This is a genomic window from Rothia sp. LK2492 (assembly GCF_040946345.1).
GTDB classification, from domain to species: domain Bacteria; phylum Actinomycetota; class Actinomycetes; order Actinomycetales; family Micrococcaceae; genus Rothia; species Rothia endophytica.
On record NZ_JAYWLX010000006.1, the window covers coordinates 1 to 56,101 of the forward strand.

A 56,101-nucleotide genomic window follows, 5' to 3' on the forward strand; every position below is an offset into this window, starting at 1 on the left:
CCCCCCCCCCCCCCCCCCCCCCCCCCCCCCCCCCCCCCCCGCCGCTGTTGTACCACCTACTCGGCAGGAGACCTGTGAACGCTACAACGTTCGATGACCAAGCAAACCTTGGCATCCCCCAAAGAACCCCGGGCAGAACCCGTCTGGGGGTGATGGGTGGAACCTTTGACCCCATCCACCACGGGCACCTGGTTGCTGCCAGTGAGGTGGCTGCCTACCTTGATTTGGATGAGGTTGTTTTTGTCCCCACTGGGCAGCCCTGGCAGAAGGCCGATAAAGAGGTAACAGACCCCGAGCATCGCTACCTCATGACGGTTATTGCTACCGCTTCCAACCCCCGCTTCACTGTGAGCCGCGTGGATATTGACCGTGAAGGGCCCACCTACACCATCGACACGCTCACCGACTTGCACGAGCTACGCCCCAACGCAGATCTCTTCTTCATCACCGGTGCTGACGCTCTAGGGCAGATGATGACCTGGAAGGATGCCGAGAAAATGTGGGACCTTGCCTACTTCATCGGTGTGACCCGCCCCGGGCATGAACTGACTATCCCCGAGCCTGCTGAAGGACGCGTCGCCCTCCTAGAAATCCCCGCTATGGCAATTTCATCAACGGGTATTAGAGACCGTGCCCGCGATAAAATGCCGGTCTGGTACCTGGTGCCTGACGGTGTGGTGCAATATATCAACAAGTACGAGCTATACAGCGCTGACGATGCGGCCGCCGGGGCAGGTAGCTACAACGAAGGTCTGCCACCAGCAGCTTAAAACCTGCCACAACTTCGGTGCACAGCGTTCCTGGCTAGAGCGTTTCTGGCTGTCTTGCTACCATGAAGATAAGTGTTAGTTACGCTCTCGACCACTGAGGACCCCCTTGAGTAAATCACCTGCTGAATCAGCAGAAGGACCAGCTGCTAAAAACAGCACCACCTACCTCACCGAGCCTTTGATCACGGAGGACGGGCTTACCATACCCCCTCCAGCCAGGCCCATGGGCCCGCGTCGTTTGGCTCGTTACTATGAGGAGGTGGCTGATTACCTGCGCGCCGTAGAACGCGGGGATCACCCCTTACCCGCTGCACCTATGTTCATGAGTGGGCAGGCACTAACCCCTCCGTCTCACAGCGCCGGTTCCCTCGATCAGCTAGCAAGCCTGGGTTCTATTGACCAAGAGGTCACCTCAGATGAACCCGAGCTGGATTTTGACCAGACTCAAGCAACCGTGCTGGAAGACCCCCTAACCCAGATTGGGCAGCAGATATACGCAGGTGATGAGCCGGTTGAAACAATGGGTGCCTATACTTCTGCTGACTACGCCTCACCCACTGGCGACTTCTTGGGGGATGCGGCATTTGTTCCCGATGAGCTGCCGGGGGAGGGCACGGCAGAGATTCAATCTGAGCTTCCTCATGAAACCCCAGCTGATACTCAGGTGGAGTTACCAGAGCTTAGTCTCCCAGCGTCCGTTCGCGCTGTGGACGCTCAGGGCCTCGATTTAACGGAGCTGGACGAGACACTGCCCGCCGGGCTTTCAGGTGATGTGACTGAACCGGCTACCGTCAACAGTTCCGAACAGGTTGACCGTGCGGTAGACTCTGAGAGTTCTGATGAAACCGAAGAAACCCTCATGGGCGATCATTCATCAGAGGTAATGACTGAAGAAAGCGGTGAAGAATTCACCGCGCAACCTACCGACCGTGAGGTGGAGGTTGCTAATCAAGAAGAAACCATCGATACGACTGACGATCCAAGTCAGTCCACCGATACTGAGGTTGCCTCAGAGCAAGCTGATCAACCAGCCGCTCAGAGCGGGGCGATGGCGTCAATTATTGGCATTGTGGTGCTTGTGGCGCTATTGCTGATTGTATGGTTCTTCTTTTTTCAATAAGTTTTAGATAGACCCCAAAAATTTTGGGGTGCTACGTGCTCGGAAAGGGCGAAATGACTGCTGCTGCAGAGTCTATTGAAGCGCTAAAGGTCGCCGCACGCGCTGCGGACGATATGCAGGGAACCAACCTGCTAGCTGTTGATGCTTCTGACATCATGGGTTTGATTGACGGGTTCCTCGTTGTCTCAGCCCACAACGAACGACTGGTCAACGCGATTGTTGATGAGGTTGAAGATAAGCTCCGCGAAGAGTTGGGCATCAAGCCCCTGCGCCGCGAAGGTCGCGCTGAGGGCCGCTGGGTTCTGCTGGACTTCGGTGACATCGTGGTGCACGTTCAGCACGAAGAGGACCGTGCTTTCTACGCACTGGACCGCCTGTGGGGCGAAGCTCCCCGCATTGAGCTGGGCTTGGACTCAGAGGTTGGTGCAGTGGATGTTGCTGGCGCTGAAGCTGACTACCAGACCATCACTCCCGCAGAGGATTTGATGAACCAGCGCGAGGACGACTAGTACCTCTGCCAGGGTTTACCCCAAGGCTTTTACCACCGGACGCCGCGCACCTCAATCGGTGCGCGGCGCCCGGCTTTCTGCAGATCAAAATGGGGGGGCAGAAAAAAGTAGAAGAATTTTGAAAAATAGGGTCCCCCGATTTGCGCGCCGTTCAAACATCTGGGTACACTAGATGAGTCGCCACGGCGGCAAACAAAAGAATATGGGGATATGGCGCAGCTGGTAGCGCACTTGCATGGCATGCAAGGGGTCAGGGGTTCGAGTCCCCTTATCTCCACAGAGCAAATGCCCTCACACTAAGTGTGAGGGCGTTTTTTGTTTAAGCTGAGTTTCTTATGGCTTAGGCGCCTAAGCTTTAGCTGCGTAGATTCTGAAGCGGCGCTGGGTGACGGTGATGGGCGCTGAGTCCCAATGTAGTAGCGTATCTGCATGCGCACCAACTGATACTGCAGAGCTGCCTGACCCTGCTGCCCTCAGCGTTCATTGATCACGCTGTGCTACGCTGTCCAGACGCGGAAATACATCTATCTACTCGGGAATGCCTCGTAAGCGTACTGGGTGCCCGAGAAGCGGAGGCAACGATGAAGATTCTGATACCAGGTGCCACCGGCATGGTCGGAAAACAAGCGGTAGAACAGGCGCTGGCGCGTGGGCATAAGGTCGTCGCCATCGCACGAAATCCCGAGAAACTCACCATCGAGCAGCCGTTGCTCACAAAAATTCAGGGCGATATTCTCGATGCAGCGTCCATCGAGCAGATGTTTGCCGGAGTGGACGCGGTAGTTAGCACGGTGGGGATTGGTGTGTCGAAACAGCCCACGACACTGTATTCCGAGGGCACCAGGAATCTTCTTGCTGGGATGGATAAGCAGGGTGTTCGCCGGATTGTGGTGATCTCGTCAGAGGTGGCCGAGCACTGGGCGCATCAGAATCTGTTCAAGCTGTGGGTGGTTCTGCCGCTGCTGCAGAAGTTCATCGGAGCGACCTATGATGATATGCGGCGCATGGACATCGTTCTCTGGGAAAGTCGTGCACAGTGGACGGCGATCCGATCCCCTCGCATCCGACCTGCGGCAGCGAAAGGTAGTTACCGTTTAGACCCCGAAAGGCCGATTCCTCGGGGCTGGTCGATTACTGCCGCCGACATGGCCACAGCTTTGTTGGATATAGCCGAGCGAGATGACCTCGGTCGCAAGCATGTCTACGTCGCGAACTAGCGATACAGTGCCATCATCGTCGTGAAAGCACACCCCATGACAGCTGCGTAACGCCCGGTTCGGCCGCGCCACAAGCAGCGCAGCTCAAATACCTCGCTTTTGCTCATGTTACTACTGTCGGCTGGTTGGCTTTAGCGGCGAACCGGAATGCGCTGCTGAGCCGCTGAGTTTTCGCGATATGGGCAGGGGCAGTTTCTCGCAGCATTCGTAGTCTTAAGAAGGTGGAGATAGTCCCTCACGAGAGGGAAGCGCGTGTAGCATGAGTGCGAATCAATCCGATCAGCAGACTGGTACCCCAGATTAAAAACAGTGGATCCCAGATCCAGGCGTGGCCAATCATGGCGGGTCGGTCGAAACCACCGGCAGGGTTAATCAGTCCGAAGAGTACCATGTTGCAAATGATCGTGTTTAGGCCACCCCATCCAATCAGTACGACGGATCCCAGCCAGACGCCGAAGCGTGTCAGTCGTGCCCAATGCCATCCGTGGGTTGAGAGCCAGGCGGGGCCGAAGGCTCCAACGGCCTTGACCAGGGCGACTGGCCACAGAATCCATAGCATTGACTCGAACTTGGCGATGAAGTCGGCCCCCATCGTCCATAGCAGAGCTTGCCCTCCAAGAGCCCAGTACAGCGTGATTCCAACATGCAGTCCACCTGCGAAGGCAGCTGCCCAGAACCAGCGACTGCGTTCTCGGTAAGAAGCACCACCTCTGTTTGCGCTGTGAATCATGATTACAGTGTAAACACATGCAGGTGTCGATGGACAAGGGCGAGGTAGGGGAGAGGCTCGTGAAACCGGCACACAGCTGGCCAACAAACCAACGGTGTGTGACTTGCCGGTATTTCTTGCTGGATGGACATTACCCGCGGCCACTGACACTATGTCGCGCCAATGTTCGGTACTAGTTTCGAGAGAGTTCTGAGGACTTGAGCAGACAACATAGCCACCCGTGGAAAGAACAACGGAATGTCTAGGCCCGGCAGCTAAAGATGAATGAAACATGCGGGCGTTAGAAGCCTTGTGGATTTGGCGGTCAAACATAGTACGCTTACACCGCCCATCCCCTTAACATGGCATCAAGTGCAATGATGATTCGTTCGAAGGTCAGGTCTATGGGCCTCTCCAGCTTGAACCCTTCACTCAGCTCCAGTGTGATGAAGCCATGGAGCGTAGAACGGATGAGTCGAATAGCATCAATAAGATCATTGCCTTCTAGCTGATAAGAACGCAGTGTTGACGCGAAGACCGAAATCAGCTCATGTGCAGCTTCTTGGCCTTCGGTGTCGTTGGGGTCTGGCGCGATTTGCAAGGCGGCATACTGGGCGGGATGCATGGCCGCCCAATCTCGCAGAGCCTGCGCAAGCGCCGAGAGGGCCTGATGCCCAGATAATCCAGCACAAGCGGAAGATAGTACAACTGCCACATTACGAGCCGAGTTGTGACTGATGGCCCGTCGTAGATCATCAAGGTCAGAGACATGTCGGTAAACCCCGGGAGGAGCTATCCCAAGGGCACGCCCCAGCCTGGTAAAGGTCAGCTGTTCGAAACCAATTTCGTCAGCTAATTCTGCGGCTCGTTTCACTACCGCAGTACGGTTTAAGCGCTGGTTCATCTCTTATATCTGCTTGTTTTCGTCTCGACGGAGGAAGGGCAATAGGTGGGTAAACACAGCTTTTGTCTGTTCTCCCATGGGGTAGTGGCCGGCGCCGAGCATCATCCGGTATTCACCATATAAGGTTTCGGCTGCCCATTTGGCTTCTGATTCGGGGTCTTTGAAGTCGCGGTCAACCTCACCCATGATAACTAGTGTAGGTGCTGAAACCTTGGGCAATGAGGCTTCTGCATGGGAATGCGATGTCTGAGAGGTTTTCTGAAAGGCTTTCCACCGCCCAGGGCGTCGTAGCAGCTCAAGGGTTGAACGAGTATGTTCATCATGATCAGGCGGCACCGTTTGCCCGAAGAGTGAGCGATAATAGCTGCGCCAGACCCAGGGACCCCATGGTTTTGATAGTGCCGCCCTCATCAGCAGCTGTACTAGTTGAGAGCTGTGGTCACGAAGAAACGGGCCAATCAGCACCAGCCTATTTACTATTTCTGGGCGCTGCGCTGCGACAAGAACCGCTGCGGCTGCACCCATTGAATTTCCAATGATCGTTGCGGGTGCTCCTTCTAATGCGTCTATGAGTTCGATGATGTCGCTGGCTGCAGCCGAATCGTCATAGGTTGAAAATTCAGTTGAGCTGTCACCATGCCCTCGTAAATCCATCACCGCTACTCGGTACCCCGCATTGACTAGCAGGGGAGTGAGGTGCCGGAACGACGCTTTAGACTCACCCATACCTGGCACGCACACCACTAAAGGGCCGGAGCCTGTGACATCCACGGCAATTGAGCCGCTATTTCGATCAATCATCATGTTATGGAGCATAACATTAAGTTACTGACGATAACACTAATTTTTTTCACGAATCATCACCGATGACATGATGAGCAACCCTGGATGCTGCCCGTGAAGGGCATCACAATGAAATCAGATTCCGCCATCGAATTGTGAAGGATGATGCCTACCTGCTGCTCGTCAATTTATTGCTAGCGAATTTATGGGGCTATGTAGTTTAATCCGGCTCTAATCACCCTTGAGGCGTTTCTTGATTCTAACTAGACCAGCCAAAATGGGCAGACCAATTCGGCACACTACTTTTCCAATCGGGTCAGCGCTAGCCTTAATCCATCGAACAGGTTGCAGTGAATCTTGAACAGCCTGCGGTGCATAACTACGCATTTCGCTCATGTGCGTTTGCATCGACGCCTCAAGTGTAGCCTGCCCCCGTTCAACCTGAGCCAACAATGTAGTGAGGACTGCGGCATCTTGGATTGCTGTTGCTGCACCGCGTCCGCCCGTGGGCGGCATGGCATGGGCCGCATCTCCAATCGCCGTTACAGGCCCAGGCTTCCAGCTAGCGATGTTAGTTGGGTCTGTAGCCAGGAACTGGAATCCGGCAACAGAGGGGTGCAATAGAAGTATCAACTATTGAGCTTAGATCAGTGGACCAACCCCGTTTTTTGAGCAAACCCACTACCAAGCCCTTTAGCTCTTCACCGTCTAGTCTGTCGAGCCGCACCGGTAACTGCTCTGCTACGGTTATTACTCCCCAAATCACCACTGGTGCTTGGGTCACCGCCATGCTCCTGGGTCCCGTCCCCGGTGCGTGCAATGAAGCAAACATACCTACACCATCGGGTCCAATAGCCAGCATGGGGTGGGTACGTAGATGCTTGAGTGCGCTTGGGCCTAGGTCAGAGGCCTGAGTGCGACCAGCTACGCCAACTAGTCCTGTCTCTTTTGCTTTTGCTGCGCCTTCTAACTGATGGAGTAGTGATGAGCGGGCGCCGTCCGCAAGAACTAGAAAGTCACCTGCTACCTTTTCGCCAGTAGATAGGGTCACCTCGACACCTTCACTGGTTTCGCGGAAGGCCGTGCATCTGCTACCAGTTCTGAGGCGAGACCTCAGATCTACTGCCAATATTTGTCGTAGGGTGATGCGGTCAATATCTAATGATTCACCTGGTTGGTCATCAGTTCCCGCGGCAAGGAAACGAGCCCTGTAATCCCGGACTGCGATTTCAAACCCATCCGTTTGGACCGCAGAGGCGCACACTGTCTCCCAAAGCTCAGTAGAGAGCACCTGCCTCAACGATTCACAGGCGACCGACCCGAGGTGGAGCTTGTAACCACCAGTGTTAGTAAGGTCGTCATCCCGCTCGAAAACCAGAGCCTCAACACCGTGTGTTTTAAGACCCTGAGCCAACGCTAATCCGCCAATTCCTCCACCGACAATTAGTACCCGCATGCCCTCACTCTATCGTGAGGGAAAAACTTAGGATAGAGCCGCCTCTGCACAGCTCAAACATTCCCTGAGCCTGAGGGGAAAATACGCGGAGCTCTTGGTTTTTGAAGCGCCCAGCAGTACCAGGCGAAGAGACCAGTTACAACACCGACACCGATGTCGAACCATGAGGTCCCTGCACCAAGCATTGCCCAGCGATTGAGGAAGGTAAAGGTCGTGATGAGGAGTAGCACCTGGGCTAGTGCTGCTGTGATGGCGGCAGCGAACGCCCAACGGGAGCGCACTATAAGCATGATGGGAGCCGTTAGCCCACAAATGATGTTGATGGTCCACATGATGCGGAAACCAGCCGGATAATCAGCAAAGTAGACGACACCAGACGCCCCAAACTGTTCTCGAATATAGCCGGTGTTATCTGCCAAGATCAGCAGGTAATCGCGTGCCCCACCGACATAGAGAACAAATACAAACAAGGCGACCACCCAAAGATGCCAAGGTCGGCTGGAGAACCTTGCCCTACCTGATGAACTCATGACTGGCCTCCTGGGGTTTTCGCTTCTGACTTCATCATATGTCGGGCGCCTTTCCTCGAGTAGTATCTGATGACAAGCACGCAACGATGCGTTTGGAACCAGTTCGGACGGGGTTCACTTATGCGAATCAAAATTATCGGCGCCGGTATCGGCGGCCTAGTGTCAGCAGCAGCTCTCAAGGCGGACGGTCACGAGGTAACCGTCTACGAGCGTCGTCCAGACGCCGGTGCTACTGGTGCGGGCCTTACCCTGTTCAATAATGCTTTCTCTGCACTTGATGCGCTCAACCTCGGTGATACCGTGCGGGAGGTGAGTAGCTCGGCTATTGGCAGAGTTCGTTCGGGTCAGCGCCAGCCCTCTGGCAGATGGCTAGTGTCCTTGCCGCCGTCCTCTACCCCCAGCGTGTGGAGCCTGCACCGCGCCGACCTGCACCAAGTACTGGCAGGGCAGCTCCAACCGGGAACACTCAAATTCTCCCAGGAGGTGTACGTGTCAGCTGACGGGGCGCCGGTACTGACCGTGAACGGACAGCCGGAGGAATGCGATCTGATTATTGCCGCTGATGGTATCTGCAGCGAAGCCCGGCAGCAGTGGGGGCTCGACCACGGGCTTCGGTATGCTGGCTATACAGCCTGGCGTGGCATCACGGCCTCCGACGCTCATTTTGCGAACGATGCAGGTGAGACGTGGGGCAGGGGTCTACGGTTCGGGATTGTTCCCCTCCCCGATAATAGAATCTATTGGTTTGCCACATCCCAGACGCCTCAGGGAGGCACTGATGCTGATGCCTCCCAAACTGTTCACCGACTGTTTGGATCTTGGCATCGCCCAATCCCAGAGATTATCGCTGCAACAGAACCAGAGACAATCCTCCGGCATGACATCTTTGACCTTGCAGACTTACCGTCAACATTCGTTCACCGTCGCGGTGTACTGCTTGGGGACGCCGCTCATGCTATCACACCCGACATCGGCCAGGGCGCAGGTCAAGCCATTGAGGACGCTGCTACTCTCACCCTGCTACTCCGTGGGGCTACGATACACAATCTTGATCAGGTTCTTGAACGGTACGATAACTTGCGCAGACCGCGCACCCGTGCTTTTTGGCGTCTGGCTCGGACGACCGGACGCATCGCCCAGCTGAGTAACCCTGGTGTAGCGCTCCTTCGAGATACGGGCCTGCGTGCTCTTCCTGCTTCTGTTTTAGCCCGCTCTATGGCTCGGGTTCACCGCTGGGAGGCTCCGACCTCCACAACCTAGGCCACGCGATACGGGCAGGAGCAACAAGTAAAGCACCTCATTGCTTGTGAGGGTGTATGAGATAGTTGAGGGGAGTCCCGATGCTCAAGCAGACACCTTAATTTATGACGGAGGGCAGCATGCCTGCGTTAGCGTTTCCCCACCCGACCGAAACTCTTAAAGGCAAGCACGTAATTCTTGAACCCCTTTCCCTTGATGGGTTGTATGAGGTTGCCCCTAAGCTGTGCGTACCGGAAGTTTTTGCCGGTGGGCATGCCGGGGGTATCGCTGCCCTGCCGGCCTCACCTGAAGAATACGTAAAGTTCTTTGTTGATTACTGCCCCTGGCTGAAAGGTGGGCGGAGCTACCTGATCCGGTATAAGGGGGAGCTGGTCGGCACCACGTCCTTCTATAAGCTCAACCCAGCCACCGAGAGTCTTGCCATCGGTTATACAGCCTATGCGCCGGATGTCTGGGGCAGCGTGGTCAACCCTGACGCTAAACACACCCTGCTCTCCTGGGCTTTTGAGCACGGGTTTTCCAGGGTGGAATTTGAGGTGGCGGGAACAAACTCCCGGTCAGCGGCAGCCGTCAGTAAGTTGGGCGCAACCCTTGAAGGGGAGCTGCGCCGCAGCAGAAGGATGGCGGATGGCAGCTGGAATAGCACCCTCATCTTCAGCATCCTGAGCGATGAATGGCCCCAGGTGAAAGCAGGATTGCTCAGCCGCCTTGGTGCCTGAGACCTTTTCAGTCCCTTTGATGGTCGTCAGTTATTCAATCCATTGGCCGGGTTTCAAGGGCTTTAGTTCCTAAACCGCGAAGAGAAGTATCTAGCCAGCGGTTATCAGCGCGCACCGAAACAACACATCGCTGGGCAGCGGGCGTTGGAATTTTATCGAAGGTAAGTTCATCATGCCGTGAGGCGAATTTTTGCCCCATATGCTGATCTGCTTTAGCCTCACAGTCTAAGGGTTCTGCTGAATCAGCTGGCACTCGTGCAACCACTTCGCCGGTATGGTTTTCCCCGCAGGAGACAAACTGATTGCTTTGTTGATCGAAACATTCCCTCAAGGTGACCCCTGATGATAGAAATAGTGCATCCTTGAAGGACGCAGATACCTGTTCGTTCTCTACCTGAAGGATGCAACTGTCATTCGACTCGGTTACCTTCAGCGATGTACTCACAACATCAAGGTCTGGGTCGCCTCCTAGGTAATGGATTGCAGCGTCAAGAGTGCAGTTATCTGACGGGCAAATTACCTCAGCCTCATGCAGAGTGTCACAAGAAACTACCTGTCCCTCGGCTCCTAAGCAGGTTCCAACGTTTAGTAACTCTTGTGATTCTTCCGAATTAGCACGCGCTGTAGGGCTTTGGGGAGAAGCTATGTGGGGCTGAGGACCCATTGCAGGGTCTGTTTTTTGCCACCCATTAACGCCAAAAACAACACTAGCAATGAGAGCAAGAACCGTACCGGCTGAACCGATAACTGTCGCAATTCCAACGATTACAGTGAGGGGTTTTTCGGCATACGCATTTCCTATTATTTGCCTTAAGCTAGTTTTCTCCTGATTTCTGTTGCTAGGGTTCTCAGTGGAGTCCTCGGAGCGAACTTCCGATGAATCTGGGCCTGCACCGCCGTCTTTAGCGGTCACTGTAGTTCAATATCCCACACCACGGCTGTGGTCTTACCTAGCCGGTTGCAGTCAGTCACATCTTCATCCAGTAAAAACTCAAGTTCAAGAGCATTGACATCCGAGACATCCAGGGTGAACTCTTGGATCTTGTTGAAGGGTATGCGCTGGATATCGATTTGATTTCCGTTGCCTACTGCTCGCACAACTAGAGTCTGCTTACTGGACTCAGATTGATCAGCTTGTCCAGCTTTGAAAGAGAGCTGATCGAAGCTATTTGCCAGACGAAGCTCAAGCTTTTCAGGCGAGTTATAAGTAATTCCGCACTGGTCGATTTCACCAGCGATGCCGGAAACATCGGTTTCCCCAGCAACGCTGTACCGGTTTTCTGCCCAGGTATTTGTAGGGCTGAAGAATTCTGAAAGAGTCAAATTTTTACCCTTTTGATCAGGCCGTAGCACCGTTCCATCTGTGGAAGATGCAGAAGACCCTGCTAGCGGCGTATCGTTATTTGACTCAGTGGGCGAAGCTGATAACGAGCTTGTGGATGTTTGGGGTTCGGCAGATTCGCTCGGGGAGGTTGATGGTGATGCAGATGTTGCAACTTCGCTCGCGGTTGGCGCTGTTTCCTCGTTAGCTTCAGGTGAGGAGCCGCAGGCTGGGAAGACCAAAATCCCGGCAGCTAGTAATACACTTACTCCTGTTGTGCGTCCCAGAAATAGTTTTTTCACCGTGGCCTCCTGGCTTATTAGAAAACCATTTTTATCAAAAAATCAGGTCAGTGATTTGAGTTATACCTAACCTAACATGGGAAAACTCTGTAATCTATCATTTTAGAAAGCGGTGAAGGAAGTTCGCCTGCAAACAAAGGTGGCAGGTTAACTCATCTGTTCCAAAATTACAGTTATAAACCTGCTGTAACATGAAATCGTATCTTATGCAGTGAATAGGAGAGGTACGTGGAATCCATCTGGAATTTAGTGCAGCATGAACGTGCAGAACTTGTCCGTTGCCTGCGGGGCTTGTCGGCCAGTGACTGGTCGGTGCAGTCGCAATGCCCCGGGTGGAGCGTCCACGACGTGGCCGCCCATCTACTGAACTCAGCTAATACCACCCCTACGTCTTTCGCGATTGATATTTTCCGTGCCCGGTTTAATATTGACCGCCAGAATCAGGATGGGGTTGACCGTTACCGCAACGCTTCTTCTGAGGAGTTGTTGGAGCAGTTGCAGCAGGCGGTGGATCGTAGGACTGGCCCGCCGCGGTTTCTTGCGCCCATTGCGAGCCGCCTGGTGGAAGAAATTGCTCACGGCGAGGATATTCGGCGTCCACTGGGCATCAACCACAGCTATGAGCCGGAAGCTCTCAAAGCTGCCATTGTTTATCAGGCAGCCACGAGAAAAGGATTCGGCGGCGCTAAGGAAGACCTGGTTGATGTGCGCCTGGTTGCAGAAGACCTTGACTGGACGCATGGGTCTGGTACACACGAGGTTAGGGGCCCAGCACTTGAAATTCTGATGGCAGTTACGGGCAGAACTGCCCGCCCTGGTACCTTATCTGGATCAGGGGTCAGCTTCCTGAAGTAGGTGGCTTAGCCGCAGACCTCTATTTCTTCTCAACACCGGCCTGTACCAAAGCCTTGAAGTAGTCGCTGAGTGCATGCTGACCATAGAGCTTACCTACCGAGTTCTGCGTGAGTCCGTCAGCGAAGAACTGGGCAAGGTTTCGGGAGCGGCTATCCAGGTGGCTAGCTAGCCGCAATGTGCCCCGGGTAAGACTCAGTGGCATAGTCACAGTTCGCTCTTTCTTGCCTAGAGCTTCAAAGGCCAGCCGGGTGACATCCCGGTAGGTTAGCACTTCAGGCCCGCCGATATACCACGCCCCGCTAGCGCCAAGCATCTTCTCAAGGAAGGCCGCCGCCACATCAGCACCATGAATCGGTGAAAGCTGAACATCGGGCTGCGGCGGAAGCATTACCACCCCTGTGCGAGCCATAGAGAGAAAGGTGCTGAGGTCAGAAAAGTAGCCAGAAGGATTAATGACCTGATGTTTAAGACGCGAGCGGGTCAGCGCAGTAGTAAAAGCAGCTTTTGATCGCAGAATCATTGATTGGCCGGACCAAACATTCATAACGTTGACATAGCAAAAAGACTGCGCACCGTGCCGCTCAGCGTCCTCAAGGAGACGAAGATTGCCCAGAAAATCGACGTCCCACGGGTCGGCCTTCTGCCGTGTCACCCCTAGAGCAGAGACCACACGGTCAACCCCCTCACAGAGACCTTCAGCCTGGCCATCTGCAGTGATATCCCTGACGACCCACTCATCGACCAGGCCGCTCAGCGCCGGGGCACCGTAAGCCCCTGGTGCCTCAGCTACCTGCTGGGAACGAACCAGGGCCCTTACCTGGTACCCTGCACCATGAAGGGCTTGAACCAGATACCTCCCCACATAGCCTGTAGCTCCTGCTACTAAAACCTTTTCAGACATAAGATGCTCCTTATAGTTCTCCACCGTAATAAGTAGAGTAGATAGATGCCTACCCTATGGGAGGAAAAGAACTAGGCCATTACAGCGAACCGTGCTCAACAAGGCGGGCAATGGCCAGGGCACTTTCGCGGGCGCCGTCCTCACCCTCGTGCTCTTGCGCAACCCGGCGCGCTGTAGCCGCCACATCTGGGTCAGTCAGGATGTGCCGTAAAGCCCGGTGAAAGGGCAAAGCCCGGCCACGGAAGTCGCCGGAGGTCAGGCTTACCGCGTTGCCGCGGCGAGCCCACACCTCTACGTTCCACCGTTGTTCAGCGCTCAGCCCCACCCCAATAAAGGGAACCCCGGTGGCGCAGGCCGTCTGCACCGTTCCCTGTCCGCCGTGAAGCACCGCAGCGTCAATGACTCCACCCAGGAGGTGCGCGGGCAAGAGGTCAGTCACATGAATATTCTGCGGTAACCGCGCAATCTGCTGCTCGGTGAGGTACTGCTTAACCGGGGCTATCACTTTGACCGGTGCGTCCCCTAAAGCCCTCAACGCGCGCTTGGTCAAGGCAGGTGTGCCAGAAGACCCGAAGGCACAGTAGACGAGCGGAGTATCTAGCGCGGCAAGCTCCAAAACCTGGTCAGGTAATCGGGACTCAAGGTGAGCAAAGATCGGCCCAACCCGCACCGTCCCTGGTGGGAGCGCAACCCCTTTGAGTTCCTCCGGCAGGCAGGTAAGAAGCGTGAAATCGGCATGAACAATATCGAGCAAGCCCTGTAGCGTCACCCCATTCTCCTGGGCAACAGATCTAAACGAGACCGGTATCAACCTCTGCGATTGCATTGCCTTCAAGACCGGGCCACGGAGCATGCGGTTGAGAAGCTGCCCAACACCCCGGTTCGATACAAAAGGCAGAGGCTGCTGCGATGCCAAGTGCGCCTGGCTAAACACATAGGGCACAGGGTAGACCAGCGGAACCTGCTCAGCCCGGGTTGAAATAGGGGAGGTTGGGTTGGTCCCGTGCACAACAGCTACAGCTCCGAGGCCTCTAATGGCGTCGCGTTCCTTGGCTACGCGCTCGCGGAGCACCTCTTCGGTAAAGGGGTGCGAGAGTGAGCGGCCCTGGTCAAAGGCAATGGCTTTACTAGCTTGCTCTGCGGTAAAAGGTCTTGCGCCAGGCAGACGCCTAAAACCGGCTTCGTCAACCAGGTGGTCATACCCTGAATCATGCACCTGAAAGACCGGGGTCATTCCTAATTGTGCTACTGCCCGGGCGACCTCAATCATTCGGGTTACCTCTGCAAGGTTAAAACCTAGAGGAGCAAAAAGGATCGTAGGGGGCTGTGACCGGGGCTTGCTGGTGGGCGTCTCCATGCAGTAACACTACCAAGCACTTTTGATAACCGGCTAGGCAACAGATGAATTCTTGATAATCCGCTCAGAAGCCCTCCTGGCTTCAGCCATCAGTTCTTCCTCGGGTCGCCCATGGACATAGGCAAATGCGACAGCCTGGAGCGGGTGGGACTGACGCAGAATTTCAGCACGGCCAGCTAGCTGTGGGCTGGCAAGCTGGGGGAGAAGCTGCCAACCGTGCCAGTTAGCTAGGCTGGCAACATCATCAGCTGGGTCAGAAAGTGAAGCCAAATCCCAGTCCAGTACCGAAGTCACCTGTTCACCGGCGAACAGCATATTAGAGCCGGCCAAATCGCCGTGAGTGAAGCCTAAATCAGCTGATGTGAGTTTTGATTCTTGGCTTTTGAGCTGATGAATAATTTCCAAGGCTGGGTCTTGCGCCCCAGCGTCCAGCAAAGGAACTATCTCTTCTAGAACGTCCAACCACTGACGACCTCCACAGAAGACATGGGGCTCGGCAAGATAACTTTTGAGTCCGCTGGTTTCTACACCCTGAATTTCATCAAGTACGGTTTTCAGTGCCCTGGGGTCACCTGATCCAGGGGCGTGTGGGCTACCCGTAAGCCGGACGGTGGGAACGGCAACTATGTCACCTTCATCTAGGATGTCTGCTGCAGACCGCGGTATTTGGAAAGAGAATTCTGGCAGCTCATCAACGAGACGCTGGGTCCGTTTTAGTTCCTGGGCAGTTATCTCGTCACGAGCTATACGTATAGCCAGGTCTTGCGTCAGCACAATCACTGAACTGGTGCCGGTTTCAACGATTTCTTGAACCTTCTGCCCGGGAGCAACCGCATCAACAAGGTCTAAAATTTGGTGGCGAGCCAAGTTCTGCTGCTTAAATTGTGGCATCTAAAACCTACTCTGCCTGATGACTCCTACAGAACTTCAGTATATATAGCCTCAGTAGCTACGACCATAGGGCTAACCAGCACGATAACCCATCACACAGGTGAACAGACGCTCGGCGTCCTGGCTTGTTTTGACCGTCTCTAGTGTCCTGCCAGCACCATGATGGCTGCTACCAGGATGAAGAGGGAACCAAAGACCAGGTTGAGCGCTCGCTGCCCACGCACCGAGTGAGAGAGCCGAGTTAGCGATTTTGCCACCACCGCAAAACCGCCCCACATAATCACGATGTCAATAACAATCATGGTGGACGCCAGCAGCAGATACTGGGGTAGCTGCGGCTGATTCGGGCGAATGAACTGCGGCATGAAAGCCAGAATAAAAACAATAGCCTTAGGGTTAGACATGTTGACCCAAAAGCCGCGGTTCACCAGTGAAAGCGGCGAACCGGGATGTTTCGACGCCTTTTTACCCGCACCCTCAACCCGCGCGGGTTCGGCGTCCTGAGCTGGTTCCACTTTTGCCAGCATCATACGAATACCCAGGTAGACCAGATAAGCCGCGCCGCCGTACCGTATGACGTCAAAAAGGATGGGCGACTGAGCAACGATGACCCCCAACCCGGCAGCCACAATAGCGATTTGCGTCAGTAACGCTAGCTGTTGCCCCAGCACCGTAAAGAATGAACGCCTCCAGCCGTAGAGCAGGGAGGTCGTCATGGTATTGACCGCACCGGCGCCCGGCGTCAAACTGATGATAAGACAGGCAGCCACGAGAGAAAGCCAGAGGGTTAGGGTCATAGACAACCATCCTAGGGTTGGGGCAGCCGCAGCGGAAATATGCTGACCAGCTACTGAGAATACAGCTGGTGATTATTACTTCCCGATAGCAAGAACCCGGCGCCACATTGGGCGCCGGGTTCTGACCATTGAGGGCAATGAGACCCAGAGGCTAGTTCTTAGGGATGGGCGGGCCCAACCACAGCAGGGTCAGGTAGAGAGCCACCACAAAAGCAAGCAACAAAATAATTGCCAGTAGGGGATGACGAAGCACCCAAGCCTGAACCTTTTCTACCAGGGTGCGCGGTGCCTGCCCGCCGGGGGCAAGGCGCCACCCGCCGTTCAAAAGGCCGCGCTTTTTAAGAAAAATTTCATAGGGCACGGTTGCAAAAGGCACAATGGCTAGCAGTACGCCCATGATGCCCAGAGCAGGCTTCCATTTCTGATTAACCCAGACGAAGACCGTGACGGTGGCGTAGCTTAGAAAAATGAAGCCGTGCAGACCGCCGGCAAGAGAAACGAAATCAGCAAGACCAATCGCCCTGCTAATGATAGCGGCGATCAGACCAGCCCAGGTGACCATCTCGGCAGCTGCGAAGAAACCAAAGAGCTGGTGCGGGGTGGGTGACGATGAAGGGGACATAGTTCCGTCCGGGGTAGAAAACCGTTGCACCACCACTGTACCGGCTCACCCGCAGCACATACCAACCCCATCAGCGCTTACCTCGGTGCTCTGAGCTTAGAGCAGAGCACCACCATAGTTCTTACCCGGAAGGACACAGCGTGGTGTTCCTGCCGGAATAAAGTAGGGCCCCGACTAGTTATTCACCCTAGAAACTTTACCTAGAAAGAAAAGTGCTTCCATGAAGATTGAAATCTGGTCCGACATTGTTTGCCCCTTCTGCCTCATTGGCAAACGCCACCTCGAACTTGCCCTGGAGCAATTCGAACACCGCGATGCTGTTGAGATTATCTGGCGTTCCTTCGAACTAGACCCAACCGCGCCAGCAACAGCCGAAGGGACGCTAGCTGAAGCTATCGCCCGCAAGTACGGTATTAGCCTGGAGCAGTCAGAAGCATCCCAACGAGACATCGCCGCCCGCGCCCAAGCCGTCGGACTAACTTTCAACTGGCAAAAAGCCCAGTACGGAAACACCTTTGACGCCCACCGCATGATCCATCTTGCGGCTGCTCACGGGAAGGCCGGTGAAGCCCAGCAAGCCTTCAAGACCGCCTACTTTACCGACGGCAAATCAGTAGCTGACCCCGCCGTCATCCGCGAGATCGCCCTCGAGTTAGGGCTGCCCGCACATGAGGTAGAAGATGTTCTCACCACCGACCTCTACGCAGATGCCGTGCGCGCCGACGAAGCCCAAGCCCGTAACTACGGCATCAGCGGGGTCCCCTTCTTCCTCATTGAAGGGAAGTGGGCCATCAACGGCGCCCAGCCCATTGACTTCATTCTCAGTGGACTACGCCAGGTCTGGGAGCAACTACACCCCGCACAACCCAGGCCCACGCTACTCACCGCCCCCGGAGCAGAAGGCGGAGCAAGCTGTGGTCCCGACGGCTGCTAACCTCCTCCCGCTAACACGCCCCACCTGCACCCAACCGCCTCTAAACATAGACCCCTGAACACCAAAGAGCGGCTCACCCGCAGGCTCACCACAGCACAAAGCCCCTGCCAACCGGCAGGGGCTGTATGCTATGACGACCAAACTTAGCTTAGCCTTTCACCATCGCCCGGCGGCTCACCACAAAACCCACCAAACCAAGCAACCACACCAACGGCACAGCCAACCAAGCCTGCCCAAAAGACACCAAAGAAAACTCCCCAGAACGCTCCAACCACACACCCATCAACTGCGCAGCCACCATACCCGCAGTAAAACCACCCATATTCGCCAACCCAGTACCAGCCGCCAAAACACCCGGCGATAAGCGCTCGCGCACGGTATCAAAACCGTAGTTGGACGCTGGAACGAACATACCCAGCAGAGCAACAGCTACCAGCAGCAGCCAGAAGGATCCGCCTGCCTGGAAGAAGACCAGGAAGCTCAGCACGATCAGACCAGACATGGTAATTGCCGCGTACTCACGTTTGGCACCAAATCTGGGGGAGACGGCTCCCAGAAGCGGGCCAGAGACAATATTGACCGCTGTGCAGAGCACCAGTGCCATACCTGCGGTCTGAGCCGGTAGACCCAGCCCCAACGTCATCATGGGTACACCCCAAATAAGGGTGAAAACGATCAGCGGCACCAGGCCCATCCAGTGCACGAAGAAAGCTTGCCAGCAGACCGGTGACTTCAGCACCGACCCTAGACGCGCTGAAAAGGAGCCTAGGGGGATGGGCGTGGTGAGGGGTGGACGCGGTGAGTCTCTTAGCGCTACCCAGGCGGCTAAGCCGACAAGAATGCCCACTGAACCCAGCGACACAAAGGCCACCGTCCAGCCCTGCACTTTCAGGAGTGAAAGGAAAGGTATAGCTGACAAAAATTGGCCCAGCTGCCCAATAGCTGCTGATGTTTGGGCAATGAGTGGAGCCCTTTTGAGGGGGAACCACTCGGGGATCAGCCTCATGAGGGAAAGAAAAGCGGTGGCATCGCCCACCCCAATGAGTGCTCTGGCGCCCAGAGCGACAGAGAAAGAGGCAGTGATGCCCAAAAGAATCTGCCCGCATGCCATGATGACGGCACCAATTGACATGAGCCGGCGGGGGCCGAAGCGGTCAATGAGAAGGCCCATCACAATCTGCGACAGCGCATAGACACCCACCTGCAAGGACGTGAAGACGGCAAGTTGCGAGGCACCTACATCAAAACGTTCCAGTGCGAAAACGCCTGAGACACCAAAGGACGTTCGCCCGGTGATCGCCACCAGGTAAACGGAAACCGCCACCAACCACACTACAAACGCTCGACTCACCGGATCACAACCTTTCAACCCTTCCGATTATATGACCCGCCTAATCCGTAAATACTCATCACCCGCTTCTACCGTAGATATAGGTGCAAGAGCGGTTCGCAGTTAGAGAAAGGACGGGAAATAAACAGGACACGGTAGTACAGCTCACACTAAAGAGAAATAAACTTATATCAGCGGGTGAACAGCACTCGGGCATCCGCACCAAAAACTATTTAAGGTTAAAAACTATGAAGGCAGCTCGTTTCTACGACCGTAACGACATCCGCATCGAAGAAATAGAAGAACCTACACCCGTCGAAGGAGAAGTGCTCATCAGCGTCGCCTGGTGTGGCATTTGCGGCACCGACCTTCACGAATATCTCGAAGGCCCCATCTTCTGCCCCACTCACACCACCCCACACCCCATCTCCGGAGAAACCGCCCCTGTTACTCTGGGGCACGAATTCTCAGGTGTTGTTGCAGCACTGGGTTCAGGCGTCACTGACCTCGAGGTTGGAGACCACGTAGTAGTTGAGCCCTACATCATCGATGAGAGCGTTGATACCGGCCCCACCTCAAAGGATTACCACCTCTCAGAAAATATGAACTTCATCGGCCTCGCCGGGCGAGGTGGCGGGCTTGCCGAAAAAATTGCTGTCAAACGTCGTTGGGTTCATAAAATCTCTAAAGACCTCCCGCTCGATGAAGCAGCCCTTATCGAACCTCTTTCTGTCGGCTACCACGCCGTGGAACGCGCTGGCGGAGTCAAAGAAGGCGACATTGCTCTTGTCGGTGGAGCCGGCCCTATCGGACTACTCACTGCTGCCGTCCTCAAAGCTCAGGGCGCAATAGTTATCATCAGTGAAACTTCCAGCCTGCGCCGCCAAAAAGCACTCGACTCAGGGGTAGCCGATTACGCGCTCTCACCCACTGAAGTAGATATCCCCGAAGAAGTTAAAAAGCTTACCAACGGCAAAGGTGCTGACCTCGCCTTTGAATGCACCTCCGTCAATGTCGTCCTTGATACCCTCTTCGATGCCATCAAGCCTCAGGGTGTCATCGTTGTTGTCTCTATCTGGGGCAAACCTGCCAGCCTGGACATGCAAAAACTTGTCCTCAAAGAAGTAGACCTACGCGGCACTATCGCCTACGTCAACAACCACCCTGAAACCATCAAGCTTGTGGAATCAGGCAAAATCAACCTCAAACCGTTTATCACCGGAAAAATCTTGGTCGACCATCTCGTGGACGAAGGGTTTGACACCCTCATCAACCGCAACGAAACGGCTGTCAAGATCCTGGTTACTACCAACCCGAGCTTCTCGCTGGACACCAGTAACTAAAAGGGGAGTCTCACTCTAAGCGCCACCGACCTTAGATGTCGGTGGCGCTTGCCTGCTCTGTAGCTGCAGTTTTACGCACAAACTGTCACAAACACCGGCGTAGCATTACCCCAAGAACCTGGGAGCACGCTATATTTTTATGTATGGCAAAGAAAAAAGTTACCCTCGCAACCGCCCTCGCGGCGTCCGCTCTTCTAGCAGGCTGCGCTCAGACCGTTGTTCCCGGCATGGGCATCGAAGAAATTAGCGACTGGGGTGGCCGTGACGACATCACCTTTCAGGTAATGGCATCGCTGGAGGGCAATGAAGCACCCGCCAAGGTCACTGTTTACCAGGATCAAATGTCTTTTGACGGCAACACTGCTGAATTCACCGGCGAAGCTTTCTACAAGCTCACCGTAGATGACCTGGCTGACCTCTCCGACTCTCAGATCCGTATCTCCGTTGAAGCAGAAGACCCCAACGCTGAGGTAGCCTGCGGCCTTAAGGGCACCGGTCTCACCCACCCACTGCACTCCACCGAAGCTGAAGGCACTGGCAGCGCATCCTGCGTGCTGAACGTCGACTAGCGAGCAAGCTCCACACCAAGACACACACCTCAGGGGTGGGCATCACCGGTAGATGCCCACCCCTTGTCTTGACTCACCCTCTATCTGGCCTCGCCACTGTTCTACCCTGGCGTGTCAGGGCATAGAGTATGAAAAAATAAGGATTATGAGCACTTCAGGCGCACAAGAATTCATGAATATAGCCCGAGAGGCAGCCGGCGAAGCTGTTAATATGGGTTTCCGTATCGGTAATAGAATCCACGCTCACCGTGAGCGCAGAGCGGAGCGGAACCAGCTTGAGCCGGTCATTGTGCCCAGCGTGGGCTACGGCAGCGAAGGCTGGGTACGCGTGCTGGGGCGGGTGCTCTACAAAACCGATCTCTTTGAAGAATTTTTTGACTCCGTTGAAAAAGGCGATCCTGCCGTTGAGCCGGTGCGAGGCTGGCGCTCCTTCACTTCTGTGGCAATTTCATATGCAAAGATTACCGTTGAAATTGCAGGGGTTACCCACGAAGTTCAGGCGGACCGCGGCGGGGTCGTGGACGTCCGTCTTGAGCAGCAGCTCGAACCCGGTATGCACAATGTCACCATGCGTACTGATGGTGGACACCCAGCCAAAACCAGCGTTTATATTGTTCCCAAAGACCAGCAAATCGGAATTATCTGCGATGTCGATGACACCGTCATGAACACCGCACTTCCCCGGCCACTACTGGCAGCGTGGAACTCTTTTGTGCTCAACGAGCATGCACGCAGCGCTACACCCGGCATGGCAGTCATGATGGATCGCCTGCACCGCACCTACCCCTCAGCCCCCTTCATGTACCTTTCGACTGGGGCGTGGAATGTTGCGCCCACTCTGCGCCGTTTCCTGCACCGCAACGGCTACCCCAAGGGAACCTTCCTGCTCACTGACTGGGGCCCCACCCCAGACCGCTGGTTCCGATCAGGCCAGCAACATAAGGTCAGCACTCTTAAGCGGCTGGCCGCTGAATTTCCTCACATCACATGGATTCTTATCGGTGATGACGGTCAGCGTGACCCCGAAATTTATAATGGGTTCGCGGTGCGCTACCCTCACAACGTTGAAGCGATTTTGATCCGCAACCTCACTTTTGGTGAATCGGTGCTGTCCTCTGGTCGTGTCTGGGGTGACAAACGCGCCCAGGAAATCACCAAGGGAGCGCTCTGGCTTGAAGGCAACGACGGCACTGCCCTCTACGAGCAACTCAAAGAGCGCGGTCTAGTTTAGAGTCACACACCTCAGCCCTGTCTCAGGACGCCGGCCCCAGCAGTAGCCCACAGTGGTTGCCGCCTGGGCCGGCGTTCTTATCTACGCCTCGTTCTTGCCCACCAAAAAACTCGGCTTGTCAAGTGTCAGACGCACCGGCGAAGCCGACACTCCGAGGCGAAAAAACTGCCCAAAATTTAAGGGGAGACAGCGCTGATCTCAAGCCTAAAGTTTACGTTGAATCCCTGATTCCTGTTTAAACCGCGGAATCTTGCGGGTTAAGAAAATCTATTCCCACCGGAGCACAAAACACCTGCTTTTAAGCTCACAGTAACCAGCTTTCAGCTTCTCTTAAAAGAGCCCGGTGTGGATAACTCTCAGAAACCGCGAGAACAAGCGGAACCAAGCTGTGGATAGCCGCGTGTCTGTAAAAAATTGGTAAGAGACCACACTATCTAGGGGGTTGCGCGAGGAGGTGACACTAGATGTAGTATTAAATCTCGGTTCGGGGCACAAGAGCTTTAGCCTTCAAAACCCCAACCAGCAGACACGCCACTTCCCATATCCCCGTCTGAGGGGTACCCCAAGGAGAGCTCCATCATGACCGTAACGGTGTACACCAAGCCAGCCTGCGTCCAGTGCAACATGACCTACCGCGCACTCGATAAGCTCGGCGTTAACTACAACACCGTGGACATCACCGAGGACGCCGATGCGCTGGCTCGCATCAAGGGCCTGGGTTACCTGCAGGCACCGGTTGTTATCGCTGGCGATGACCACTGGTCCGGGTTCCAGCCCGATAAAATCAACGCTCTTGCAGCTGCCGCAGCCTAACGCTTTACGATAGCCCGGGCGAAAATTCCAGAGTGAATTGCCCGGGCTTCAGCATGTGCTGGCGAACCGCCGGTACATCAAGAGACCAGAACACCCCTTGCGGAGATGATGAGCTATGGAGACTAAACCCCCAGAAGAAATGCTGGCGACAGGTCAACCGACCATCGTTTACTTCTCGTCGGTCTCAGAAAATACTCATAAGTTCGTGCAAAAAACTGGCGTAGCGAATGTGCGGATCCCCCTTAAAACTGCGGAAGAGCCACCGATTATGCACGCACCCTATGTGCTCTGCGTGCCTAGTTACGGGCGTCCTGGGGGAGCGGGATCAATACCACCACAGGCAGTTAAATTTCTCAACCAGCCCCAAAACCGTGAGCACCTGGTAGGTGTTATCGGTGCGGGCAATACAAACTTTGGTGACCTCTACTGCATAGCAGCGGAGAAGGTTGCCACTAAATGTGGAGTTCCCCTGCTCTTCAAATTTGAGCTCATGGGAACCCAAGAAGATGTACAAAAAGTTCAAGAAGGATTGGAAGAATTTTGGAATCAAAACTCTCTGTACCCGGCCTCAGCGTAGAACCCGGTCACGAAGACCCCAGCACCCCCGATAAATACCGCGGCATGGGCTACCATGAGCTCAATGCACTACTGAACCTCTATGATGAGAACGGCCAGATTCAGTTTGAGGCTGACCGACAGGCAGCCCGCCAGTACTTCCTGCAGCACGTCAATAACAACACCGTGTTTTTCCACGACCTTGAAGAGAAGATTGACTACCTGGTCAAGCACCAGTACTACGAGCCCGAGGTCTTTGAGCGCTACTCCTTTGACTTCGTCAAGGCGCTCTCCAAGCGTGCCTACGCTCAGAAGTTCCGTTTCCCCACCTTCTTGGGTGCCTTCAAGTTCTACACTTCCTACGCGCTGAAAACCTTTGACGGCCAGCGTTACCTGGAACGTTTTGAAGACCGTGTGGTTATGACTGCGTTGCTGCTAGGTGAAGGCAACGAGCAGCTGGCAGAAAGCATCGTGGACGAGCTCATTTCGGGCCGTTTCCAGCCTGCCACCCCCACCTTCCTCAACGCCGGTAAGAAGCAGCGCGGTGAGCTGGTCTCTTGCTTCCTGCTCCGCATCGAAGACAATATGGAGTCCATCGGTCGCTCCATCAACTCAGCTCTGCAGCTCTCCAAGCGCGGCGGCGGTGTGGCATTCGCCCTCACTAACCTGCGTGAAGCTGGTGCGCCGATCAAGAAGATTGAGAACCAGTCCTCCGGCGTCATCCCTGTAATGAAGCTGCTTGAAGACTCCTTCTCATACGCTAATCAGTTGGGCGCACGTCAGGGCGCCGGTGCAGTTTACCTGCACGCTCACCACCCCGACATCTACTCCTTCCTGGACACCAAGCGCGAGAACGCGGACGAAAAGATCCGCATCAAGACCCTCTCACTGGGCGTCGTCATCCCAGATATCACCTTTGAGCTGGCCAAGAAGAATGAGGACATGTACCTCTTCTCGCCCTACGACGTTGAGCGCATCTACGGCGTACCCTTCTCAGATATCAACGTCACCGAGAAGTACTACGAGATGGTCGATGATGCCCGCATCAAGAAGACCAAGATTAACGCCCGCGAGTTCTTCCAGACCCTGGCTGAAATTCAGTTTGAGTCCGGCTACCCCTACGTCATGTTCGAAGACACCGTGAACAAGGCAAACCCGATCGAGGGCAAGATTATTATGTCTAACCTCTGCTCGGAAATCCTTCAGGTCTCAGAGCCTTCCGTTTACAACGCTGACCTTAGCTACGCAACCGTAGGTAAGGACATCTCCTGTAACCTGGGTTCACTGAACATCGCCCTGGCGATGGACGGCGGCGACCTGGCCCAGACTGTCGGCACCTCTATTCGTGCACTCACCTCTGTCTCTGACCAGTCAGACATCACCTCCGTGCCCTCCATTGAGCGCGGTAACTCCATGAGCCACGCTGTGGGTCTGGGGCAGATGAACCTGCACGGCTACCTGGCCCGTGAGCACGTCTACTACGGTTCAGAAGAAGCACTGGACTTCACCAACATGTACTTCTACACGGTGACCTACCACGCCATCCGCGCGTCCATGGAAATCGCCAAGGAGCGCAAGGAAACCTTTGTGGGCTTTGAGAAGTCAAAGTACGCGTCGGGGGAGTACTTCGAGAAGTACATCAACGGCACCTGGGATTTCGAAACCGAGCGCGCCCGCGAACTCTTTGCCGGTCACTTTGTGCCCGGTGCTGAGGACTGGAAGCAGCTGGCAGCTGAGGTTGCTGAGCACGGTATGTATAACCAGAACCTGCAGGCTGTACCGCCCACCGGTTCTATCTCTTACATCAACGGCTCCACCTCATCGATCCACCCCATTGCATCGAAGATCGAGATCCGTAAGGAAGGCAAGCTGGGCCGCGTCTACTATCCGGCACCCTTTATGACCAATGAGAACCTGGACTACTACCAGGACTCCTACGAAATTGGTTACGAGAAGATCATTGATACCTACGCTGTGGCAACCCAGCACGTGGATCAGGGCCTGTCACTGACCCTCTTCTTCAAGGACACTGCGACCACCCGCGACGTCAACCGGGCCCAGATTTACGCTTGGCGTAAGGGCATCAAGACCATCTACTACTCACGTATTCGTCAGATGGCTCTTGAAGGCACCGAGATTGAGGGCTGCGTCAGCTGCATGCTCTAAAGCTTAAAGACTTGAGGGAGCTACGTTGGCGCGTAACTCCCTCAACAAAGACTCAGCAAGTCTGAGGCACAATTGGATTGTCGTTTCATTCTAACGGGTTTTGAATAGCTTGAACACAAGGTTTGAGCGACCTTAGCTGAGTCATGAATCACCTAGATAGGATGATATAAATGGCAAGTAAAGGTTCTACCAAGGGCAGCAAGTCTGGTGGAGGAAAATACCGCTCTGCTAAGACCGGCCGCTACGTTACTAAAAAGTACGGCAAGGGGAACCCGGATACTACGGTAAAAGAATCAAAGTAACCGTATTCTGCTATAGATAGGGTGGGTGAGCAAAGTTTGCTCACCCACCTGTTCTATTATTAAATAACTAATAAGTTAAACTGATTATTTTCGGATGGCGCCTTTTGGAAAATTTTTTAGCAGAACACGCGCGCAGCCTCCACCATTCGGTGTTCAGAATGCATCGACGGCTGAGGAATGAGTCAGCTAGTTCTTCGCCCTTCACTTTTTCTGAGGAAACGGTGCTGGCTCAGCTACTGGTGCAGCCTCGGCAGACGGGGGCGGAGCTGGCTCGTTTTCAGCAGATCACACCGCAGTCTATGAATGTCATTGTCAACTCACTGTTGGCACGAGGTTACCTATCATCGGGTAAGAATCTGCTAGATAAACGCCGCAAAGAGCTCTATCTCACCGAGCAGGGAACCCGAATGATCACGTCCATTCAGGCTGAGCGCGAAGAGTGGCTGGTGGGCAGAGTTGCAGAGGCACTGAGTGAAGAAGAAACTCAGATGCTGGTCAAAGCATTGCCGGTACTGCGTACCATGGTGGACCGCGCGTCACGCTTGGGTTCAGACGAGCATGAAAGTGAAGTTCCGGATGAACATGAGGAGGAGGCGGGGGTTTAGTACGCCGCAGTGGAAGGGGCCAACTTCGATATGAGACGTGCGCTATGTAGTTAGGTAGTGTCATTAGGGCCGGAAGAATGGAAGAATAGAAGACGATGCGCATTTTTGCGCGAAAGAATTTTGAACGAGGAGTTTCCCACCGTTATGAGTGAAAAGGTCAAGCTGGTTCACCACGTTGAAGCAATCAACTGGAACCGTATTGAGGACGAAAAAGATCTTGAGGTTTGGGACCGTCTGACCTCTAACTTCTGGCTACCTGAGAAGGTGCCCCTGTCTAATGATGTGCAGTCCTGGAAGACACTGACCGATGAAGAGAAGCAGCTGACCATGCGCGTTTTCACCGGCCTGACCCTGCTTGATACCATTCAGGGCACTGTGGGCGCTGTGTCTCTGCTGCCCGATGCTGTGACTGCTCACGAAGAAGCGGTGTACACCAACATTGCTTTCATGGAGTCGGTGCACGCTAAGAGCTATTCTTCTATCTTCTCCACCCTCTGCAGCACCAAGGAAATCGATGAGGTTTTCCGCTGGTCCACCGAGAATGATCACCTTCAGAAGAAGGCCAACATCGTGATGGATTACTACCAGGGCGATGATCCGCTGAAGAAGAAGGTTGCCTCAACCCTGCTGGAATCCTTCCTCTTCTACTCGGGCTTCTACCTGCCCATGTACTGGTCATCGCACGCCAAGCTGACTAACACTGCTGACTTGATCCGTCTCATCATTCGCGATGAGGCTGTGCACGGCTACTACATTGGTTACAAGTTCCAGCGCGCCCTGGAAAAGGAAAGCCCGGAACGTCAGGCGGAGCTCAAAGAATACACCTTTAACCTGCTCTACGAACTGTACGAGAACGAAGTGGCTTACACCGCTTCACTTTACGATGGTGTTGGGCTGACTGAGGACGTCAAGAAGTTCTTGCATTACAACGCTAACAAGGCACTGATGAACCTGGGCTACGAGGCGATGTTCCCCGCTAGCGTCACCAATGTGTCCCCGGCAATTCTCTCAGCGCTTTCACCGAACGCGGACGAGAACCACGACTTCTTCTCAGGCTCCGGCTCTTCCTACGTGATTGGCAAGGCCGTGAACACCGAGGACGAGGACTGGGATTTCTAAACCATTCCTGACTTGGACCCCCGTAGTTTTATCCTTAGAACAGCAACATAGCGTAGCTGTTGAGAGGGAAACTGCGGGGGTTTATTGTTGGGGTCCCTGGTGCCGCCACCGCTTGGATACGGACTTAACTGTCTAGGACAGCTTTGTCATGCTTATAGTGGCAAATAGGGATTGGTCGTAGCACTTCAATCTAAAATCCAGCCCCTGCATCTTGCGCTTTGGGGTGAGATTGTTGTTGGTTATGCCTCTAAGGAACGAACTGTAGCTCGGATTATATCTGCGAAAGCGTAGATGTCCTCTAAGTCATTAATGGGATGCCTAGTTTCCTTTTTATCAGCATCGAAGGTCCCGACGTACCACTGAGACTTTGCATTGAAGTGTAAGCGTGCAATGGATTTACGTTTGTTGTCAGTGATTTCTTCGGTGAGCTGCTCGGCGAGTTCTTTTCTGGCTCGTTGTGTTCTGCGTTCGGCGAGACTGGCTCGGGTAAGATGTGGCATGGATTAGTCACCTTTCTGGAAGATCAAAAGCCCCTGGGTTATTGCCGTCTGCAGCGGCTCCCGGGTCAACTCATAAATTTTTAATAGATAAATAGAACGGAATAGAAATGAACCCAGCTAGAACCCTGGATAATCTGTACACAAAATGGTCAAATGGAGAAAAGCTTGGGAACAGGATAGTAACCGGCCGACAGGAAATACGAAAAGAAGCATTAGCCGAACTTCATACAGCGGTTCGATCGCTTGTTGAGCTTGATCATTATTTTGATCTGATGGAACACCAAGGCAGAGATGTCAAAAAATATCGCTTAAAAATGTCTAATTACATAAAAGCAGTTTTTGATTCATGTAATAATTTAAGTCAAATCGACGCTTTTGCTCGAAATCTAATGCCATTTCTCGCTGATGTTATTGATTCTCTTACTGGGCAAGCACTAAAGATACGAGTAGATATTGAAGAGCATGCTGAAAGTCTCGATAGCCAGGTAGCCTCTCTAATCCAATCTTTCCTTGATGATGATTCTTTGGACCCAACTTTTAGGAATCATGCCGTTATGCTTTGTAAGCATATTCAAGAAAATATCCGGAATATTGAGGATGCAGGTTACTTCGATTTTTCTGAATCAGTTAGACTACTTGGTGTTTATGTTTCGGCGGCCGCTGAGCGAAGTACAAATGGGACTTTTAAGGAGGCTTTTCGAAAATTCAATGAAGAATTTTTGAAACATCCTCTTGCCCCATATGCTCTTACGAGTACAGCAGCTTTTTTGGGGATGAAAGAGCTTGGTTAGTAAGTACCTTCGCGATTTCTGATCTGATGGCCTCATCGACTTCAACCCATGACAGGACCTTTTCGATGGGTCTTTCTTATAGGCCAAAAAGAACAGTTCAGCCAGCACATTGATTAGCTAATTGAGCTTACCGTCGGGCTCCTACTCAGGGTCTAGACGGCTGGTCATTTGGCAGTGTTGAGCCTATTCTTGGCCTGCGTAGTTTCAACAATTTGATGTGCAGTCTTATTGGCGGTGCTATTTAGAGCCTGTGTTCCGTCGGGTCAACTTCTATCATCTGGCCGGCTAGCCTTGATTAGGTCATGCGGGGGGGGGGTATTGTTGTGGTGCTTTATGCCTCCACCACTTATAAATCTTGGTCTTATGGGGGTAGCGTTTCTGCACGGCCCACAGGGCAGCTAGCTTTTTTGGGCTGGTTCCTTTCCAAAGGATCCACTCCACGAATTCCCCGTCGATTTTCTCGGGACATCCCTCGGCCATATCGGGGCGGGCAGTGCCGTGAAAACGCAACCACCGGCGTCCAACCCGCCACAACCGCACCAAACGCGGAGCCAACAAAATATAAATCTGATCTGCCTCATCCAGGCGCCGCTCAAACTCCACGTTAGAGTACCCGCCCTCAATCACCCAGGCGTCATGCGAGTCCATGAAGTCCCGCACAAGAGCACGTTCGTCCTCAAGGGTTCGCTCATCCCAACCCGGCAACCAATGAACCCTATCCAGGTGCAAAACCGGCACCTGGTGCCTATCAGCCAGGGTACGTGCCCAGGTCGATTTTCCTGCACCGCTCAAACCAAGAACCACAATCTTCATGCTCTCAGTTTAACCGCGGCACATAATCTGCCCTCGGGCGAGCAGGCAGAGTACCCTAGATAGGTATACCTGCACCCCAGAAAGTGAGCTATGCCCACACCAATCGTCAGCTATGAGGACGCCCTGGCTCTGCTCAACCGGCAGCTGTCGGTGGATATGTGCCTGCCACCAGCGTCATTTGATCTCGCCTTCCAGCACGGCTCGACGCTGCTCACCAGTCAGCGTCTACCCCTCGAAGAGATGGACGCTGACCGCCGCCGCTACCGTGACCACTGGGAGCTTCGCCTCATCAACTACCGCGGGCTCACTGCAGTCTCTGCCGCCCACCCGCGCGTCCTGGACGCCGCCCAAGCACTGCTGGCAGGGGACAATGGCAACTGGGTGGGCGACTACTCCGAGCTGCGCAAACTCAACGACTATCTCACCCCCTTCGCCCTGCAGGTCTCGAGCACCTCACTCTTTTACACCCCCGGTCGCATTTTCTGGCAGCACCAACCGGCGGCGTCCGCGCAGGACGTTAAGTTGCCGCAGATAGAGGGGTACGAGCTGCGCTGGTTAGAACCGCAGGAGCTTGAAGCTTTCCGCAACGATGAGCGTTTCAGCAATGCCCTGGGCTTCAAAGAACTACGCCCAGATGTGCAAGTGCTAGCCGCACTTGCCGACGGTGAAACTGTAGCCCTTGCCGGGGCCAGCGAGGACTCCAACCTCATGCAGCAGATTGGCATCGATGTGCTACCTCAGCACCGTGGTGCAGGGTTAGCCGGCACCCTGGTCAGGACGCTGGCAGAGGCCATTATCGCCGAAGGCTTTTTACCCTTCTACGGCACCAGCCCCTCGCACATCATTTCACAAAGAGTAGCGCTCAACGCCGGTCTGCAACCCACCTGGTGGGAGTTTGTTTCCACCAGCCTCAACGAAATTTCTGTGGACTAGGTGCACCGTGCAACTTCAACGATTCGGCAGTGATCATACCGCCACCATGACCGAGATGATCGATAGCGCCATGAAGACGGTGCGTGCTGTCGGCAGGGGAGAGCAACCCTCAACCCTGCGGCTCTACCGCCCGGCACCCACGGTTGCTTTTGGGCGCCGGGACGAGCTTAACCCGCAATTTTCGGCCGCGCGCCAGGCCTGTATCGACCAGGGTTTCGAACCTTTGGTGCGCACCGTTGGCGGGCATGCTGCTGCCTACCATCGCGGGTGCCTGGTGGTGGATCATTTTCAGTACGCCCCGGATGCCGTCAGCGGTAATCACGAGCGTTACGGCATTTTTGGAAGCATGTTTGCAGAGGCTTTAGAAAGTCTCGGCATTCAAGCGGGCGTGGGGGAGCTACCCGGCGAATACTGCCCCGGCGAATACTCGGTCTGGGGCCAGATTCCCGGCGGTTACCGGGTAAAAATTATTGGTACCGCGCAGCGCGTGGTTTCGGGTGCCTGGTGGTTCTCCAGCGGTATCGTCGTGGAGAACCCTGATCCGCTACGCGCAGTGACCGAAGATGTCTATCGTGCCCTTGGCCTGCCCTTAGAACTGGCAACGGTAGGGGCTCTGACCGATATTGAACCGCTCATGACCGTTGACGATATTGAAGACGCTGTTATCGAGGCCTATGAAAGTGAGGGTTTCTAATGTGCGGCCGTTACGCTCTTGAACTAGCTTTAGAGCATACCCAGTACCTAGCAGGAGTCCAGCTCACAGAACCAATAGCCAATTACAACGTGGCACCCACCCATACGGTGCCCATTCTGGTGGATAGGCTGTTTGGGGACGAAACCCTGGAAGTTATGCCAGGTAGCACCGCATCTTTTGCTCCGCACGCTAGCCCGGACGCCGCGCCGTCCGCACCAGCCCAGGGCAGGTTTGTACGTGAGATGCACGCAGCCCGCTGGGGCCTGTTGCCGGGCTGGGCTAAAGACCCTTCCTTTGCATCACGTGCTTTCAACGCGCGCAGTGAGACGATCTTCACCAAGCCCACCTTCCGTGAAGCGGCGGTGGCAGGGCACTGCGCTGTACCGGTTAGCGGCTACTACGAGTGGAAAACCGAGACAACTGCTGCCGGTAAAACAGCTAAAACCCCCTATTTTGTGCACCGCGCAGACGGTCGGCCCATCTACTTTGCTGGGCTGTACGAGTGGTGGAAGATCCCCGAAGAGTTTGCTGGCCCTGGTTCCGGTTTTGAAGGGCAGGGCGGCGAATGGTTGCTGAGTTGCTCCATCATCACCATGGATTCACCGGGAAACGGTGAATTTGATAGCGGCATTCTGGCTGATTTGGGTGGCGAAGCGCCCTACGCCAACCAGATCGAAGAGCAGCTGGGGCAGCTGCATAACCGTCTGCCGATTCCCCTGAGCGTAGCCGATGACCGGAATATAAGCGAAAGCGACAATCTGACCTTCTGGCTGCGTTCGGGGAGAGCCGCTGGCACCCGTAAACCAGCCGACGCCGCGTCTAAATTGCATCAACGTCAGAGTGCAGAAGCAGCACTAGCTCAACTTCGGGAGCAGGCATTCGCTCAGACTGCGGGCTGGGCGATGCACCCGGTCTGCAAGGATGTCGGGAACGTCAGTAACAACGCACCCTACCTGATTGAACCCGCCGAAGACCTACTGACAGGGCTCTAGGCACGCAGAAAGCAGAGAAAAAGGGGCTAACCGCTGTTTGCGGTTAGCCCCTTGTCTTAGACCTTAGAGGATGTCTTCTGCCTCAGGGTACCAACGGTTGAAATCGAGGGTGAGGTAGAGGGCTAGTGCTGCAGAGTTGTTGGCCTGGATGCGTACGGTAACCTGCTCGTAGCCGTCCTCGAACATCTGATTAATAGACCTGCGAATCAACTGTTCAGCAAGACCCTCACGGCGGCGGGATGCTGCGGTAAAGAGCTCATAGATGGTCGGCAGATCTTTGGGTTCACTCACAGGGCTGTGCTTGAGGCAGAGGGACGCGGCAATAATGCGGTCGTGTTCATCAACGACGACGGGGGATGCATCGGTGTAGAACTCACCGTGTTCACCGCGCAAAATCTTTTCCATCTCGGTGGCTGCTTCAGCCTGGGAGCTGAAGCGGTCGCCTTCGTAGGAGGCGAAGTAGAGACGGGCTAAAGCCTCAGCGTCTTCAACCTGGGCAGGGCGAGTGCTGACGGTGATGGGCTTCGTTGCTTTGGATGTCTGGGAAACGAGGGTGATAAAGCCGCTCATCGCGAGCCTCCTTAGTATCTGAAATAAATTACACTGTGAGGTACAGAGTACTCTGTTTGCTAATAGTTATGTAAGGTATTTGTTATAAATTCATCTGCTTTTCTTTGTATTTCTTATCAATTAAAGAGTGTTTGACCTGCAGATTCGTTGATGATACTAAAAGAACTAAAGTTTTTAGAGGAGTAGAAATATGAAGTTCGCTCAGATACTTTTACGAGGAAAACCAGTTGCTGTTATCGAGCAAGGATCACGCTGGTATCAGCTGGATAAACCCTTGGCTGACTACTTGGCGACCAGCAAGGTTCAGGTCATTTCTGCCGAGCAGATAGGTGCTCAACCGTTAGATCTGAGTGAGGACGACTTCATCCGCCCCTTAAGCAACGTCTCCCGGGTGCTGTGCGTAGGCCTTAACTTCACCGACCATGCCAAAGAAGTGGGCGCTGAAACCCCCTCCCACCCCACTATTTTCACCAAGTTCGGAAATGCGCTCATTGGCCCTGGTGAGCAAATTCAGATACCAGCTGAGAGCAATAAAATTGACTGGGAAGTTGAACTCTGCGCCGTAGTTGGCAAGGAGGGGCGCCGCATCCCGGTTGAAGAAGCTGAGGAATATCTGCTGGGTTACACCGTCCTCAATGACGTATCGGTGCGGGACTGGCAGGGGCGCACCAGCGAGTGGTTCCAGGGGAAGAACTGGGACTCAATGACCCCCTTCGGCCCGGTCATCGTCAGCCCCGACGAGCTAGATATTGCTGGCGGGTTGGCAATGACTTGCACCGTGGACGGCGAGACACGGCAGCAGGGTAGCACCGCCAACCTCATTTTTAGACCGGCTGAAGTGATTTCATATATTTCAACCTTCATGACTTTGCAGCCCGGGGATCTTATCGCGCTGGGCACACCGGCAGGGGTTGGCCTTTCCCTGCGTCCGCGTAAGTGGCTGGCACCGGGGCAAACCGTGGTGACAGAGATTGAGGGCATTGGCCGCCTCACCAACGTCTGCTCCAGCGAGGGCGTGGCTTAACCCTCACTGGTGGGGAGCAACGCACCGGGGGAGCGTGGGGTATTCTGGACGATGTGTCGAAACGTTCTATTTGGTCAGCAAGTGGCGCCAGCATGGTGGTCCACGGAGATAACCTTGCCGTACTTAAAAACCTGCCCGATGAGTCGTTTCAGCTCATTTATATTGACCCACCCTTTAATACGGGCAAGGTGCAGCGCCGTCAGAGCATTAAGACGGTGCGCACCGAAGGTGGCTCACGGGTGGGCTACAAGGGGCACACCTACGAGACCATTAAGGGCGATGTCTACGGCTACAACGACTCCTTTGAGGATTATTGGGAGTTCTTAGAGCCTCGCCTGATTCAGGCGTGGCGCCTGCTCAAGCCCAGCGGCACCCTCTATCTTCACCTTGATTACCGCGAGGTGCACTATGCCAAGGTGGTGCTGGACGCCCTCTTTGGCCGTGAATGCTTCCTCAATGAACTCATTTGGGCTTACGACTATGGTGCCAAATCAAAGAAGAAGTGGCCGGCTAAGCACGACAACATCCTGGTCTACGTCAAAGACCCCCAGAACTACTACTTCAACTCTGAGGCGGTAGACCGCGAGCCCTACATGGCACCCGGTCTGGTCACCGAAGAGAAGGCGCTGGCTGGCAAACTACCCACGGACGTCTGGTGGCACACCATCGTTTCGCCCAGCGGCAAAGAGAAAACCGGTTACGCCACCCAGAAACCCCTGGGTATTCTGCGCCGTATCCTCCAGGCATCTAGTGCTGAAGGGGATTGGGTGCTGGACTTCTTTGGAGGCTCAGGCACCACCGGCCACGCCGCTGCCCAGCTTGACCGCAAGTTCCTGCTCATCGATCAGAACCCCGAGGCTGTCAAGGTCATGCGCAAACGTCTGCGCAGTATTGACGGTCTGGACGTTGATTTCAAGAAGTCCCGGGCAAAGGCACTGACTGCACCTCGGGTTGAAGGTGTCACCAAAGCCTCGTAAGGGCTTGATGGGCACTCCTCGGCGTCTTTACTAACGCCTATCCGTGCAAAACTTTTCACGTCTCTACCTATAGTTTCGCTGTCGCTCGGCACTGCGACAACGGGTAAACTTATGCTTAGCCTGCGCCCCTGTATCGCGCGGGTGTAAGCCCGGCCCACCCATCGTAGGGGTGAGCACCAAACTTTAGGAGACACTCTTTGTCTACCCTCAACATCACCGTTGCTGGCGAAAACGTCAACGTAGAAGCTGGCAGCAAAGCCGCTGACCTGTTCGCTGAGAAGAGCGACATTGTTGTTGCTCGTATCAACGGCACCCTGGTCGATCTCTCCACCGAACTAACCGCAGGCGACACTGTAGAGCCCGTGAGCGTTCACGACCAAGAAGGTCTTGAAGTGCTGCGCCACTCGGTTGCACACGTCATGGCACAGGCGGTGCAGGAATACCGCAAGGACGCCAAGCTGGGCATCGGCCCCTATATCACCGACGGCTTCTACTTTGACTTTGATGTTGAGGAGCCCTTTACCCCTGAGGATCTCAAGAAGATTGAGAAGTCCATGGTGAAGATTATTAAGAGCGGCCAGACCTTCCAGCGTCGCGTGGTCACCCACGAGCAGGCATGCGCTGAAATGGCGGACGAGCCCTACAAGCTGGAACTGCTAGAACTTGCTCAGGGCCCCGGCTCAGGCGCGGACGCCGCTGAAGGTGCATCCGTTGAGGTGGGCGCTGGCGAAATCACCATCTACGACAACGTTAACCGCAAGGGCGAGACCGTCTGGAAAGATCTCTGCCGCGGCCCGCACGTGCCCTCCACCAAGATTCTTGCCAACGGCTACGCACTGATGCGCACCGGTGGCGCTTACTGGCGCGGTTCAGAAAAGAACCCCATGCTGCAGCGTATCTACGGCACCGCCTGGCCTTCCAAGGAAGAGCTGGTTGCCTACAAGGACCGCATCGCTGAGGCTGAGCGTCGCGACCACCGCCGTCTGGGCGAAGAGCTTGACCTCTTCAGCTTCCCCAAGACCATCGGCCCCGGTCTGCCTGTATTCCACCCCAAGGGCGGCATCATCTTACGCGAGATGGAAAACTACGTGCGCGAACGCCACATCGCTGAGGGCTTCCAGTACGTCAAAACCCCGCATATCTCGAAGGAAGATCTCTTCTACACCTCCGGCCACCTGCCGTACTACTCAGACGGCATGTTCCCCCCGATGGAGGACGAGGGGCAGGCTTACCGCCTCAAGGCAATGAACTGCCCCATGCACAACGAGATTTTCCGTTCACGCGGCCGTTCTTACCGCGAGCTGCCCCTGCGTCTCTTTGAGTTCGGCACCGTCTACCGTGATGAGAAGTCCGGTGTGCTGCAGGGTCTGACCCGCGTGCGCATGATTACCCAGGACGACTCCCACAGCTATGTCACCAAGGAGCAGGCACCGGACGAGGTGCGTCACCTGCTGAAGTTCATGCTGAGCCTGCTTGAGGACTTCGGTATGACCGACTTCTACCTGGAACTTTCCACCCGCGACACCGAGGGTGATAAGAAGGATAAGTTCATTGGCACCGACGAGCAGTGGGAAGAAGCAACCGCTGTTCTGGAGCAGGTTGCTGCTGAGACCGGTCTTGAACTGGTAGCTGACCCCGGTGGAGCTGCCTTCTACGGCCCCAAGATTTCGGTTCAGGCGAAGGACGCAATCGGCCGTACCTGGCAGATGTCTACCGTACAGTACGACTTCAACCAGCCTGCGCGCTTCGGTCTGGAATACCAGGCATCCGATGGCTCCCGCCAGGAACCCGTTATGATTCACTCGGCTAAGTTCGGTTCGCTGGAGCGTTTCTTTGGCGTGCTGACCGAACACTATGCCGGTATGTTCCCGGCGTGGTTGGCTCCTGTTCAGGTGGTAGGTGTTCCCGTTGCTGAGGCTTTCAACGACTACATGGGCGAGGTTGCCGCTAAGTTGGCTGCTCAGGGTGTGCGTGTTGAGGTGGACTACGGCACTGACCGCTTCCCCAAGAAGATCCGCACCGCATCCAAGGAAAAGGTGCCCTTCATCCTGATTGCTGGTGGCGAGGACGCCGAGAACGGCGCGGTGTCCTTCCGCTTCCGCGACGGCTCCCAGGAAAACGGCGTGCCCGTGGACGAAGCCGTGGCTAGGATTGTCGAGCACATCAAGTCACGGAATAATGCGGATCCCCACTAAAAAAGTTCACGTATATTATTTGTACCCAGTACAGCTACCTTAAACCCCAAAGGATTTTTAAATGATGAAAACTATAGGTTTTAATAATTGGTTATCTGAATACTATCAAGCGGCTGGTCAGGTCACTTCGGGCCTCAGAAAAATTGCTACGGTGCCCGACAGTCAAACGCCATTGACTACCTACGTGGGAGTTAATAGCTTTCGTCAAATACTTACCATGGGTTTAATGCAATATAATTCAGGACTAGAAAGAATATGTAAACTAACAATTACAGGTTTGCTTAAGTTAAATAATAATGATTTAAATGGAGAAAATCTTCATTTGCGAAAATATGGTCATTCAATTAAAAAAATGATGAATGAAATTAAAGGTCTCAATTTGCCAGAGGGGTTTGAATTTGAGCCTAATTTCGACGTCAACTACAATAACTTGGTTGATTTCCTAGATTTTTCATCAACGTCTTCATCTCGGTATATTTTTCTTGAAGATGTATTAAATGAACGAATATCGATGGATGAATCAAGTGACCTATGGAGTAGGTGGTGTAATCTGCAAAGCTCGGTAAAAAACAATGAGATGAGCAGTTGTGAACATCTTATTCATTTAGCTAATTCTGAGGATAAATTTATCATCGATTTATCAAACTTCGTTTCGCAAAAAACTAGTTTTTCCAATGTCGAAACTTTGCTTGTCAGGGAACATAGATATTCCGATTTTTATACGGGTACAATTTTCCAAAACAATTCTTCATTTATTTCCTACGAATTCTTCAAAATTGCTAAAGATATTTTCAAGCTCCATGATATGGTTACCGACGAGTTGTGGGTAAACAATCGGGATATTCTCAGAGTTCCGCTCACCAGGGAAATTGGCAACTTTTTCTTCGATTCGACCTACAGTGAATATATCGCTCACTTTCTAATTGGCGTCGAAGATTTAGAAATTTTCCTTGAGTCACTAGAAGACTTTGCCCAGGCTTGCGAAAATGATGAAGTTGAGGTATGATGAATTAGCCTTTAATTAGTCTATCCGTGTTAAACGCGGTGCGTACAGCACATTGGTAGATTATATATAAAGGAGGTTCTGGTCTTGAAAAAGTATCAGACCAAAATCCTAGTAGCTTTAATTTCTGAAGTACCTTCAATAATTAAAGCTGTTGGTATCGCGGTATCTATGATAATACTGTCTTTGCAGGGAATATCGTGATTTAACGGGGTAGAACTTTAGTTCCTACCCCGTTTTGCTATGAAACTATATCTATCTTTCATTACGATTATTTCTACCTGATCAACAACAATCCTGCTTATGGAGAATGCTGATTCCCCTCATTAATAAAAGGGCTATCGAATATCAGCATAAGCTGACTGAGTACAAAGTTAGGTCCCAAACAGGGTTGAGATAATTTTGGCGGTTGGGTCGGTCTGCGTCTGACTGAACCTAGCCCCGGCCCAAGCATTGACGCGCTGCCAGGCTTCGGCTTCCTTAGCTTTAGCGCGTAGGGGAGCCGTAAGGTAATGCATCTGGGGGTAAACCGCAGGAGCGAGCGCGTCGAACTCGGTTACAAAATCATTGACAATGGCTCGGGCGGGACGTCCCGTAAAAGCACGAGTGAGCTGGGTTTCTGCGATTCCTGATTGCAAGGCATCGCGATGAGCCTGGCTGGTGCCTGCCTCGTCGCTAAGCAGTAGAAGCGTGCCAACCTGAACTGCCTCAACACCTAAAGCGAGAAGCGACCGCACATCCTGGTTGCTACCGACTCCGCCACCGGCTATCAGGGGCAAATTAGTGACAGCTTGAACATCAGGAACAAGCTGCGACAAGGGTAGCTGGTTGACCTCGTCCTGCACTCTAAACGTTGATTGGTGGCCACCGGCGTCCGGTCCCTGAACACACAGAAAATCAACACTAGCCTGGGCGGCGAGAGCAGCGTCCTGAGGATTGGTGACAGTTACCCCCACATAGGTGCTAACCGCCTGCAGTCGCTCGATTTGCTCGGCACTAGGGCAACCAAAGGTAAAGGTCACTACGGGCACAGGGTTGGCAAGCAGCCAGTCCAGCAAAGAATGAAAGTGGTCGGGTAGAACTATCTCATCATTGAGAATATCAAGGCCATATTCCCTGCCGAGTGGCGCTAGTGCCAGACGGTAGTCTTGCAGAAGCGCTTCAGCATTAGCAGGATTATCATTGGGGTCAGCCGGGCAGAACAGGTTCACCCCAAAAGGTTGATCAGTCAGTTCACGAATTTGCTTCACTTGTTCAGCCAGCTGGTCAGCATTCAGGTAGCCAGCCGCTAACATGCCCAACCCACCGGTGTTAGACACCGCGGCAGCAAGCTGGGGCGTACTCGGCCCACCCGCCATAGGGGCACCTACCAGCGGGATTTCAAGGTCATCCAAGCTAAACATTCTAAAGAACCTCCACGATCAGCTTTCGTTCTTCAAACGCTCAATAAAACCCATGGCATTATTTTTGGTGCGCAACAACCGATCTTCAAGGCTGAGTGTCTCGTCCATCTGGCGGATGCCCACCGGCTTTTTCTTACCCAGCACATAGTCGGTGCACGCCAGATTGGCGCAAAGATAAGTGCCGATGGTGTTACCGCGCCTGCCAGACTCACCACGACGGGCAGCCGTGTAAAGCGAAATACCCGAGCCGGGGTGCAACGTCAGACAAAACTGACACATCTGGGCAGCCTTGCTCTGTGCCTTAGATTTCTGCAACAGAACACCCTGAACTACACCGTCCTGCTCCACGACCAGGCAGCCCTTCAACGGGCTTTTAGGGTCTAACCACGATAGGAAAACCTGGTTCCCCCATGCGACTTCATTGAGGTTGGGCAGGTTCAGGCGTTTAGCTTCGCCCTTCGAACAGTTAACAAAGCTAGAGCGAATGGTCGGCTCAGAAAGTTCTTGCATACCTGCAATTCTACTAACCCTCTCATCGAGCAAAGAACCCTAGAAAGCCGCTTCTCTAACTCAGGCTAAGGGCTTATACGGAATAAGAGGTCAGGTGACGCTGTTACGAGGGGGAGAAGCATCCCCTTATTCTTGGAAGCAATATTATGACATCCCCCATCTTTGAGCCCTTTACCGTTCGCTCTATGACCACCCGCAACCGTCTCTGGGTTCCACCCATGTGCCAGTACTCGGTCGAAGAAAAAGACGGTATTCCCACCAACTACCATGAACATCACTACAACGCCCTCTCACGCGGTGGCGCCGGTGCGGTTATCGTTGAGATGACTAGCGTCCTGCCCGAAGGTCGTATCAGCCCCCTCTGCGTGGGGCTCTGGTCGGATGAACACACCGCAGCTCACGCCCGCATCGTTCAGGCTATCCATGACGGCGGCGCGAAAGCTGGTATGCAGATTGCTCACGCTGGTCGAAAGGCATCCACCGTTGCTGAGCGCATCTCCCGCGACGGCGGTTCCCTCAGCATTGAAGAGGGCGGCTGGGAAACCTTCGCCCCCTCAGCTATCGCCTACCCCGGCCTCAAAGAAACCACCGCGCTCACCGAAGAACGCATTGGCGAAATCGTTGAAGCTTTCGGAGCTGCCGCCCAACGCGCGGTAAAGGCTGGCTACGACTTCCTTGAAATCCACGGCGCCCACGGCTACCTCATCACCCAGTTCCTCTCACCGCTATCCAACCAGCGCACCGACGAATACGGCGGCTCGCTCGAAAACCGCGCCCGCCTCGTCCGCAGGGTTGCCCGTGCCATGCGCGCCCAGATGCCCGCGGACATGCCCCTGCTGGTGCGACTCTCAGCCACCGAGTTCGTGGAGGGCGGCATCACTGTTGAAGAAACCGCCCAGGTAGCTGCCTGGCTGAAAGAAGACGGTGTGGATATGGCTGATATTTCGACCAGCGGCAACTACCCCGCACCTATCAAGGTCTACGCTGGCTACCAGACCCCCATGGCCGCACAGGTCAAGCGTGAAGCTGACATTCCCGTTGCGGCCGTTGGCATGATTAACTCACCCCGCCTTGCTGAATACATCGTGGGTTCGGAACAGGCAGATGTGGTGCTGGTCGGACGCGAAGCTCTACGCAATAACTCCTTTGCCCTCAGTTGGGCTAAGGAACTGAAGGTTGATGTGGATTACGTACCCTCCCAGTACCTGCGTGCCTGGAACACCCGCCGCTAGCTCCTTGCGCTCGGCCTTGCGCCCCGGCGTCCTCGCGGAACAACCAAAGATGGTTGACGCAGTTGACGCCGGGGTTTAGGATGGGAGAAACAGGGCGTAGCTAAGGAGGCTCCCATGTCGCAGGCCCTTACCCAGCAGGACGCCGGCACTCAGGCGGTGATTGACCAGCTGATCGCAGAGTTCACCAGAGACCTCAAGAGTCTGCCACCAGAATTCCTTGCTTCTATTGACGATCTCGAAGACGTTAAAAGCCGTATGCGGTCAGTTCTTGCCCGCGCCAGCGTGCGCGGCTACGGCGATCTCATCGGCCCGGTCTACGACCTTGAAAACACCATGAAACTGCTCAAGGTCACAACCCGCGCGGCCATCAGTAAGCAGGTCAAACAGCACAAACTACTGCGGTTAACCATAGAGAACGGCGAATCAATTTTCCCCGCTTTTCAGTTTGCCGGACGGGCCGTGTGCGAGGACGTTCAGCAGGTGCTCCTTGCCTTTGGCGCTGCCGACCCCTTTGCCGTAGCGCAATGGTTCAATACACCGCTGGATGGCACCACTCCGCTTGAACTTATTGACCAGGGCCAGCTTGCCCGCGTGCTGGCAGAAGCGCGCTCTCTTGCCCCTGGCTGGCAGACTGTATGAACCGTCAAAGAATGGTGCAACACGGCCCCACTCCGGGTGCCCACCTGGCCCTAGCGCCGGTTGCTGAATACGAGCAGGGGCACGAATTTTTTAGAGCCCACAGCCAGCAATTTGGCCCCTGGTTCTATTCATCATCAATGCAGGGCAGGTTTGATTTGCCCGCACCCAAAGGCACCTGCTATTTAGCCAGCAACCCGGGTGCCGCCGTCCGCGAGGTGCTGGGGGACAGGCTCAGCCAGGGCCGGCGCATCCCCATCAGTCTCACCGAGGGTCGGGTTATTTCCCGCATGCCGCTACCCGCCCCCGTGCGATCAGCCAACGTTTCCCACGATGACGCCTTCACACTGGGCATCACCGGCGAACTCACCAGTATGCCTCACTACGACGTACCCCAAGCCTGGGCCAGCGCCTTCTGCGCAGCGGGTTTCGACGCCCTGACCTACCGGCCGCGCTTCTCGCCCGGCGACTCTCTAGCCTTGGCCCTCTTTGGTGAGGCAGCGGAACATCAAGACCCCAGCGGCTTTGAATGCACACTCGCCCAGGCAACCACAGACCTGGGGCTAGAACTCTTTGCCACGGACTCACGAGGCCTCTACACCTTCGCCACCTTTACCGAGAGCGACTAACCATGCAGCTACCTGACTACACCAGCGACGACTTCGAACTGCCGGGTGTGCCCGATGCCTTCCAGCGCCTCTGGACGCCCCACCGCCGCGCCTACGTCAGAGGTGGCCAGCAGGATTACAGCGAGAACTCCTGCCCCTTCTGCGTAGCACCCCAGCGCCAGGACGCTGACTCGCTGATTGTCCACCGCGGTGAGTATGCTTTTGTGATTCTTAACCTCTACCCGTATAACCCCGGGCATCTGCTGATCTGCCCCTACCGGCACATCCCTAACTATGACGACGCCTCAGCGGATGAAGCCGCAGAAATCGCTGCACTCACCCAGCGGGCTATGAAGATTCTGCGGAAGGTTAGCCGTGCCGCTGGTTTCAACATCGGCATGAACCAGGGCAAAATTGGTGGCGCCGGAGTAGCAGATCACTTGCATCAGCACATCGTGCCTCGCTGGGGTGGTGACACCAACTTCCTGCCTATCATCGCGGGCACGAAAACCGTCACCCAAACTTTAGGGGACATTAGAACTCTCATTGCTGAAGCCTGGGGTGCAACTTTAGAAAGCACAGAAAGTAGCGACGCCTAACCATGACCATCAAAATCATTGCCGTGGGCAAGAAGCACGAAAAATGGGTCACCCAGGGTATTGACCGCTACGAAAGCAGGCTCCGCAAGCCGTGGGACGTCAGCTGGGTCTACCTGCCCCATTCTTCCCTGGCTGAAGAGCAGGCGCGAGCTGAGGAATCCAAGCGGATTCTCGAAAAAGTATCTTCCGACGACTACCTAATTCTTCTGGACGAGCGCGGCAAAAACCTAACCTCACCAGAACTGTCAGCCTTGCTGAACTCAAATCTAGGCTTCAAGCAGGTAGTGCTGGTCATTGGCGGTGCTTACGGGGTGGACGAGAGCGTCCGGTCACGAGCCAACACTGTGTGGAGCCTGTCCAAGCTGGTCTTCCCTCACCAACTGGTGCGCCTAATTTTGACGGAGCAGATTTATCGGGCAGGAGAAATTGCCAATAACCGCCCCTACCATCACGTCTAGCAGGGGCTAGAAGAGCGAGGTCTGAAAGGACGCCGGGGGAGTCAGCCCATCAAAGAGGGCGCAGGCACGATTAGCTAAATCAGCGGTATTGACCAAGAAACTGGCTTCTGGGTCACCGCAGTGAGCCGTGAGAAACTTGCCCGCCCCACCGGTGACAAAAAAGCCGTGCGAGCCAGCGGCCAGAGACTCATACCCGGCCAGTGGCAGGCGGTCATCAGCCCGTAAGGATGCATAGGCGCGGGACATAGCGGCCGAAGGTTGCCACCGGTCTTGCAGAGGCTCAAATCCTTCTAGTCCTGCGTCCTCCAGTGCCCAGGTAGCAGATTCGACTGCCATGTAATGCTCAGATTTCAACTGGTCAGCGGGTAAAGGGTCAATCCAGGCACGGTACTTAGTAGAGGCCCGTTTGAACTGTGTAAGGTTACTTTCCCGCGATACCAGGTCTTCTAGTACCCTGACGATGCGCCCATCATCAGCGCGGGCAACAAAGGTAGCGAACGCTACGGCCTGCTCGTCCAGACGCCGTGGGTTGGAATGAGCCGACGCGGTACCGACCTTAGAGGTGCCATCCGGAAAAGTCGCAATGTAAAGGTAATGTTCAAGGTTAACGTAGGCGAGCGCTGCCTCCGTCATGCGGGCGCCCATGTGAACTCGGTGGATAGGGGCAAATTCATCGCGCGCCAAGCAACGATCACACTGTCTACCTTTAACGATAGGTTGAGAGGTGGGGCAGGGAAGGTGCCTAAAACCCGCGGTATCGGTGCGCGCAAGAGCAAAGCCACTGCAGTAGCGGCCACCGCTGGCAGAGTCCTCGGGGATAATCGCTACTCCCAAGAAGCTCTCGGGGGTCAGCGGCACCGAGAGCAGGGTGCCATCTGGGGTGCCATCTATACAAGGTTCTACCTGAACCTCGGGTGCCCTATTGATCCACTTGAGGTCCCTCCATATGAAGGAGCCTTGCGGTGCTACCTGTTCTAAAATGTTCTGCATACTCACCGCTCAGATTATGCCAGACACCCTAAAGCCGCGTTGTCACTTCGGGTGTGCTGAGCACGTAAGATGGGGTGTATGTCAAGACCCATAACCCGCCTTGTCGGCCAAGGCATTCGATACGCAACCAAACTGCGCGGTGGAGGCTCGGCTTTCCCCGGTTTGGTGATGGAAAAATTGCACCCCCAGTTCGTTGTAGAGGAGCTGGCAAAGCTACATCAGGGCGTTGTGGTGGTCTCAGGCACGAACGGTAAGACCACCACCACCAAAATGGTCGTTCAGTTGCTGGAATCCCAAGGCTTGCGCGTCTTTACCAACCGCACCGGTTCTAACTTTGTGCGTGGCGTTGCTGCGGCCCTGCTGGGTGAAATGTCACTGACGGGCAAGCTCGACGCTGATATTGCCGTGCTGGAACTCGACGAGGCTCACGCTGTGCACTTCGTCAAAATGGTCAGGCCCCGCTACTCCCTGTTGCTCAACGTCCTGCGCGATCAGCTAGACCGCTTCGGTGAAATCGACACCACCCGCCGTATGCTCTCTAGCGTTGCCGGCGCTACCAGCGGCACCATCGTGCTAAACCGCGAAGACCCACGCATCCGCTCTCTTGCCAGCAACGCCCAGTCAGGCACCAAGGTCAGCTACTTCGGTCTATCAGATAAGCTCCGCTCCCTCTTCCCCTCGGATGACGAGATGCGCGGCTCCACTGATGTTGATGAAGCGGTCACCGCACCGGAATTGCCGGCAGCTTCCGTCGTGCTCAGTGACTTTGCCGGCACCCAGGCAACTTTCGGTCTAGAAGGCCGCGAGGTGACCGGCACCGTTAACCTCTACGGCATCTACAACATCTTCAACGCCGCAGCCGCTATCGCCCTGACCCAGGAGGTTCTAGGAGAGAAGCTCAACGAAACTGCGCTGCTGTCAGAGCTTGAAAAAATTGCTCCAGCTTTTGGCCGTGGCGAAACCTTGACCGTTAACGGGCAGACGTTGCAGCTGCTTCTGGTGAAGAACCCCAGCGGTTTCCGCCTGTCACTGGCATCTGCTGATGCCAAAGATTACGCCACCATGATCACTATCAACGACCAGTATGCCGACGGCCGCGACGTTTCCTGGCTCTGGGATGTGGACTTTCACTCTCTCATCCAGGGCGGGGTAACGATGGTCTCGGGTGTCCGTGGTTACGACATGGCACTGCGCCTGGCCCACGATGATGTCTATGTAGAGACCGTTAACGAAGACCTGGAAGAAGCCTTGGCCGATTTCATCAGAAAATCCAACGGCAAGCCCATGCGTATTTTCTGCACCTACACCGCCATGCTGGCGATCCGTAAAGAACTGTCAAAGATTACCGATGTGGAGGACGTATTGTGAGCCAGCCCCAGAACCTCACCGAAGAACTGGGCGAGGAAATCATCACCCAGACCGGTAACAACAAGAGCCTGAAAATCGTGCAGCTCTACCCCCGCGACATGAACATTTACGGCGACTGGGGTAATACCCTCTCTCTATCCCGCCGTGCCCAGGCCCACGGTTTCACCACCGAAATCGTTGACTACAACCCCGGGGACGAGTTCCCCCTTGACGGCGATATTTTTATCGGTGGCGGCGGTCAGGACTCAGGCCAGTCAGTAGTTCAGGATGACCTGCTGGCGAACGCCGAAACTTTGCGCATGCTGGCCCAGGACGGCACCCCCATGCTGGTAATCTGCGGTCTTTACCAGCTCTTCGGCAAAGAATTCAAGACCGTGGGCGGGGAGACCCTTAACGGCGTGCGCATCTTTGACGCTAAAACCGTGGGCGGCGAAGAACGCTTGATTGGCAACATCGTTGAAGAATCAGAAGAGTTCGGCACCCTAATCGGCTTTGAAAACCACTCGGGCCTCACCTACCTCTCGGGCGACACCAAGCCTTTGGCCCGCGTCACCAAGGGCGAAGGCAACAACACCAAGGACGACGGGGAAGGTGCGCACGTCCATCACGTGATTGGCACCTACCTGCACGGGTCACTGTTGCCCAAGAACCCGGCAGTCTCGGACTACCTCATCAAGCACGCAGCGATCAAAAAATACGGTGAATTCACCCCCGTGGTGATTGACGATTCACTGGTAGAAAAGGCGCGTGCCTCTGCCGCGGCTCGCCCCCGCTAACCCCATTTTGCTAGAACCGCTAGAATAGAAGGCGGTAAAACGTGCCACCTGCCGGTGAGCACCAGAATTTTTAGAAGGAGACTCATGTCAGGTCACTCCAAATGGGCAACCACCAAGCACAAGAAAGCTGCCCTGGATGCCAAGCGCGCCAAGGCATTTGCCAAGTACATCAAGGGCATTGAAGTAGCTGCTCGTATGGGCGGCGCCGATATCTCGGGCAACCCCGCCCTTGACCTTGCGGTATCCAAGGCTAAAAAGAACTCGGTGCCCAACGACAACATTGACCGCGCGATCAAGCGTGGTGCCGGTCTGACCGGTGAAACCATCGACTACACCGAAATCATGTACGAGGCACGCGGCCCCCAGGGAACCGCTCTCTACATCGAGTGTCTGACCGATAACCGCAACCGTGCAGCGGCTGAAGTTCGCACCGCGGTAACCCGCAACGGCGGCACCATGGCAGACTCCGGCTCAGTAGCCTTCCTCTTCGAGCGCAAGGGTGTTGTCGAAGTTACCAAGACCGACAGCCTCACCGAAGATGATGTCCTGATGGCCGTCCTGGACGCAGGTGCTGATGAGGTTATTGACGACGGCGAGGTCTTCACCGTGGTATCAGAGGCAACCGACCTGCCTGCCATTCGTAAGGCACTGGACGAAGCCGAGCTCGACTACAACAACGATGAGCCTGTCTTCCGCCCCACCATGCAGGTTGAAATCGACGCTGAAGGCGCCCGTAAGTTCCTCAAGCTGGCTGATGCCATTGAAGAGCTGGACGATGTTCAGAACGTCTACTCCAACGCTGATATCAACGAATCCGTCATGGCGGAACTCGAAGCTGAATAAGTAAAACCACAAGGGAAGGGGCGCATCACAGTGACCTCGCTACCGCGCCCGGAACACGCTACCCCGCGAGTCCCGGGCGCTGCCCGTATCTTGGGCGTTGACCCGGGGCTTACCCGTTGCGGCTTCGGCATGATTGACATGAGCCCCAACCGCAAGGCCGCCCTAGTGCAGGTTGGAATTGCCGGTACTGCCGCGGCTGAAAGCCTGGATCAGCGTATCCTCAAAATTCTTCGAGCCGCCGAAAGCTGGTTGGATGTCTACCAGCCGGATGCTCTAGCTATCGAGCGTGTCTTTGCCCAAGAACAGGTCAACACGGTGATCGGTACCGCCCACGCTTCGGGGGTGGTAATCGCTGCTGCGGCTGCCCGCGGCGTCCCAGTCTACTTTCATACACCCTCTGAGGTGAAGGCTGCCGTGACCGGCTCTGGGCGGGCAGACAAGGCCTCGGTAGGCCGTATGGTGACGCGTATTCTAGGGCTTACCGCTATGCCTAAACCTGCGGACGCCGCTGACGCACTAGCTATTGCTATTTGCCACGGTTGGCGCGGCGGCACTGTTTCAGGCGGCCTGGACATGTCAGCTCATACCCAAACCCACCAGGGCTCTAGCCCGACGGGCACCGCACGAACCAGGACACTTACCCCGGCGCAGCGGGCCTGGGCAGAAGCCGAAGCAAAAGCCCGTCGCTAATTGTATTAGTACATACGTTCGATTAGACTAGGCACTATGATTAGCTCTCTCACCGGAACAGTGACCCACCTAGGCCTCGATAACGCCGTGATTGATGTTAACGGCTTTGGCATGCTGATACACCTCAATGCGCGTACTGCCTCAAAGCTCAGACTGGGGGAGAGCGCCACCATCACCACCACTCTTATCGTGCGCGAAGATTCCATGACGCTCTACGGCTTCGCAGACGCCGCCGAACGCGAAGTCTTTGACATTATGCTTTCAGTCTCTGGCATCGGTCCGCGTATTGCCCTGGCTGTGCTCAGCGTCCACACCGCAGCTGAAGTAGAGAGGGCCGTTGCCACCGGAGACGATAAGGCCTTCACCAAGGTTCCCGGTATTGGCCCTAAGGGTGCCCGCCGCATTGTCCTTGAGCTAGCCGGCAAGCTGATTCTTGCAGACCACGAGACCAGCGACCAGCTACCCATCAACCAGGGTATCGCCTGGAAACCGCAAGTGCTCGACGCCCTCACCAGCCTGGGGTGGAGCGAGAAGGACGCCGAGGCAGCTATCGCCGCTTTCATTGATCACAACCCCCGCGCAGAAACTATGGGCGTGGCAGAAGCGTTGCGCTCAGTGCTCGCCTCACTGGGTAGCCAGAACACCGTTAGCCGCTAAAAGAACCGCCACCGAAGGTAGAATCACTCCCTATGAGCCAGTTGCCTAACGCTGACGGCCAGATCCCCGGTCAGCGCCTCGTGTCTATGGACGAAGAGCCCGAAGAAAAAATGATTGAGGCGGCGCTGCGCCCCAAATCTCTCGATGATTTTGTGGGCCAGCACCGCGTTCGTCAGCAACTTTCCCTGGTGCTTGAGGCCTCCCGCATGCGCGGCCGTAGCGCCGACCACGTGCTGCTTTCTGGCCCTCCGGGGCTAGGCAAAACCACCCTTGCCATGATTATTGCTGCCGAGATGGACGCGCCCCTGCGCATCACCTCCGGCCCAGCCATCCAGCACTCGGGTGACCTGGCCGCCATTCTCTCTTCCCTAACGCCCGGCGAAGTGCTCTTCCTCGATGAAATTCACCGCATGAGCCGCCCGGCTGAGGAAATGCTGTACATGGCAATGGAGGACTTCCGCGTTGATATCGTGGTGGGCAAGGGGGCCGGTGCTACCTCCATCCCCCTAGAACTCCCGCCCTTCACCCTGGTCGGGGCCACCACCCGTGCAGGGCTTCTACCAGGGCCCCTGCGCGACCGCTTCGGCTTTACCGGCCACCTAGAGTTCTACTCCGTAACTGAACTTGAAAGCGTCATTCGCCGCTCAGCAGGTCTCATGGAACTATCGATCAGCCCCGAAGGTTTCACCGAAATCGCCGGACGTTCCCGTGGCACACCCCGTATCGCCAACCGTCTGCTCCGCCGCGTCCGCGACTGGGCACTGGTCAACGGCATTAACCGGATTGACGCCACCAGCGCCGCCACCGCCCTCGACATGTACGAAGTGGACGAACGCGGGCTCGACCGCCTCGACCGCGCCGTCCTTGAAGCCCTCATCAACAAATTTGGAGGAGGCCCCGTAGGTCTCTCCACCCTCGCCATAGCCGTCGGCGAAGAAACCGAAACCGTCGAAACCGTTGCAGAACCCTACCTCGTGCGCGAAGGCCTCATCGGCAGGACACCGAGAGGGCGCGTGGCGCTTCCGGCAGCCTGGCAACATTTAGGGTTAGAAGCCCCAGAGCTGCCGTAAGCGCCCTGCGCTGACGCGCAGAGATTCACCACGATTTTTGCTTCCTCGCGCGCTCGGAAAATCATGGTTCATCCGGCAGCCTGGCAACATTTAGGGTTAGCAGCCCCAGAGCTGCCGTAAGCGCCCTGCGCTGACGCGCAGAGATTCACCACGATTTTTGCTTCCTCGCGCGCTCGGAAAATCATGGTTCATCCGGCAGCCTGGGAACATTTAGGATTAGAAGCCCCAGAATTCCCATAAAACTCTCAGCTCAGAAAAACCTGCCTACAGCAACTTAGAGCCATATTCACAGACTCATCGCGTAAACTGGGGCGGAAGACTATCACCAACACCTGATTTGAGGGATTATTCGTGAACAGCGGTTCACCCCTATTCTTGCTCGCACTACTAGCCATCATGATGATTGTGCTTATCGTACTGCCTGCTCGCCGTACAAAAAAAGCTCAGACACAGCTCAAAGAACGCCAAGACCAGATGATGCCAGGAACTCCCGTTATGACCAACTTCGGTCTCTACGGCACTGTGGCTAGCATCAACAAAGAAAACAACACCGCTGAGCTCCAAATTGCTCCTGGCACTGTTGTTAAGGTTCATCTCATGACCGTTACCCAGATCGAAGAAACTGGTCCCGCAACCGGATCAGCAGCCTCGGCAGGGGAGCATCAGCCCACCATCAACGGTGAAATCGCAGACGAACCCACCAAATAAACTTTCTCCTACGAAATAGGTGCGCAGCCTAAGGGCCGCGCGCCTTTTCACGTTTGACACAAAACTGTAAAGGGGCGTTGATGGCTACTACAGGCCACAGTGCAAAAGCACGCGGAGCGCTGGTCTCCATGGTGCTCTTACTGCTTTTAGTAACCGGGGGTATCTTCGGCACCACCTTCGCTGGGGGTTCCTGGTCACCCAAGCTCGCGCTTGATCTTTCAGGCGGCAGTCAGCTCATTCTTTCACCCCAGGTGAATGACGCCGACGGTGGGCAGATCACGGATGAACAATTAGAGCAAGCAGTAGAAATTATTCGCCAGCGCGTGGACGGTTCCGGAGTAGCTGAAGCTGAAGTCACCACTCAGTCTGGGCAGAACGTTGTGGTGTCAGTACCCGGTGTGCTGAGCCCTGAAACCCGAGAACTCATCCAAACATCAGCACAGATGTCCTTCCGCGCCGTCCTCAACTCTGGGCCCCCCACCCCGATAACGGGTGATGAGGTAGCCGCTGAGGAATCGCTACCTGCCCCCACAGCTGAACCTACTGACGGTTCAGACTACAACTGGGTCACCCCTGAGCTCTGGCGGGAGTACGAGGCTCTTGACTGTAGCATTCCGTCCAGTGTGGACGAGGCTGAGCAGGACCCCAACGCGGCAATCGTTGCATGTTCAACTGACGGGCAGGAGAAGTACATCCTCGGGCCTATCGAAATTTATGGAACAGAAATTGAAAATGCTGGCTTCTCTCAGGTGACCGGTAGTACAGGGTATTCAACGGGCCAGTGGGGAGTCAACATTGAGTTCAATGAATCTGGAACAGCAACCTTCAAGGATGTCACCACTCGTCTGAACTCAATCCGTGGTGCTGACCCCTCTGACCCACGTGCCCGTTTCGCTATTATGCTAGACGGCGCCGTTCTCTCATCTCCGGTAACCCAAGCAGTGATTACCAACGGTCAGCCGCAGATTACCGGTAACTTTACTGAGCAAGAAGCATCCCAGCTCGCTGAGCAGCTCAAATACGGTGCTCTGCCCATTAGCTTTACCATCCAGTCGGAGCAACAGATTTCAGCAACTTTGGGTGCTGATCAGCTCAAGATGGGTCTTTTGGCCGGTCTGATTGGTCTGATTCTGGTCTTTATTTACTCCCTGTTCCAGTACCGCCTGGTTGGTCTAGTCAATATCAGCTCAATTTTGGTTGCTGCGGGCTTCTCCTACGGCGTGATTATTCTGCTGGGCCACCTCATGAACTACCGACTTTCGCTGGCTGGCGTTGCGGGCCTCATCGTGTCGATTGGTCTGATGGCTGACTCTTTCATCGTTTACTTTGAACGTATTAGGGACGAGATTAGGGCTGGGCGAACCATACCTGCTGCTATTGACCACGGTTGGAACCGTGCAAAGCGGACGATTATGGCCTCTAAGGCCGTGAACCTTCTAGCTGCCCTAGTGCTCTACTTCGCTTCGGTAGGTAACGTGAGAGGTTTCGCTTTCACTTTGGGCCTCACAGCTATTGCTGACCTAATCATTACTTTCCTCTTCATTCACCCGCTGATGGTTTTGCTGGGACAGCGCGATTACTTTAGAAACGGCGGCAAGTGGTCCGGTATGGATCCCGCGGCACTGGGAGCCACACCGCTCTACCGAGGTGCCGGGCGCGTCCGTAGTGTTGAAGAAACCGAAGCTCGCCTCTCTCTTGCTGAGCGTAAGCGCCGTGAGCGTTTAGCCGCTGCTGAAGAAGAGATGTCTGCAACTGATATTAAGGAGCAAAGCCGTGGCGAATAAGCTTGCGCAGTTCGGTAATGACCTGCATTCAGGCAAAAAATCTTATGGATTTGTGCCTCATCGTAAGCGCTGGCTTAGCCTCGCCCTGATCGTCGTGCTTCTTGCTGCGATGGTTCCGGTGTTCAAAGGCGGCTTCAATCTGGGCATCGAATTTCGCGGTGGATCAGAATTCACTGTCTCATCGGTGGCGAATGAAGATGTGACCATCGGCCAGGACGCCATCAGCTTAGCAGCACCTGAGGCGACTGACGTACGGGTCACCAACATTTCATCGGGCACCGTGCGTGCGCAGATGAGCGAGCTGAGCGACGATGAAACCTTGGCAGTCGGCGACGCTCTGAGAGCTGCCTACGATGTTGAGAGCGACGATGTCACTTCATCTTTCGTCGGCCCTACCTGGGGTGCCGGCGTCACCAAGCAAGCCCTCATCGGTCTAGCATGGTTCGTAGTACTAGTAATGATTGGCATGGCGCTCTACTTCCGAACCTGGAAGATGTCGCTATCAGCAATTGCCGGTCTGGTTTTCACCATTGTCACCACCGTGGGGCTGTATGCTCTTGTCGGCTTTGAGATTACACCCAGCGCTATCATTGGCTTCCTCACCGTGCTCAGCTACTCGCTGTATGACACTGTGGTGGTCTTTGACAAGATTCGAGAGAATACTGAGGGTATTGAGGGCAGACGTGATGTCACTTTCGGTGAGCAGGTAAACCTGGCGGTTAACCAGACCCTGGTCCGATCCATCAATACATCTATTGTTGGTATTCTGCCCGTGGGTTCTATTCTCTTTATTGGTGCTCTGTTGCTGGGCGCTGGCACTCTCAAGGATCTTTCGCTGGCCTTGTTCGTAGGTATCATCGTAGGCACCATTGGCACCCTCTTTGTGGCTGCTCCCGCCTATGCTGCGCTGCGCTTAAGAGAGCAAAGCGTCAAGGACCAGGAGCGCAGAGTACGGGACGCCCGTGTAGGTATTGTTTCCGAAGAAGAAACTGCTGATACCGGCCAGTCCCCGGGCATCCCTGCTATCACCGTCCGAGAGTTTAACTTTCCGACCAATAACCAGTAGGGACAACGAGAGCCGAGTACCGGCTCGATATTCATAGATAAAGAAGGTGCCGCCCGGTAAAACCAGGCGGCACCTTCACATTAAAGTAGGCTGGCTTAGTCATGCCTGGTCACTGTGTTCTACCTATCAGCTATTTTGAACTATGATAGAGCAACATATAGCACACGGACGAGGCAAGGGGGAGTTCAGATATGAGCGCTTCAGAAAAGAACACTCACAGCACTCAGGACATTAAGCGACCTCTGCGTGGTTCACACCGTGTCATGTCGGCATCAGGTCGGGTACCGGCCCGCCAGGTCTTTGGTCGTGAAGTTGGCCCAAGCCCGCGGTTCTCGCCGGTTCTTGCCCCTGTCATCCGCACTGTGACCAAGTTTCACCCTGATGAAGACCTTGATGTGCTGCAGCGGGCCTTTAAAGTAGCCAGCCGCTACCACCGCGGGCAAAAGCGTAAGAGTGGGGACCCCTACATCACCCACCCGGTAGCTGTGACCACTATCTTGGCAGAGATTGGAGCTACCGGCCCCGTTCTTGTTGCTGGACTTCTGCATGACACCGTTGAAGATACTGACTACACCATGGAGCAACTCATTGCCGACTTCGGTGAAGAAGTTGCTTACTTGGTGGACGGGGTGACCAAGCTCGATAAGGTCAGCTACGGCGCTAATGCTCCCATTGAAACCATCCGTAAACTGGTGCTGTCCATGAGCAAGGACATCCGCGTACTTCTGATTAAGCTGGCGGACCGTCTACATAATGCACGTACCTGGCGCTTTGTGTCAGGAGCCTCAGCGGCCAAGAAGGCTGAAGAGACCCTACAAATCTATGCCCCGCTGGCACACCGCCTCGGTCTTAACACCATTAAATGGGAGCTTGAGGATCTTTCATTTGCCGCAATGAGCCCCGATATTTATCGGGAAATTGTGCGTCTGGTCGGCGAGCGAACCCCCAAACTTGAAAAGTATTTGGCTGAAGCTCGGGTGACTATCGAAGATCGCTTGCAGCAGGTTGGTCTTGAGGGCACGGTTACTGGCCGCCCCAAGCACTACTATTCCATCCATCAAAAGATGAAGACCAAGGGTAAGAGCTTTGATGAAATCAATGACATCTTGGCTGTACGTATCATGGTTGAGAACATTGATGACTGCTATGCCGCTTTAGGTCATGTGCTGTCGCTGTGGCCGTCCATGGCCGGGCGCTTTAAGGATTACATTAAGTCGCCCAAGAATAACCACTATCAGTCCCTTCATATGACGGTGCACGGGCCAGGTGGGCTACCGCTTGAAATTCAGATTCGCACCTACAAGATGCACGAAGAGGCTGAATACGGTGTGGCAGCACACTGGCGGTATAAGGCGGCTTCTCGTGGTGAGAAGGTGGAGACCGCGGTCAAGGAGCCCACCACCCACACTGCTGCCTTTAGCATCGGGATTTTGCAATCAATCTCTGAAATTTCTAGTTCTAACCCCGAATCGAGCAAGTTCTATGAGGAGCTGGCCGAAACTCTAGAGTCAGATGAGATTGTGGTTCTTACCCCGCAGGGTAAGCCCATCAGTTTGCCGTCCGGTTCAACGCCCGTTGACTTTGCCTACGCTATTCACTCTGAGGTGGGCGACCGCACGATTGGGGCCAAGGTCAATGGCAAGCTCGTGCCCCTGCATACGAAGCTTGAGACCGCTTCCACAGTGGAAATTATGACCACTAAGGACGAGAATCACGAGCCGAGCGAGGACTGGCTCAAGTTTGTGCGTACCTCAAAGGCCCGCACCAAAATTAGGCAACATTTTGCTAAGGGGCGCAGACTTGAGGCGCTCAGCCGCGGCAAGGAACGTTTAGTGAAGGCCATGCGACAGCATGAACTTCCGCTCACCAAAATGTTGACTCCTGAGCTCATGCTTCAGGTAGCGCATGCGCACCATAAAAACGATGTGGCAAGTCTCTACCATGCGGTTGGAGAGAACGATCTTGAACCTCAAAATGTTATCTCTACTCTGGTCGATCTCTACTACGGGGATAGCGACGATCAAGCATCCGAAGAGGTCAATAGCTTTGATACCTCACTGTTCAATACCCGCCCAACTACGGGCGATGATAACGGGGTGGTGGTGCCTGGCGCTGAGGGTATTCTGACTAAGATTGCTCGATGCTGCACTCCTGTTCCGCCGGACGAGATCGTTGGCATCGTGACCCGCTTACAGGGTATATCTGTGCACCGTATCGACTG

At 54.8% G+C, this 56,101-nt stretch carries 61 protein-coding genes and 1 tRNA gene (1 of these 62 cut by a window edge); 42 read left to right on the plus strand and 20 right to left on the minus strand.

The features are described from left to right. The first annotated feature begins 113 nt into the window (after positions 1-113). The 5 genes from nadD to VVR27_RS07910 all read left to right on the plus strand — a co-directional run bounded on the left by nadD (position 114) and on the right by VVR27_RS07910 (position 3,616). On the plus strand, positions 114-770 hold the full coding sequence (gene nadD / locus VVR27_RS07890; protein ID WP_368547952.1) for a nicotinate-nucleotide adenylyltransferase: 657 nt from the start codon (positions 114-116) through the stop codon (positions 768-770). Between the two features lie 106 nt (positions 771-876). Continuing rightward, positions 877-1,890, plus strand: coding sequence for a hypothetical protein (locus VVR27_RS07895; RefSeq protein WP_368547854.1), 1,014 nt, complete (start codon positions 877-879; stop codon positions 1,888-1,890). Positions 1,891-1,943: 53 nt separating this feature from the next. Further along, positions 1,944-2,399, plus strand: coding sequence for a ribosome silencing factor (gene rsfS / locus VVR27_RS07900; RefSeq protein WP_368547855.1), 456 nt, complete (start codon positions 1,944-1,946; stop codon positions 2,397-2,399). A 204-nt stretch (positions 2,400-2,603) separates the two neighbouring features. After that, a tRNA-Ala gene (locus VVR27_RS07905) sits at positions 2,604-2,676 on the plus strand. A 304-nt stretch (positions 2,677-2,980) separates the two neighbouring features. Then, a complete protein-coding gene (locus VVR27_RS07910) occupies positions 2,981-3,616 on the plus strand; it encodes an NAD(P)-dependent oxidoreductase (RefSeq protein ID WP_368547856.1) in 636 nt (211 codons plus the stop codon). A gap of 235 nt (positions 3,617-3,851) precedes the next feature. On the opposite strand, the gene VVR27_RS07915 is transcribed toward VVR27_RS07910, so the two are convergent. The 6 genes from VVR27_RS07915 to VVR27_RS07940 all read right to left on the minus strand — a co-directional run bounded on the left by VVR27_RS07915 (position 3,852) and on the right by VVR27_RS07940 (position 7,938). Further along, positions 3,852-4,346: a DUF3995 domain-containing protein gene (locus tag VVR27_RS07915; protein ID WP_368547857.1), complete on the minus strand. Its 495-nt coding sequence runs from the start codon at positions 4,344-4,346 to the stop codon at positions 3,852-3,854. 319 nt (positions 4,347-4,665) lie between these two features. After that, entirely contained in the window at positions 4,666-5,229 is a 564-nt protein-coding gene (locus tag VVR27_RS07920) for a TetR/AcrR family transcriptional regulator (RefSeq protein ID WP_368547858.1), read from the minus strand. A gap of 3 nt (positions 5,230-5,232) precedes the next feature. Beyond that, a complete protein-coding gene (locus tag VVR27_RS07925) occupies positions 5,233-6,033 on the minus strand; it encodes an alpha/beta fold hydrolase (RefSeq protein ID WP_368547859.1) in 801 nt (266 codons plus the stop codon). A 210-nt stretch (positions 6,034-6,243) separates the two neighbouring features. Beyond that, positions 6,244-6,645 (minus strand): FAD-dependent oxidoreductase, encoded by a 402-nt coding sequence (locus VVR27_RS07930; RefSeq protein WP_368547860.1) that lies wholly within the window; start codon positions 6,643-6,645, stop codon positions 6,244-6,246. Beyond that, positions 6,584-7,468, minus strand: coding sequence for an FAD-dependent oxidoreductase (locus VVR27_RS07935; protein ID WP_368547861.1), 885 nt, complete (start codon positions 7,466-7,468; stop codon positions 6,584-6,586). Before VVR27_RS07935 ends, VVR27_RS07930 begins: the two co-directional genes overlap by 62 nt. 53 nt (positions 7,469-7,521) lie before the next feature. Then, the gene (locus tag VVR27_RS07940; RefSeq protein ID WP_368547862.1) at positions 7,522-7,938 is read right to left on the minus strand and encodes a hypothetical protein; all 417 of its coding nucleotides are present in this window, start codon (positions 7,936-7,938) and stop codon (positions 7,522-7,524) included. Positions 7,939-8,118: 180 nt separating this feature from the next. Here VVR27_RS07940 and VVR27_RS07945 point away from each other — a divergent pair, with 180 nt between their 5' ends. Beyond that, the gene (locus tag VVR27_RS07945) at positions 8,119-9,258 is read left to right on the plus strand and encodes an FAD-dependent monooxygenase (RefSeq protein ID WP_368547863.1); all 1,140 of its coding nucleotides are present in this window, start codon (positions 8,119-8,121) and stop codon (positions 9,256-9,258) included. A 119-nt stretch (positions 9,259-9,377) separates the two neighbouring features. Continuing rightward, positions 9,378-9,977, plus strand: coding sequence for a GNAT family N-acetyltransferase (locus VVR27_RS07950; RefSeq protein ID WP_368547864.1), 600 nt, complete (start codon positions 9,378-9,380; stop codon positions 9,975-9,977). Positions 9,978-10,011: 34 nt separating this feature from the next. On the opposite strand, the gene VVR27_RS07955 is transcribed toward VVR27_RS07950, so the two are convergent. Both VVR27_RS07955 and VVR27_RS07960 read right to left on the minus strand, forming a co-directional pair. Beyond that, the gene (locus tag VVR27_RS07955) at positions 10,012-10,422 is read right to left on the minus strand and encodes a hypothetical protein (RefSeq protein ID WP_368547865.1); all 411 of its coding nucleotides are present in this window, start codon (positions 10,420-10,422) and stop codon (positions 10,012-10,014) included. Positions 10,423-10,886: 464 nt separating this feature from the next. Further along, complete coding sequence (locus tag VVR27_RS07960; protein WP_368547866.1) at positions 10,887-11,300, minus strand: hypothetical protein; 414 nt, start codon at positions 11,298-11,300, stop codon at positions 10,887-10,889. 40 nt (positions 11,301-11,340) lie between these two features. On the opposite strand from VVR27_RS07960, the gene VVR27_RS07965 reads away from it, so the two are divergent. Next, positions 11,341-11,670 (plus strand): hypothetical protein, encoded by a 330-nt coding sequence (locus tag VVR27_RS07965; protein WP_368547867.1) that lies wholly within the window; start codon positions 11,341-11,343, stop codon positions 11,668-11,670. Positions 11,671-11,828: 158 nt separating this feature from the next. Beyond that, positions 11,829-12,455 carry a maleylpyruvate isomerase family mycothiol-dependent enzyme gene (locus tag VVR27_RS07970; protein ID WP_368547868.1) on the plus strand — a complete coding sequence of 209 codons (627 nt, stop codon included), beginning with the start codon at positions 11,829-11,831 and terminating at the stop codon, positions 12,453-12,455. Between the two features lie 19 nt (positions 12,456-12,474). Here the strand turns inward: VVR27_RS07970 and VVR27_RS07975 are convergent, their stop codons facing one another. The 5 genes from VVR27_RS07975 to VVR27_RS07995 all read right to left on the minus strand — a co-directional run bounded on the left by VVR27_RS07975 (position 12,475) and on the right by VVR27_RS07995 (position 17,023). Further along, positions 12,475-13,356 carry an SDR family oxidoreductase gene (locus VVR27_RS07975; RefSeq protein WP_368547869.1) on the minus strand — a complete coding sequence of 294 codons (882 nt, stop codon included), beginning with the start codon at positions 13,354-13,356 and terminating at the stop codon, positions 12,475-12,477. Positions 13,357-13,435: 79 nt separating this feature from the next. Continuing rightward, entirely contained in the window at positions 13,436-14,626 is a 1,191-nt protein-coding gene (locus tag VVR27_RS07980; protein ID WP_368547870.1) for a glycosyltransferase, read from the minus strand. 120 nt (positions 14,627-14,746) lie between these two features. Further along, positions 14,747-15,604, minus strand: a complete 858-nt coding sequence (locus tag VVR27_RS07985; protein ID WP_368547871.1) for an aminoglycoside phosphotransferase family protein — start codon at positions 15,602-15,604, stop codon at positions 14,747-14,749. Between the two features lie 140 nt (positions 15,605-15,744). Beyond that, positions 15,745-16,401 (minus strand): LysE family transporter, encoded by a 657-nt coding sequence (locus VVR27_RS07990; protein WP_368547872.1) that lies wholly within the window; start codon positions 16,399-16,401, stop codon positions 15,745-15,747. 151 nt (positions 16,402-16,552) lie between these two features. Beyond that, positions 16,553-17,023: a DUF3817 domain-containing protein gene (locus VVR27_RS07995; protein ID WP_368547873.1), complete on the minus strand. Its 471-nt coding sequence runs from the start codon at positions 17,021-17,023 to the stop codon at positions 16,553-16,555. 220 nt (positions 17,024-17,243) lie between these two features. Between VVR27_RS07995 and VVR27_RS08000 the strand changes: the two genes are divergently transcribed. Then, positions 17,244-17,957: a DsbA family oxidoreductase gene (locus tag VVR27_RS08000; RefSeq protein ID WP_368547874.1), complete on the plus strand. Its 714-nt coding sequence runs from the start codon at positions 17,244-17,246 to the stop codon at positions 17,955-17,957. A 148-nt stretch (positions 17,958-18,105) separates the two neighbouring features. Here VVR27_RS08000 and VVR27_RS08005 read toward each other — a convergent pair whose 3' ends face one another. Beyond that, positions 18,106-19,308, minus strand: coding sequence for a nitrate/nitrite transporter (locus VVR27_RS08005; RefSeq protein WP_368547875.1), 1,203 nt, complete (start codon positions 19,306-19,308; stop codon positions 18,106-18,108). A 227-nt stretch (positions 19,309-19,535) separates the two neighbouring features. Between VVR27_RS08005 and VVR27_RS08010 the strand changes: the two genes are divergently transcribed. The 9 genes from VVR27_RS08010 to nrdF all read left to right on the plus strand — a co-directional run bounded on the left by VVR27_RS08010 (position 19,536) and on the right by nrdF (position 27,990). Beyond that, positions 19,536-20,630, plus strand: coding sequence for a 2,3-butanediol dehydrogenase (locus tag VVR27_RS08010; RefSeq protein ID WP_368547876.1), 1,095 nt, complete (start codon positions 19,536-19,538; stop codon positions 20,628-20,630). Positions 20,631-20,773: 143 nt separating this feature from the next. Next, positions 20,774-21,199, plus strand: a complete 426-nt coding sequence (locus VVR27_RS08015; RefSeq protein WP_368547877.1) for a hypothetical protein — start codon at positions 20,774-20,776, stop codon at positions 21,197-21,199. Between the two features lie 145 nt (positions 21,200-21,344). Further along, positions 21,345-22,430, plus strand: a complete 1,086-nt coding sequence (locus VVR27_RS08020; protein ID WP_368547878.1) for an App1 family protein — start codon at positions 21,345-21,347, stop codon at positions 22,428-22,430. A gap of 579 nt (positions 22,431-23,009) precedes the next feature. Further along, positions 23,010-23,243: a glutaredoxin-like protein NrdH gene (gene nrdH, locus VVR27_RS08025; RefSeq protein ID WP_237203700.1), complete on the plus strand. Its 234-nt coding sequence runs from the start codon at positions 23,010-23,012 to the stop codon at positions 23,241-23,243. Between the two features lie 115 nt (positions 23,244-23,358). After that, positions 23,359-23,820: a class Ib ribonucleoside-diphosphate reductase assembly flavoprotein NrdI gene (nrdI, locus tag VVR27_RS08030; protein WP_368547879.1), complete on the plus strand. Its 462-nt coding sequence runs from the start codon at positions 23,359-23,361 to the stop codon at positions 23,818-23,820. Positions 23,821-23,864: 44 nt separating this feature from the next. After that, positions 23,865-25,964 carry a class 1b ribonucleoside-diphosphate reductase subunit alpha gene (gene nrdE / locus VVR27_RS08035; RefSeq protein WP_368547953.1) on the plus strand — a complete coding sequence of 700 codons (2,100 nt, stop codon included), beginning with the start codon at positions 23,865-23,867 and terminating at the stop codon, positions 25,962-25,964. Positions 25,965-26,134: 170 nt separating this feature from the next. After that, positions 26,135-26,266 (plus strand): hypothetical protein, encoded by a 132-nt coding sequence (locus tag VVR27_RS08040; RefSeq protein WP_346873127.1) that lies wholly within the window; start codon positions 26,135-26,137, stop codon positions 26,264-26,266. A gap of 158 nt (positions 26,267-26,424) precedes the next feature. Beyond that, positions 26,425-26,871: a MarR family winged helix-turn-helix transcriptional regulator gene (locus VVR27_RS08045; protein WP_368547880.1), complete on the plus strand. Its 447-nt coding sequence runs from the start codon at positions 26,425-26,427 to the stop codon at positions 26,869-26,871. Positions 26,872-27,015: 144 nt separating this feature from the next. Further along, positions 27,016-27,990, plus strand: coding sequence for a class 1b ribonucleoside-diphosphate reductase subunit beta (gene nrdF / locus VVR27_RS08050; protein WP_368547881.1), 975 nt, complete (start codon positions 27,016-27,018; stop codon positions 27,988-27,990). A 239-nt stretch (positions 27,991-28,229) separates the two neighbouring features. On the opposite strand, the gene VVR27_RS08055 is transcribed toward nrdF, so the two are convergent. Continuing rightward, a complete protein-coding gene (locus tag VVR27_RS08055) occupies positions 28,230-28,490 on the minus strand; it encodes a hypothetical protein (protein ID WP_368547882.1) in 261 nt (86 codons plus the stop codon). Between the two features lie 107 nt (positions 28,491-28,597). Here VVR27_RS08055 and VVR27_RS08060 point away from each other — a divergent pair, with 107 nt between their 5' ends. Further along, positions 28,598-29,281, plus strand: coding sequence for a hypothetical protein (locus VVR27_RS08060; RefSeq protein WP_368547883.1), 684 nt, complete (start codon positions 28,598-28,600; stop codon positions 29,279-29,281). A gap of 300 nt (positions 29,282-29,581) precedes the next feature. Here VVR27_RS08060 and VVR27_RS08065 read toward each other — a convergent pair whose 3' ends face one another. Further along, on the minus strand, positions 29,582-30,094 hold the full coding sequence (locus VVR27_RS08065; RefSeq protein ID WP_368547884.1) for an AAA family ATPase: 513 nt from the start codon (positions 30,092-30,094) through the stop codon (positions 29,582-29,584). A 90-nt stretch (positions 30,095-30,184) separates the two neighbouring features. Between VVR27_RS08065 and VVR27_RS08070 the strand changes: the two genes are divergently transcribed. The 3 genes from VVR27_RS08070 to VVR27_RS08080 are packed head-to-tail and all read left to right on the plus strand — an operon-like array spanning position 30,185 to position 32,713. Then, a complete protein-coding gene (locus VVR27_RS08070; protein WP_368547885.1) occupies positions 30,185-31,027 on the plus strand; it encodes a GNAT family N-acetyltransferase in 843 nt (280 codons plus the stop codon). A gap of 7 nt (positions 31,028-31,034) precedes the next feature. Further along, positions 31,035-31,721: a biotin/lipoate A/B protein ligase family protein gene (locus tag VVR27_RS08075; protein ID WP_368547886.1), complete on the plus strand. Its 687-nt coding sequence runs from the start codon at positions 31,035-31,037 to the stop codon at positions 31,719-31,721. Then, positions 31,721-32,713, plus strand: coding sequence for an SOS response-associated peptidase (locus VVR27_RS08080; RefSeq protein ID WP_368547887.1), 993 nt, complete (start codon positions 31,721-31,723; stop codon positions 32,711-32,713). Before VVR27_RS08075 ends, VVR27_RS08080 begins: the two co-directional genes overlap by 1 nt. Positions 32,714-32,776: 63 nt before the next feature. Here the strand turns inward: VVR27_RS08080 and VVR27_RS08085 are convergent, their stop codons facing one another. Further along, complete coding sequence (locus VVR27_RS08085) at positions 32,777-33,283, minus strand: N-acetyltransferase family protein (RefSeq protein ID WP_368547888.1); 507 nt, start codon at positions 33,281-33,283, stop codon at positions 32,777-32,779. A gap of 190 nt (positions 33,284-33,473) precedes the next feature. Between VVR27_RS08085 and VVR27_RS08090 the strand changes: the two genes are divergently transcribed. From VVR27_RS08090 to VVR27_RS08105, 4 genes are all read left to right on the plus strand, one after another. Further along, positions 33,474-34,307, plus strand: coding sequence for a fumarylacetoacetate hydrolase family protein (locus tag VVR27_RS08090; protein ID WP_368547889.1), 834 nt, complete (start codon positions 33,474-33,476; stop codon positions 34,305-34,307). 92 nt (positions 34,308-34,399) lie between these two features. Next, positions 34,400-35,284 (plus strand): site-specific DNA-methyltransferase, encoded by an 885-nt coding sequence (locus VVR27_RS08095; RefSeq protein WP_368547954.1) that lies wholly within the window; start codon positions 34,400-34,402, stop codon positions 35,282-35,284. 197 nt (positions 35,285-35,481) lie between these two features. After that, positions 35,482-37,479 (plus strand): threonine--tRNA ligase, encoded by a 1,998-nt coding sequence (gene thrS, locus VVR27_RS08100; RefSeq protein ID WP_368547890.1) that lies wholly within the window; start codon positions 35,482-35,484, stop codon positions 37,477-37,479. Between the two features lie 61 nt (positions 37,480-37,540). Further along, positions 37,541-38,485: a hypothetical protein gene (locus VVR27_RS08105; protein ID WP_368547891.1), complete on the plus strand. Its 945-nt coding sequence runs from the start codon at positions 37,541-37,543 to the stop codon at positions 38,483-38,485. 371 nt (positions 38,486-38,856) lie between these two features. On the opposite strand, the gene VVR27_RS08110 is transcribed toward VVR27_RS08105, so the two are convergent. Both VVR27_RS08110 and VVR27_RS08115 read right to left on the minus strand, forming a co-directional pair. Continuing rightward, on the minus strand, positions 38,857-39,876 hold the full coding sequence (locus tag VVR27_RS08110) for an NAD(P)H-dependent flavin oxidoreductase (RefSeq protein ID WP_368547892.1): 1,020 nt from the start codon (positions 39,874-39,876) through the stop codon (positions 38,857-38,859). A 27-nt stretch (positions 39,877-39,903) separates the two neighbouring features. Next, on the minus strand, positions 39,904-40,395 hold the full coding sequence (locus VVR27_RS08115; protein ID WP_368547893.1) for an FBP domain-containing protein: 492 nt from the start codon (positions 40,393-40,395) through the stop codon (positions 39,904-39,906). Positions 40,396-40,541: 146 nt separating this feature from the next. On the opposite strand from VVR27_RS08115, the gene VVR27_RS08120 reads away from it, so the two are divergent. The 5 genes from VVR27_RS08120 to VVR27_RS08140 all read left to right on the plus strand — a co-directional run bounded on the left by VVR27_RS08120 (position 40,542) and on the right by VVR27_RS08140 (position 43,928). After that, entirely contained in the window at positions 40,542-41,627 is a 1,086-nt protein-coding gene (locus tag VVR27_RS08120; protein WP_368547894.1) for an NADH:flavin oxidoreductase/NADH oxidase, read from the plus strand. A 114-nt stretch (positions 41,628-41,741) separates the two neighbouring features. Continuing rightward, positions 41,742-42,266 carry a hypothetical protein gene (locus VVR27_RS08125; RefSeq protein WP_368547895.1) on the plus strand — a complete coding sequence of 175 codons (525 nt, stop codon included), beginning with the start codon at positions 41,742-41,744 and terminating at the stop codon, positions 42,264-42,266. Beyond that, entirely contained in the window at positions 42,263-42,892 is a 630-nt protein-coding gene (locus VVR27_RS08130) for an RES family NAD+ phosphorylase (RefSeq protein WP_368547896.1), read from the plus strand. The genes VVR27_RS08125 and VVR27_RS08130 overlap by 4 nt, the downstream gene beginning before the upstream one ends. 2 nt (positions 42,893-42,894) lie before the next feature. Next, a complete protein-coding gene (locus tag VVR27_RS08135; protein ID WP_368547897.1) occupies positions 42,895-43,470 on the plus strand; it encodes an HIT domain-containing protein in 576 nt (191 codons plus the stop codon). Between the two features lie 2 nt (positions 43,471-43,472). Beyond that, positions 43,473-43,928 (plus strand): 23S rRNA (pseudouridine(1915)-N(3))-methyltransferase RlmH, encoded by a 456-nt coding sequence (locus tag VVR27_RS08140; protein WP_368547898.1) that lies wholly within the window; start codon positions 43,473-43,475, stop codon positions 43,926-43,928. A 6-nt stretch (positions 43,929-43,934) separates the two neighbouring features. Here VVR27_RS08140 and VVR27_RS08145 read toward each other — a convergent pair whose 3' ends face one another. Beyond that, a complete protein-coding gene (locus VVR27_RS08145; protein ID WP_368547899.1) occupies positions 43,935-44,918 on the minus strand; it encodes a hypothetical protein in 984 nt (327 codons plus the stop codon). 69 nt (positions 44,919-44,987) lie between these two features. Between VVR27_RS08145 and VVR27_RS08150 the strand changes: the two genes are divergently transcribed. From VVR27_RS08150 to VVR27_RS08195, 10 genes are all read left to right on the plus strand, one after another. Next, the gene (locus tag VVR27_RS08150; RefSeq protein ID WP_368547900.1) at positions 44,988-46,286 is read left to right on the plus strand and encodes a MurT ligase domain-containing protein; all 1,299 of its coding nucleotides are present in this window, start codon (positions 44,988-44,990) and stop codon (positions 46,284-46,286) included. Then, complete coding sequence (locus VVR27_RS08155) at positions 46,283-47,062, plus strand: type 1 glutamine amidotransferase (protein WP_409349945.1); 780 nt, start codon at positions 46,283-46,285, stop codon at positions 47,060-47,062. Before VVR27_RS08150 ends, VVR27_RS08155 begins: the two co-directional genes overlap by 4 nt. An 84-nt stretch (positions 47,063-47,146) precedes the next feature. Then, entirely contained in the window at positions 47,147-47,905 is a 759-nt protein-coding gene (locus VVR27_RS08160) for a YebC/PmpR family DNA-binding transcriptional regulator (protein WP_346873106.1), read from the plus strand. A gap of 30 nt (positions 47,906-47,935) precedes the next feature. Continuing rightward, positions 47,936-48,595: a crossover junction endodeoxyribonuclease RuvC gene (gene ruvC, locus VVR27_RS08165; RefSeq protein WP_368547901.1), complete on the plus strand. Its 660-nt coding sequence runs from the start codon at positions 47,936-47,938 to the stop codon at positions 48,593-48,595. A 36-nt stretch (positions 48,596-48,631) separates the two neighbouring features. After that, the gene (ruvA, locus tag VVR27_RS08170; RefSeq protein WP_368547902.1) at positions 48,632-49,252 is read left to right on the plus strand and encodes a Holliday junction branch migration protein RuvA; all 621 of its coding nucleotides are present in this window, start codon (positions 48,632-48,634) and stop codon (positions 49,250-49,252) included. A 32-nt stretch (positions 49,253-49,284) separates the two neighbouring features. After that, positions 49,285-50,322 (plus strand): Holliday junction branch migration DNA helicase RuvB, encoded by a 1,038-nt coding sequence (gene ruvB, locus VVR27_RS08175; RefSeq protein WP_346873103.1) that lies wholly within the window; start codon positions 49,285-49,287, stop codon positions 50,320-50,322. A gap of 351 nt (positions 50,323-50,673) precedes the next feature. Then, positions 50,674-51,030: a preprotein translocase subunit YajC gene (gene yajC / locus VVR27_RS08180; RefSeq protein WP_346923271.1), complete on the plus strand. Its 357-nt coding sequence runs from the start codon at positions 50,674-50,676 to the stop codon at positions 51,028-51,030. Positions 51,031-51,110: 80 nt separating this feature from the next. After that, complete coding sequence (gene secD / locus VVR27_RS08185) at positions 51,111-52,814, plus strand: protein translocase subunit SecD (protein ID WP_368547903.1); 1,704 nt, start codon at positions 51,111-51,113, stop codon at positions 52,812-52,814. Then, positions 52,804-53,880 (plus strand): protein translocase subunit SecF, encoded by a 1,077-nt coding sequence (gene secF, locus VVR27_RS08190; protein ID WP_368547904.1) that lies wholly within the window; start codon positions 52,804-52,806, stop codon positions 53,878-53,880. Before secD ends, secF begins: the two co-directional genes overlap by 11 nt. A gap of 191 nt (positions 53,881-54,071) precedes the next feature. Continuing rightward, a protein-coding gene (locus VVR27_RS08195; RefSeq protein ID WP_368547905.1) for a bifunctional (p)ppGpp synthetase/guanosine-3',5'-bis(diphosphate) 3'-pyrophosphohydrolase crosses the window boundary here: on the plus strand, positions 54,072-56,101 show its 5' portion. The gene runs 349 nt beyond the window's last position; the window shows 2,030 of its 2,379 coding nt (coding positions 1-2,030); the start codon lies at positions 54,072-54,074; its stop codon lies off the right edge, out of view.

Excerpts from the sequence above, each read along its gene's own strand:
- VVR27_RS07975 (WP_368547869.1), bottom strand. The coding sequence starts at position 13,356 with ATGTCTGAAAAGGTTTTAGTAGCAGGAGCTACAGGCTATGTGGGGAGG.
- VVR27_RS08060 (WP_368547883.1), top strand. The coding sequence starts at position 28,598 with ATGAACCCAGCTAGAACCCTGGATAATCTGTACACAAAATGGTCAAAT.
- rsfS (WP_368547855.1), top strand. The coding sequence starts at position 1,944 with ATGACTGCTGCTGCAGAGTCTATTGAAGCGCTAAAGGTCGCCGCACGC.
- VVR27_RS08135 (WP_368547897.1), top strand. The coding sequence starts at position 42,895 with ATGCAGCTACCTGACTACACCAGCGACGACTTCGAACTGCCGGGTGTG.
- VVR27_RS08125 (WP_368547895.1), top strand. The coding sequence starts at position 41,742 with ATGTCGCAGGCCCTTACCCAGCAGGACGCCGGCACTCAGGCGGTGATT.
- VVR27_RS07950 (WP_368547864.1), top strand. The coding sequence starts at position 9,378 with ATGCCTGCGTTAGCGTTTCCCCACCCGACCGAAACTCTTAAAGGCAAG.
- VVR27_RS07980 (WP_368547870.1), bottom strand. The coding sequence starts at position 14,626 with ATGATTGAGGTCGCCCGGGCAGTAGCACAATTAGGAATGACCCCGGTC.
- VVR27_RS08015 (WP_368547877.1), top strand. The coding sequence starts at position 20,774 with ATGGCAAAGAAAAAAGTTACCCTCGCAACCGCCCTCGCGGCGTCCGCT.
- VVR27_RS08010 (WP_368547876.1), top strand. The coding sequence starts at position 19,536 with ATGAAGGCAGCTCGTTTCTACGACCGTAACGACATCCGCATCGAAGAA.
- VVR27_RS08120 (WP_368547894.1), top strand. The coding sequence starts at position 40,542 with ATGACATCCCCCATCTTTGAGCCCTTTACCGTTCGCTCTATGACCACC.
- VVR27_RS08150 (WP_368547900.1), top strand. The coding sequence starts at position 44,988 with ATGGGGTGTATGTCAAGACCCATAACCCGCCTTGTCGGCCAAGGCATT.
- VVR27_RS07935 (WP_368547861.1), bottom strand. The coding sequence starts at position 7,468 with ATGCGGGTACTAATTGTCGGTGGAGGAATTGGCGGATTAGCGTTGGCT.
- nrdI (WP_368547879.1), top strand. The coding sequence starts at position 23,359 with ATGGAGACTAAACCCCCAGAAGAAATGCTGGCGACAGGTCAACCGACC.
- VVR27_RS07995 (WP_368547873.1), bottom strand. The coding sequence starts at position 17,023 with ATGTCCCCTTCATCGTCACCCACCCCGCACCAGCTCTTTGGTTTCTTC.
- VVR27_RS07990 (WP_368547872.1), bottom strand. The coding sequence starts at position 16,401 with ATGACCCTAACCCTCTGGCTTTCTCTCGTGGCTGCCTGTCTTATCATC.
- nrdH (WP_237203700.1), top strand. The coding sequence starts at position 23,010 with ATGACCGTAACGGTGTACACCAAGCCAGCCTGCGTCCAGTGCAACATG.
- VVR27_RS08070 (WP_368547885.1), top strand. The coding sequence starts at position 30,185 with ATGCCCACACCAATCGTCAGCTATGAGGACGCCCTGGCTCTGCTCAAC.
- VVR27_RS07915 (WP_368547857.1), bottom strand. The coding sequence starts at position 4,346 with ATGATTCACAGCGCAAACAGAGGTGGTGCTTCTTACCGAGAACGCAGT.
- VVR27_RS07945 (WP_368547863.1), top strand. The coding sequence starts at position 8,119 with ATGCGAATCAAAATTATCGGCGCCGGTATCGGCGGCCTAGTGTCAGCA.
- VVR27_RS08085 (WP_368547888.1), bottom strand. The coding sequence starts at position 33,283 with ATGAGCGGCTTTATCACCCTCGTTTCCCAGACATCCAAAGCAACGAAG.
- VVR27_RS08145 (WP_368547899.1), bottom strand. The coding sequence starts at position 44,918 with ATGCAGAACATTTTAGAACAGGTAGCACCGCAAGGCTCCTTCATATGG.
- VVR27_RS07985 (WP_368547871.1), bottom strand. The coding sequence starts at position 15,604 with ATGCCACAATTTAAGCAGCAGAACTTGGCTCGCCACCAAATTTTAGAC.
- VVR27_RS08090 (WP_368547889.1), top strand. The coding sequence starts at position 33,474 with ATGAAGTTCGCTCAGATACTTTTACGAGGAAAACCAGTTGCTGTTATC.
- VVR27_RS08105 (WP_368547891.1), top strand. The coding sequence starts at position 37,541 with ATGATGAAAACTATAGGTTTTAATAATTGGTTATCTGAATACTATCAA.
- VVR27_RS08140 (WP_368547898.1), top strand. The coding sequence starts at position 43,473 with ATGACCATCAAAATCATTGCCGTGGGCAAGAAGCACGAAAAATGGGTC.
- ruvB (WP_346873103.1), top strand. The coding sequence starts at position 49,285 with ATGAGCCAGTTGCCTAACGCTGACGGCCAGATCCCCGGTCAGCGCCTC.
- VVR27_RS08160 (WP_346873106.1), top strand. The coding sequence starts at position 47,147 with ATGTCAGGTCACTCCAAATGGGCAACCACCAAGCACAAGAAAGCTGCC.
- VVR27_RS08000 (WP_368547874.1), top strand. The coding sequence starts at position 17,244 with ATGAAGATTGAAATCTGGTCCGACATTGTTTGCCCCTTCTGCCTCATT.
- VVR27_RS08065 (WP_368547884.1), bottom strand. The coding sequence starts at position 30,094 with ATGAAGATTGTGGTTCTTGGTTTGAGCGGTGCAGGAAAATCGACCTGG.
- ruvA (WP_368547902.1), top strand. The coding sequence starts at position 48,632 with ATGATTAGCTCTCTCACCGGAACAGTGACCCACCTAGGCCTCGATAAC.
- VVR27_RS07920 (WP_368547858.1), bottom strand. The coding sequence starts at position 5,229 with ATGAACCAGCGCTTAAACCGTACTGCGGTAGTGAAACGAGCCGCAGAA.
- VVR27_RS08045 (WP_368547880.1), top strand. The coding sequence starts at position 26,425 with ATGCATCGACGGCTGAGGAATGAGTCAGCTAGTTCTTCGCCCTTCACT.
- VVR27_RS08080 (WP_368547887.1), top strand. The coding sequence starts at position 31,721 with ATGTGCGGCCGTTACGCTCTTGAACTAGCTTTAGAGCATACCCAGTAC.
- VVR27_RS07910 (WP_368547856.1), top strand. The coding sequence starts at position 2,981 with ATGAAGATTCTGATACCAGGTGCCACCGGCATGGTCGGAAAACAAGCG.
- VVR27_RS07925 (WP_368547859.1), bottom strand. The coding sequence starts at position 6,033 with ATGATGATTGATCGAAATAGCGGCTCAATTGCCGTGGATGTCACAGGC.
- VVR27_RS08115 (WP_368547893.1), bottom strand. The coding sequence starts at position 40,395 with ATGCAAGAACTTTCTGAGCCGACCATTCGCTCTAGCTTTGTTAACTGT.
- VVR27_RS08055 (WP_368547882.1), bottom strand. The coding sequence starts at position 28,490 with ATGCCACATCTTACCCGAGCCAGTCTCGCCGAACGCAGAACACAACGA.
- VVR27_RS08020 (WP_368547878.1), top strand. The coding sequence starts at position 21,345 with ATGAGCACTTCAGGCGCACAAGAATTCATGAATATAGCCCGAGAGGCA.
- VVR27_RS08040 (WP_346873127.1), top strand. The coding sequence starts at position 26,135 with ATGGCAAGTAAAGGTTCTACCAAGGGCAGCAAGTCTGGTGGAGGAAAA.
- nrdF (WP_368547881.1), top strand. The coding sequence starts at position 27,016 with ATGAGTGAAAAGGTCAAGCTGGTTCACCACGTTGAAGCAATCAACTGG.
- nrdE (WP_368547953.1), top strand. The coding sequence starts at position 23,865 with ATGGGCTACCATGAGCTCAATGCACTACTGAACCTCTATGATGAGAAC.
- VVR27_RS08095 (WP_368547954.1), top strand. The coding sequence starts at position 34,400 with ATGGTGGTCCACGGAGATAACCTTGCCGTACTTAAAAACCTGCCCGAT.
- VVR27_RS08130 (WP_368547896.1), top strand. The coding sequence starts at position 42,263 with ATGAACCGTCAAAGAATGGTGCAACACGGCCCCACTCCGGGTGCCCAC.
- secD (WP_368547903.1), top strand. The coding sequence starts at position 51,111 with ATGGCTACTACAGGCCACAGTGCAAAAGCACGCGGAGCGCTGGTCTCC.